This window comes from Coleofasciculus sp. F4-SAH-05 (genome assembly GCF_040222985.1).
Taxonomy (GTDB): Bacteria; Cyanobacteriota; Cyanobacteriia; order Cyanobacteriales; family Coleofasciculaceae; genus Coleofasciculus; species Coleofasciculus chthonoplastes.
Window position 1 is genome coordinate 1 of record NZ_JAVKBY010000015.1, and the last position, 55,128, is coordinate 55,128.

The window sequence follows — 55,128 nt, forward strand, 5'->3', positions numbered from 1 at the left end:
CGAATGACGAATGACGAATGACGAATGACGAATGACGAATGACGAATGACGAATGACGAATGACGAATGACGAATGACGAATGACGAATGACGAATGACGAATGACGAATGACGAATGACGAATGACGAATGACGATCACCACCGCCCGCCTTTAACTGTCCCTACCTACTTACAAGTGTTTTTAGTGTGTTTACAAAAATTTATAAAGACACCAACTACTTAAATATTATAATAAATAATACGCAAATTGCATCCAGCCGACGTAATATATAATGAAATCAAATATAACTGTGTCCAAAAACTCATGTACTCGCATTCTTGATTGCTTATATATCAGCACTTATAAAAATACCTTACCAATGCGTGTTGACATCTGGAGCCAACTGAAATTGTCAACAGATCGCTTGGAATCTCTTCACGCCTGTGGCAAGGATATCTCCACATTAAAGGAAAAAATTGCAGCTGGGTTCAAAATTATCGAACCCCTCGAACTCTACTGGAAATTTCCGGGGATAAATGCATTTCGACGATTGCAGCAGCACTTTGAGCGCCAGGAATATTCCAGACTTTCCTGGGAAGTCGCTCAAATTATAGGTTTGATGTCTAGCCGTTCTGAACTGTATGCCCAAGAATACATTGATAATATTTTTGGAGGTGAACAGAAAGATGGACATAAAATTATATCCGTCGATAAATATAATAAAAACTCTAATCAACTCTATTTCACCGTCTTATTTGTCGAAGACGACATGACACCAGAAAAAGAAAAAGAATTACACCACAAAATTGCAGAAATAGCCTCGACCACAGACAAGTTTATTTATCAGATAATCGTCGTTTATAACTTGGAGAATGCCCTAACAGCTTTGATGTTAAATCACACGATTCAATGTTGTGTGATCGGCTACGACTTTCCCCTGCGCTCAAACAATCGTTTGTCACTGCTCGAAGAATACATGAGTGGGTTAGAACAAGCTGAATTAGCCGAGGAATATTACCAACCGAGAGGTCTTGCTTTAGGTGCGATTCTACATAAGTTACGTCCAGAATTGGATTTATACTTGTTGAGCGATGTATCCTTAGTTGATGTCGATGCTGAGACGCATCAGAATTTCCGCCGCGTTTTCTATAACCAGGAAGACTATCTTGAAGTACACTTAAGTATTATTCAAGGCATCGAAAAACGTTACGAAACCCCTTTCTTCGATGCTTTAATAAATTACAGCAAAGAACCCACAGGGGTATTTCATGCCATGCCCATTTCCCGGGGAAATTCCATCTTTAAGTCTGATTGGATTCAGGATATGGGAGAGTTCTACGGTCAAAATCTATTTTTAGCAGAAACTTCAGCAACCAGTGGAGGATTAGACTCATTATTGCACCCCACTGGTACCCTGAAGAAAGCTCAAAGTTTAGCAGCAAAAAGCTTTGGTTCCAGGCAAACTTTTTTTGTAACTAACGGTACTTCAACTGCGAATAAAATTGTTTTGCAAGCAATTGTGACTCCAGGGGATATTGTCTTGGTTGACCAGAATTGCCACAAATCTCACCATTACGGCATCGTCTTAGTAGGTGCTCAACCCCTTTACCTCAATGCCTATTCTCTAAAAGAATACAATATCTACGGTGCTGTCCCTTTAAAGGAAATCAAGCAACAATTACTCAACTTCAAGCGGTCGGGGCAATTGGAGCAGGTGAAAATGGTGTTACTCACAAACTGTACCTTTGATGGTATTGTTTACAACGTTAAGCAATTCATGGAAGAAATACTGGCAATCAAGCCAGATATGGTTTTCCTCTGGGACGAAGCCTGGTTTGCCTTTGCTCGTTGCACCTCAACCTATCGAGAACGGACAGCAATGCAAGCTGCCAGTGACCTTTATACTCGCTATAACAGTCCCCAATACCGAAAGGAGTATGCAGCTTTTAAGGAACAATTTGATCGGCTTGATCCAGAGGATGATGATACCGGGCTGAACCAACATCTCTTACCCGATCCAGATCAAGTCAAGATTCGGGTGTACTCAACCCAATCAACACATAAATCTTTGTCTGGCCTGCGTCAATCATCCATGATTCACATCTGGGACGAGGATTTCAACCGTAAGTCGGAAATTGATTTTCTAGAGGCTTACATGACCCACACCAGCACGTCCCCGAATTACCAAATTTTGGCTTCTCTGGATTTAGCTCGGCGACAAATTGAGTTGGAAGGCTTCAAATTGGTTCAGTCCCAAATTGATATGGCAATGGTCGTGCGGGAGAAAGTTAACACTCATCCATTGCTAGGAAAATACTTCAAGATACTTACTCCTGAAGAGTTGATTCCTGAAACCTATCGCCCATCAGGTCTCTTGAGTTACCAAACTCAGGAAGCTCCAGAAGTAACGTTCCAGCGTATCGAGCAAGCCTGGGAGGATGATGAATTTGTTCTGGACCCCACGCGGCTGACTTTGTACATTGGCAAAACAGGAATCGAGAGCAACACTTTCCAGGATTCGGTACTGATGGAACAGTTTAATATTCAGCTGAACAAGATTTCCCTCAATACCGTTTTATTAATGACTAATATTGGGACAACCTGGGGTTCCGTAACATATTTGCTTGATTGTCTGCAGAAAATTGCTGAAGGCTTAGAGCAGGAATTGCGCCAATACAATCAAGTGGAAATCAAATTATTTGAAAACAAGCTGCAACAGCTAACACTGAATTTGCCTTCTTTGCCTCAAAGCAGCGAGTTTTACTCCGGCTTCCGTTCTCACCCGGCAACGGGGCAAGGCGATATGCGGAGTGCCTACTTCATGGGTTTGGACGAAGAAAAAATAGAATATCTCAAGCTAGATAATGAAATAGATGAGATAATGACATCTGGGCGAGAAATAGTTTCATCTACATTCATTATTCCGACTCCACCGGGTTGCCCCATTTTAGTTCCTGGTCAAGTTGTAACTGGGGAGGTAGTCTTCCTAATCAAGCAGCTTGCTCCTGATACCATTCACGGTTATCGACCTGACTTTGGATTACCCGTATTTACTCAAAATGTTTTGGATAGTCTCAATAAAACTACAGGATCTGCAATGACTAAAACATCAGCCTTCACTCATTTAGCTATAGCTGTTACGAACCTTAATGCCAGTATTTCTTTCTACGCTAAGTACGGTCAGATGTCAGTGGTGCGCTTGCGCGTAGAACCAGGTACTGTTTGGATGTCCGACAATATCAGACCCTTTGCCCTAGCTCTACTGGAGGAAGAAGAGGTTAAGCCGATCTTGCCACCGACTCATATTGGTATTGCTTGTGTCAGTTGTGAACAAGTAGATCAGCTCTGCCAACTTGCTCGCAAAGAGGGTTGTTTACTTGAGGGACCTAAGGATTATGGTCCTCCAACTGGTTACGCAGCCTACCTAAGAGATCCTAATGGACACCATGTAGAAATTTCCTACGGTCAAGAGGCAGCTTATGAGTCTAGATATACTCCCTATACTGAGCTAGCTTAATTCGACTTAAGCTCAAACCGTAAGTGGAACGCTGTAAGAGTTTGTTGACAATCACCGCACTTTTAGGGCGGTGATTCTTCCTTCATAGACTCAACTTGCTGAGACAGGATTACTCCAATCAAAGTAACTGATGCTCAAACGATTTCCTCTCTCGGAGCCGTAACATCAGATGCGGGGTTAACATTGATTGCCGATTTAGACCAAAAACTGAAAATTACATCTCGCTTCGCCGCATGTTTTACTGATTACAGAATGCAATTCATTTTAGGTAACAAATTATTTCGCCAACAGCATCAGGAACGAAACCCAACTCATCCTGTGATTTTCGCCTCCGTAAGCGCCGAATTTTACCAGAGGTTTAAAACTATTGCCTGTTGCCTATTGCCTGTTCCCTCTCCCCACCCCATGAATTAACGGAGTGATTTAACTTAAATTAAGCCACTTTAGCTTATTCAGGGACTGTAGCCAACTAAATTTGGATATACTCCATCTAGGCTATAGCATTATTTGTGCTTGTGGGGAGTGAATTTTTATGAACTTGAAGGCAGAACGGACTTTAAACCAAGGGAAATACGTTCTCAGTACCCAACTGGGTGAGGGTGTTTTCAGTCTCACCTACAAAGCAACCGATACAGAGTTAGGTCAATCGGTTGTGATCAAAACCCTAGGTGAAGGGCTGCGCCAGCATGCAAACGTTAATCAATTCAAGCAGCAATTTTTAGACATCGCCAAACGCTTGAATTACTGCCAACATCCTCATCTGGTCCGCGTTATCGACTATTTTGAGGACACGGGATATCCCTACTTGGTTATGGAATATATCCCCGGACAGACATTGGCAGACGTTCTGCAAGGGGTTTCCTTGTCAGAGGCTGAGGCGATTAACTATATCCGTCAAATCAGCGATGCGGTAAAGGTTTTACACCAAGTAGAATTACTCCACCGAGATATCCAACCCAAAAACATTATTCGGCGTCAGGATAGCGATCGCGTTGTGTTATGTGAGGTGGGGATGCTCTATGAATTCACCCCAGGCGTCCAACAAACCTACGCTAGTCTCCTATCGGCTGGCTATTCTCCTCCAGAACACAACACCTTGACAAACACAACAACGCGGCAAACTGACATCTATGCCTTAACCGCCACATTCTACTGCTTACTCACCGGATATCCTCCCTTACCTGCACCTGTGCGACAGAGATTATCAGCCAGGGGAAACGATTGTCTATTTTCCTCACCCTCTCAGCCAGCCCCGTCTAAATTGAGTCCCACCATTCAACAAGCATTACAGTACGGTTTAGAACTCATCCCCAACAACCGTCCCCAAACGATAGACACTTGGCTAAAGCAGCTTCCCCTTCAGGAGTCTGTTGCTGTTCCTGAACCGATAATCACTCAGCCAGTGGAAAACCAGCCCAACTCAACAATCAACAATCAACAATCAAGAATCAACACTCCCAAAACCAAAGCCTCAATACCCTTACGAGCCTTGTTCATGACAGGAGCGATCGCGGCGTCAGCCGGTATTGGATTCGGTTGTGCTGTACGACTAAATCAACCAAGTGAACCTGGAGCAACGATTTTGCATACCCAACAAACCTTTCCTCCCCGTAGCGATTGGCCCGTTTCCGAATCTCCAAAATTTCTCAGAGAAAAGGGTACAGAGAACAGGGAACAGGGAATGTTTTAACCTTTGCTGCGCTAGTTGGGAACCTGGTTTGTAGAGGCGGGTTTCAATATTCTCGTTTTTCACCTCATCCGGATGCGACTAAACCCGCCCCATCTGCTCCCTCTCCCTTGTCTCCCCCAGCTTCAAAAGCTCTCCGCCATCCGCCAATCTTTTAAGCACGTTATAATTCGTTACAGATACCCACAATATTTTCCCAATGAGCAATCCAGTCATTCATGCCTTTTTTGTCGGACGATCGCTAGCTCAAACTCTGGGCGATCGCGTAGAAGACTCCTTAACGAATGCTCTTAGCGAACTTGGCAAATTTGATGCTGAACAGCGAGAGCATTTGCAAGAGTTTACTGAGCAAGTCATGGAAAGGGCGCAACAGGAAATGGAAATCGCTATGGGCGATCGCTCTTCTAGTACTACTGTTTCGACTGGTTCTCAATCCGTTGATCTACAAGCTACTATTGACGAGTTACGAGCTGAAATTGCTCGCTTGCGGACTGAACTACAGCTCTATCGCAATCAATCAGTGAGTTGATTTGAGCAAAATTTCGCCGCGCATCCTACGCTTGTACCCGATAGGGTCAATGGATAATTAGCGGCGGTCAGGATTTAGCCGCCTTACCCTGATTTTTGATGGAGTTGATCAACACATCAATCCCTAGAGTAATTTTTCCTTGAAGCCTTCTACCATCTGCCTTAGAGCCATCTGCCTTGTCTCTACCCAAAAGGGGGTAGTCAACCCAGATTTGGTATTACAGATACTCGCTTAGGGTGTTCTTAGCTTTCAAAGATTTTGAATTTTTATTAAGATTAAGAGGAGACCATCATTCAGGAATCTAGGTGTCTGCTGTTTCTGATAACTATGTCAACCTCAAGCAATATAAGGAACGCCAGGTGTCTAGCCCACGTTCCCTAAGAGGGATAAACCAAGACAAGGCATATCGTTGGAATCGGGAAAACTATTCCCGACATCGACGATTTGTCGATATTTGGACATTTGTTTTAACCCTCCTCTTCCAGTTGTGGCTCAACGGCAAACCTTGGAGCTATCCAGGGGGCATGACCGATGCAAAACAGGCGGCTCGTCGTAAGACACAGGCAATCTGGATTCGAGATACGTTTTTAGAGTTAGGTCCAACCTTCATCAAGGTGGGACAGCTATTTTCAACTCGGTCTGACTTATTCCCTGGTGAATATGTAGAGGAACTGTCTAAACTACAGGATCGCGTCCCGGCTTTTAATTACGATCAAGTCGAGGCAATTGTCCAGCAGGATTTAGGCAAATCAGTTAGCGAACTCTTTTGCAATTTTGATCCGATTCCTCTGGCAGCAGCTAGTTTAGGACAAGTCCACAAAGCTCAACTCCACAGTGGAGAAGAGGCTGTGGTTAAGGTACAACGACCGGGCTTGCGGAAACTATTTACGATAGACCTACAAATTCTCAAGGGGATTGCCCGTTACTTCCAAAATCACCCCGATTGGGGTCGAGGTCGAGACTGGATGGGCATTTATGAAGAATGCTGTCGTATTCTCTGGGAAGAGATTGATTATCTTAATGAAGGTCGCAATGCCGATACCTTCCGCCGCAATTTCCGCACCTATAATTGGGTAAAAGTTCCGCGTGTCTATTGGCGCTATACCTCAAATAGAGTCTTAACCCTAGAGTATGCTCCAGGAATTAAGATTAGTCACTACGAGGCACTAGAAGCCGCTGGATTGGATCGGAAACTGCTGGCTCAACTAGGGGCAAGAGCCTACCTACAGCAGTTGCTCAATGACGGTTTCTTTCATGCCGATCCCCATCCCGGCAATCTAGCAGTTAGTCCGGAAGGGTCACTGATTTTTTATGATTTCGGTATGATGGGGCGGATTAAGGCGAATGTCCGGGAACAGTTGATGGAGACGCTCTTTGGCATTGCCCAAAAGGATGCCAACCGAGTGGTCGGGTCTCTGGTAGAATTAGGTGCCCTGTCTCCCGTTGATGATATGGGTCCGGTGCGGCGTTCGATCCAGTATATGCTGGATCACTTTATGGATAAGCCCTTTGAACAACAGTCGGTGAGTGAAATTAGCGATGATCTGTATGAAATTGCCTATGGTCAGCCATTTCGCTTTCCGGCAACCTTCACATTTGTGATGCGAGCGTTTTCCACCTTGGAAGGAGTGGGCAAGGGCTTAGACCCAGAATTTAACTTTATGGAAGTGGCAAAACCTTTTGCTCTGCAAATCATGACTAACGGTAATAGCCCTGAGGGTAATACATTCTTGAATGAATTGGGACGCCAAGCGGCTCAAGTGAGTAGTACGGCGTTGGGATTACCTCGGCGGATTGAGGATACGATTGAAAAATTAGAACGGGGAGATATACGTCTACGGGTTCGTTCGATCGAGTCGGATCGGATCTTGCGCCGCATGAGTAGCATTCAGATAGGAACAAATTATGCGTTACTACTCAGTGCATTCACATTGTCAGCTACGATCTTATTTGTTAATGGTCAAGTCGGGCTGGCATTAGTTGTGGCGTTAGTCGCCGCCGCGATCGCTTTTGCCCTAATTCGTTTACTCCGAAGGCTCGACCGATACGATCGCATGTTATAACTCCCATAAGGTTATTGACGCTAGCACAAACTTTATGAAATGTCGCTTTACGGGTCTCACTGATCCGGGCTTAATTCGTACCGTAAACCAGGACTATTACTACATCGATCCGAAGGGACGCTTTTTCATTGTCGCCGACGGCATGGGCGGTCATGCTGGGGGACAGGAAGCCAGCCAACTGGCTACAGAGGTCATTCAGGCACGTTTAGAGCGGCAATGGCTAGAGTCAGTCCCTTCGGAAAAGTTACTGGAACAAGCCCTCTACGATGCTAATCAGGCGATCTTAGAGGATCAAAAAAAGCATCCCGAACGGGCAGACATGGGCACGACGGCTGTCGTGGTCATCTTCCGTAAAGGTCAGCCTTGGCTGGCTCATGTGGGTGATTCTCGCCTCTATCGATGGCGACAATTAAAACTCGAACAAATGACGGATGACCATACCTGGGTCGCACGCGCCATGAAAGCTGGGGATCTGACTCCAGAACAGGCGCGAACGCATCCCTGGCGTCATGTGTTGTCCCAATGTCTAGGTCGCAAGGACTTAAAGTCAGTTGATGTCGAGTCCATGGAGATTCAGTCAGGAGATTTCCTGCTCCTTTGTACCGACGGACTGACTGAGGAACTCTCGGATACCGCGATCGCGTCCCATCTCCAGTCCAATGGGGATGGCGAAGAGATCGCCGCTAACCTAATTGCCGCTGCCAAAGAAAAAGGCGGACGGGACAATATCACCGTGATTCTAGTCAAAATTGACACGATCTGACCCAGGGAGCTTAAAAAATTGTTAAGTTTTCGGGCTTGCACCATTTAACCGTCACTGCGATCCCTTGAGCGCCCTCTTGTTCTAAATCCTCAATGTAACCCGCTTCATAAGACGCGGCTGCTTCTGGAGTATCATAAGGTCCAAAGTAGTAAGTGACCGCAGGTTCTGCGGTGACAATTTCTACCCACCAAGCGCAGGAACTCTGAGCCTCTGTGTTAAGAGTTAGGCTTCGTATGCTGACAATCTTGCCACCTAATTGGGAAATTCGCCGCATCGTTTGGTTCATGCGGCTGTACGGAACTCTGATAAAGACAGAACTACTCCGACGAATCGGGTAGTTGAGGGTGTCGGTAGCTGCACTCTGCCGCAAACCAACGACTTCATAAACAAAATAACGATTATCCACCAAGATACTACCTATTAAGCCAGCAACACTTGAGATGAACAGTCCTAACTCCCCATCCTAATCGGACTATAGGTCTGGATAGGTCGGGGATATCAGAGACAGGGGGAGAAGGTTGTAATTAGGGGAGTTGTGAGCGTTATCCCCAAGGAGGTCTCACATCGCCCAATTGTACCTGTAACCGCCACCAGTATTTGTTATCAGATCCCCAGGCGATTGTCACTATTTTTTTTTCCAGAGAAGGCTTGTGGGTATGGGGATGGGGGATGCGGAGGAGCGGGGGACGCTGGGGAAGATAAGGGAGATGGGGAAGTTATAGCAGTACGCTCTGGCGTAGTTACAGTACAAATGTTCTAATATACTCCTGATAAAGCTGATAAAGCCTCCATGCCAATGACGCGAATGACGCGATTGAGTCGCACAAGATCATCAAGTTCCATTGAGTTCCATGAAGCCAACCACTATCAATTGTAGGGGTACTGATATTAGCTTAATGACAAATGACAAATGACGAATGACAAATGACGAATGACAAATGACGAATGACAAATGACAAATGACTATGACCAAAGACCTCGCTTGCCATTCGGCATAATTGTTGCCCAATTAGTTTTAGCTAAAGCTAACTGTTCCTCCGTAATTTTGGCATTGGCAAGATTCGCGCCACAGAGATTTGCCCCCTTCAGATTGGCATGATTCAGATAAGCAAAACTTAAATCTGCCCCGCGTAAATCTGCCCCCTCTAAATCCGAATTGCTCAAATAAGCCCGTCCTAAATTGGCATCTCGCAAATTTGCCCGAGTTAAGCTTGCCTGACCAAAATCAGCACTGGATAAATCAGCACCTTGTAAATTAATGCGAGTTAACTTGGACTGGTAAAAAATTCCGCCAGATAAATCCGATTTTTGTAAATCTAACCCACTTAAATCATGGGAAGCAAAATCTCTCCGACCTTTCATATATGCCGTTAACACACCATTAGCATCAAGCTTTTTGGGTCTACTGGCGGCAAAACTTTGGCTGGATGGTATATTCCCTGTATGAATTTCTGTCACTGACCTCGATATAAATTGACTGCGGGGATTACCATTACCCATGGTGTTGGGAGAACCTGGACGACTACGTTCCCGTCGTTCACGACGCTTACGAATCGCCGCCGCTAACTTCTGGGTCGCCGATGAAGGAGAGGAAGGAGAACTGGTCGAGTCTACCTCTTGAACTTCGGTGGAATTGTCATTTGTATTTGTATTCGATAGCCCAGAGGTCGGCATTGCCATTCCTTGAACCAAACTATCAAAATAAGGTTCTAAGTCCAGCGCTCTGAGAATCTCTTCTGCCGTTTGATAGCGATGACGAACAGAAGCCTCCAGCATTTTTTTCAACACAGTCGCAAAATGATCGCTGACTTGCACAGATTTACGCCAGACCATTTCACCAGTTGAGGGATTGTAATCTAAATCTTTTGGCGATTTTCCGGTGAGTAAATATACGCTAGTTACGCCGAGAGCATAAATGTCACTGGCATAAACTGGTCGCAATGCCATTTGTTCCGGCGGAGCAAAACCGGGAGTCCCAATGGCAAAATTTGTCAAGGCGGTTTGATCCGAGGTATTGGCAACGGCGGCTTGGTTGACTTCATCTTTAACCGCACCAAAGTCAATCAAGACCAGTTTTCGGTCTTGCTCTCGTCGAATTAAATTAGCCGGTTTGATATCCCGGTGGATCACCTCTTGGCTATGGATATATTTAATCAGGGGGAGAACTTCACTCAGAAATTGCTTGACCCCGGCTTCTGAGAGGGGACCACATTGTTTAATTTCTTGCTGTAAAGTGAGTCCACTAATATACTCCTGTACCAAATAAAACTGCTGATTGTCTTGAAAAAAATCCAACAGTCGGGGAACTTGAGGATGATTGCCAATCTTGCCGAGGGTTCTGGCTTCTCGCTCAAATAGCTTTTGAGCCATTTCCAGAACCTGTGATGTGTTTGTTGCGGGACGAAGTTGTTTAATGACGCAACTGGGATTGCCAGGAAGAGACTCATCTCTGGCTAAAAACGTAGCGCCAAATCCGCCTTGACCTATGGTTTTTAGCACACGATAGCGATTTCGCAACATAATAGGATGACCACACGCCTGACAGCTAGTGACGTGCAGCGGATTTTTGGGCTGAGGACAGTCAGGATTTAGGCAGTAGCTCATTCAGCATCACCAATGGGGCGTTTGTCCGGGCTAGGACGAAAGCTTTCTCAATTGTGATCGAAGCACCCGGCTTAATCTGTTAAGATCTATAGTTAACTTTAGTGGGAAACGCACCGCCGAATGCACCCTCGCTTTGGTAAGCCTTGGTAAGCAATCTTATCTATCTACAGGATATCTTAATTTACCCTGTCGTTTAGGCACAGATGCCCAAATAACGCATTGATTTGAGTCTTTTTTGGATAAAGTCTTGATAAAGATTGTCCTCTGTTTGTGAAGAACTGGTAAAGTTTGGCAAGCAAGGGGGAGCTGGGGGAGCTGGGGAGCTGGGGGAGATAGGGGAGATGAGGGAGATGGGGGAGATAGGGGAGATAGGGGAGATGAGGGAGATGGGGGAGATAGGGGAGATAGGGGAGATGAGGGAGATGGGGGAGATAGGGGAGATGGGGGAGATGGGGGAGGTTAACTCAAACTCTGTTCTCTGTTCTCTGTTCTCTGTTCCCTGTTCTCTGTTCTCTGTTCTCTGTTCTCTGTTCCCTAACAAATGACGAATGACAAATGACGAATGACGAATGACAAATGACAAATGACAAATCGGGTATAGTTAGATCAAAAGTAACGGAACGGCATCTAAGCTGAGGTCGGTAAAAGCAAGAAATTAATGCGTATCTCTTTAAATTGGCTGCGGGAAGTGGTAGATGTGACCCTAGCTCCCCAAGAAATTGCGGAAATTCTCACCAATGCTGGATTTGAGGTTGAGGATATTGAGGATCAGCGAGAGTTAGCCGATGGCGTAGTTGTGGGGAAGGTTATGGATGTTCAGCCTCACCCCAATGCCGATAAGCTGAGAGTCACTCAAGTTGATATTGGAGACGCCAATGAGCCAGTCACCATTGTCTGTGGCGCGGCGAATGTCCGGGCAGAGGCTTATGTCCCTGTAGCAACGGTAGGCACTTACCTGCCCACGGTTGATTTGAAAATTCGCTCCTCCAAACTGCGGGGGGTACGTTCCGAGGGCATGATTTGTTCCTTGGCAGAAGTTGGCTTGGAAAAAGAGTCGGAAGGAATTCACATCTTTGAGGCACAGACGCTACAAGTGGGGAGTGATGCTCGTCCCCTCCTCGGACTTACGGATGTGATCCTGGATTTGACCGCAACGGCGAATCGGGCGGATGCGTTGAGTATGGTTGGGGTGGCTCGTGAAGTTGCTGCTTTGACTGGCGCATCCTTGAACTTGCCTAAAACGCCGGAGTTGACGATTCCTCAAGGTACTGGCGGGTTGACGTTGAAAATTGCTGACCCGAAAGCAAGTCCTGCTTATATCGGTACAGTTATTGAAGGCGTGAAAATTCAACCATCGCCAATCTGGTTAAAACAGCGTTTACAAGCCGCAGGCGTGCGACCGATTAATAATGTTGTGGATATTACCAACTATATTCTGTTGGAATGGGGTCAGCCTCTCCACGCCTTTGACCGCGATCGCTTACAACAAGTAACAGGTGACAAATCCTTAACCATCGGCGTTCGCTTTGCTAAGGGAGAGGAATCCCTAACCACTCTAGATGGTCAATCCCGCACCCTTCATTCCCAAACTCTGTTAATTACCGCCAATGATCGTCCCGTGGCGCTGGGAGGAGTGATGGGTGGTGAGGAAACCGAAGTCCATGATGGAACAGAGAATCTGGTTCTAGAAGCCGCCCTCTTTGAACCCGTTGCCATCCGTCGTTCCGCCCGCTCTCAAGGCTTACGTACTGAGGCATCCACCCGTTATGAACGGGGGGTCAATCAAGCGGAATTAGGGATTGCGGCGAAACGAGCGATCGCGTTAATCCAGGAACTCGCCCAGGGTAAGCCGATTGTCCAAGAAGTAGCCGATACCCGCCCTGATCCAGACAGTTGGGTGCGATCGATTGAATTACGCCTAGAACGGGTGAATCAGGTATTAGGTCCAGTGGATTTGGGTGATGAGATTGGTGACATTCAGCCCGATGACGTTGAACGCATTCTCACGGCGTTGGGATGTCAACTTCAGTTCGTGGAATCCGACGAGGCGATGAAATGGATTGTCACAGTTCCCCCCTACCGCTACCGAGACTTAGAACGGGAAATCGATCTGATTGAAGAAATTGCCCGTCTCTACGGCTATGATAAGTTTTGTGAAGATTTACCCCCGAAAACCGAACCGGGTTATCTATCGATTGACCAGGTTTTAATCCGCAAGATTCGGGAAGCATTCCGTGCGGCTGGATTAACGGAATTGCTGCAATATTCCTTGGTGAAACCCGAAGAAAAAGGAGAGCAAATTAGCCTGTCGAATCCCCTGTTTGTGGAATATTCCGCCCTGCGAACAGACTTACTCTCAGGATTGATAGAAGTCACCCAATACAATCTAGAACAAGGGAATGGGGTATTAAACGGGTTTGAAATCGGGCGAATTTTCTGGCGCGACGAAGACGGATTTGCCGAAAGCGATCGCGTGGCGGGAATTTTGGGCGGCGATCCCAATCAGGGGAAATGGACAAGAGGCGGACAAGATGCGCCAATGAGTTGGTATGAGGCAAAGGGAATCATCGAAAGCGTGTTTGAACGCTTAGGATTAACCGTGGAATATCAACCTGATCGCCAGGATTCGCGCCTGCATCCAGGGCGTACCGCTGCCTTATGGATACAAGGCGATCGCTTGGGCAGATTCGGGCAACTGCATCCCCAGCTTAGAGCTCAATTGAGTTTACCTGATGCAGTCTATGGGTTTGAGTTAGACCTGGATGTCATGTTAAATGCTCTTGTCCAAGATGAAAACTTGACGCCGAGATTTTCCGTCTACTCCACGTTTCCAGCCGCAGACAGAGATATTGCCTTCTTTGTACCCGATACTGTCTCAGTCGCCGACATTCAACGCACCACCCAAAAAGCCGCCGGAACCTTATTGGAATCGGTGCAATTATTCGATGAATATCGCGGGGAACGAGTGCCACAAGGACAGCGCAGTCTGGCTTTCAGGTTAATTTATCGAGCAGGCGATCGCACGCTGACGGACAAAGAAGTGGAATCAGCCCACCAGAAGGTTCGAGACGCCTTGTTGGAAAAATTTGGTGTTAGCCTGAGAAGTTAAGTGTCATTTGTCATTTGTTCACGGTTGATTGGTCATGCCTAAATACGTAATGTGGGGAAGTTATTGTGAGAAGGTATTAGAAAAACGCGCTCCTCATCGTCAAGCTCATCTGGATGGTTTGACTCAACAAAAAGAATCCGGCGTGTTAATTACGATTGGTCCAACTAAAGACTTGACCAAAGTTTTTGGCGTTTATGATGCTGAAGATGAAGCCACCGTGCGCCAACTGATTGAGGCAGATCCCTATTGGCAAAATGGAATTTGGACAGAGTACGATGTGAAAGAATGGATTCAGGCATTTTAGGGTGAATGCCACTGACTGGTATGCTGGTGGGCAATGCCCACCCTACGGTATATCAAAGGTTTCGGTGATTCCCTAATGCAAATTTTCAGTGCTATTCATTTTAGGGTAGCAGCGACGTGAGCCCAGAAAACCCATCAAATCTTTTACAGAATAGCGAAGGTGCAGGCTCCCCTGTGTTTTAACCAGGGGATGAAACCGAGCGAGGCATCTAGCCAAGCAACTTTAGTTGCCAGTCTATTTCATCCTGACAACACTCAATTAAGACTGTGCTATAGTATTAGCAAAAATTGCAGGAGGTCGAGCAAATGTTTAACCTAATTTACGAGTTTAAACTAAAACCAACTAGCGCTCAGATAGCCACCTTTGAGGAATGGCTAGAGCAATGTTGCCAAGTGTATAACTACGCATTAGCTGAACGCAAAGATTGGGTGAACAGTCGTAAATGTCAGGTAAACGCTTGCTCGATTAAAAGTGAATACATCATTTCAGTAGATGCACCAGCGCCTAATTATTCTAGTCAGTGTGAGAATTTAACTCAAGCCAAAAAGAATATCCCTGCACTTAAGCAGGTACACTCACAAGTGCTACAACAAACCCTCAAGCGATTACAGATAGCATTTGAGGGGATGTGGAAAAATGGGCGCGGGTTTCCACGGTTCAAGAAAGCTGGACGAATGCGGTCATTCGTGTTCCCTGCACTAGGAAAAGAACAACTCAACCTAAAAGGATTAGCGCGTGGGATGCTAGCTAAAAGCTGTTTAGATGCAGGTTGGGGTCAGTTTTTAAACATCCTCTCTGGTGTGTACTTCCAGAAAGTACCCGCTAGTGGAACGAGTCAGACTTGCCCCAAGTGCTTAAAAGAGACAGGCAAAAAGAAACTTTCTCAGCGGGTACACAAGTGTCAGCATTGCGGGTATACAGCCGATCGCGATGTCGCAGCCGCTCAGGTAGTCGAAATTAGAGGACTGGAAGCCGTAGGGCATACGGTGGTTAAGCTTCTGGAGGGTAAAGGCTCCATCCTGGAAGATGTAAAACTCTGCCTCCCTGTGAAGGAAGAATCCCCCGCGTTTTAACCGGGGGAGTGTCAAAGGATTTGAGTGCAGGTGCATTGAATGGATAGAGGTACAAATGAGCGATCGCAACAAGTCCTACGAACAACTCATGGCAGAAGTCGCATTACTACGCCGACAAGTGATTAAACTGAAAATGACTAAAATGGCGTTTGATGCCCAACATCAGCTCATGAGAACCTTTGCCACAACCTTGCAAGCGGCGAGGGGGACTCTGATGGTTAGAGCCATGTTGCAACAAATTGTGACCATTGGCACCAAGCTAACTCGTGCCGAATCCAGTAGTTTGTTCTTACTTGATACCCATGGCGTTGTCACCGAAAGTATTTTAGCTCGTGGTGCGACGCTACGAGGACAAAAGCAACGGCTGATTGGTCAAGTGTTGGATAAAGGTCTAGCGGGTTGGGTCTATCGTCACCGCAAACTGGGACTCATTACTGATACGATCGAGGACGAGCGGTGGTTGACCTTACCGAATCAACCTTACACCGTTCGCTCCGCCCTTGGCGTTCCGATTTTAATGGGTAAAGAAGTCTTAGGAATTCTCACATTAACTCACTCACAACCTGGACACTTTAGCCCGGAATCGGCTCATCTAATGCAAATTACAGCAGAATCTATGGCATTGGTGCTTGACAATGCTCGGCTTTATCATGAACGTCAGCAGCAAGAACTGGACTTAGAATTAAAGCAGGATCAACAGAAAACAACCGCTCAATCGGGTCAAAGTGTAACTCAATCCTTCAGCGAGAAAGAATTTTCCCGAATTGGCATATATATCCTGTTTGGAGAAGGGAATTTTCTATACGTCAATCCCAGATTAGCCGAAACTTTTGGCTATACTTTTGGAGAACTGATCTCATTAGAATCTGTTCTTGAACTCGTATGCCTAGACAATCGTAAGTTTGTTGAACAACAAATCTATAGCTGCATTCAGGGTCAAAGTAAAAATCTGTACTGTCGATTCAAAGGACAGCGGAAAGATAGGAGTTTAATTAATGTGGAAGTTTATGGAAACCGAACTAAACTTTACGGTCGGTTTGTTATCATCGGAGCACTGCGCGTAATTTGACTATACTAAAAAATCGCTATAGGTTAAAATAATCTATGTAGATAGATACAGTGTAAACCTATTTTTAATCCCAGTTGTATTGTTGTTTAAAAAACTAATAATACTTTAATAGTTGAATAAATCATGACTCAACCTCAAGCCATAAAGACTTTGCTCGAATCAGTAGCTGCTGGCGAAACGAGTCCGGCAGTTGCTTTAGATAAACTGAAACATTTTACCTTTGAGTCCGTTAGTAACTTTGCTAAAATTGACCATCACCGCACCTTGAGAACAGGTTTTCCAGAGGTCATTTGGGGTTTAGGTAAAACACCTGACCAAATTGCTCAAATTATGGCAGCAATGCGACAACGCGGTTCAGTGGTGATGGCAACTCGCATTGAGCCTGATGTGTTTGCCCAACTCCAAGTCACAGTTCCAGATATCCACTATTATCCGACTGCCCGGATTTGTGCGATCGCGCCCGAAACTATTCCATCCAATTGTCCAGGAATGATAGGGATTATTTGTGCGGGAACCTCTGACTTATGGGTGGCTGAAGAAGCAGCAGTTACGGCTCAACTGTGTGGGTTTCAGGTACAGCGTCTGTCGGATGTGGGTGTAGCGGGACTTCACCGCTTGCTGAGTCATCAACAGGTCATTGCTGAAGCAAATGTGCTGATTGTCGTAGCCGGGATGGAAGGAGCGTTACCTAGCGTTGTTGCGGGTTTAGCTGATTCTCCAGTTATTGCCGTACCCACAAGTATCGGCTACGGTGCCAGTTTTGGCGGACTCGCTCCTCTTTTAACCATGCTTAATTCTTGTGCGCCAGGAGTAGGTGTCGTGAATATTGATAACGGTTTTGGTGCGGCAATTCTAGCGGGTCAAATTTTGCGGGCGGCGCAGAAGTTATTGAGGGAATAGGGAATAGGCAACAGGCAACAGGCAACAGGCAACAGGCAACAGGCAACAGGCAACAGGCAACAGGTGGGAAATGTTACAATAATTTTTTTGAGTCAAAACTTGCCACAAATACTTGGGGATAAATTTTGGCTGACAAGTTAAGTGGTGAAGATTATTGGAATTAGTCCTTCATTTTTTTCTATTCGGTTTACTCATAAAGATAATTTTGAACCAATTTATTGATCATAAAAATTTAGCCAACAATCATTGAATTCTAGAATAGCTTTTCCCAAAGGAAGTCTAATTCTGAGTTATTCTGACTGGTAGAGGCATGGTTACCTGACCCTAACTTTGACATTAACGTCATCAACCCATACTCTGTGATCTGTTCCCACACCGGATAAACCTTGATGGATGTCATCACTATATTATTATTGATTAGCGGCTTTGTTTTGTTGATCGGCGGAGCCGAAATTCTGGTACGGGGAGCATCCCAATTAGCTGTAGTGGCTGGACTTTCACCCCTAGTTGTCGGATTAACAGTGGTTGCTTATGGCACTAGCGCTCCGGAATTAGCTGTATCTGTACAATCTAGCTATGCTGGACAAGCTGATATTGCCATTGGTAACGTTGTCGGTAGCAATATTGCCAATATATTACTGATTCTGGGTAGTTCTGCCGCCGTTGCTCCCCTGATTGTCTCGCGACAATTGGTGCGACTTGATGCGCCTTTAATGACTGGACTATCATTCCTGGTATGGTTAATGGGGTGGGATGGTAAACTGAGTCGGGGGGATGGGATTTTCTTGGTGATGGGAGCGATCGCTTACACTGTATTTACCCTTTACCAAGGACGTCGAGAAAGCCAAGCCCAAGAACAGTCTTCAGAAAGCAATAATCAGCGCTCTCGTCGAGGGATAGATCAGATCTTACTCAACCTAGGATTAATTATTGTCGGTATAGCAATGTTGGTAGTGGGGTCAAACTACCTGATTAAGGGTTCTGTAGATGTCGCCGAAGCGTTTGGAATCAGCGAATTGATTATTGGCTTAACCATTGTTGCTGCGGGAACTTCACTACCCGAAATTGCCACATCCATTGCAGCAGGTATTCGAGGAGAACGGGATATTGCCGTTGGTAATGCAGTTGGCAGTAATATTTTTAATCTCCTATTGGTGTTGGGAGTGTGTAGTATTGTTGCCCCTGATGGCATTGCTTTATCAATCCCGGCTTTACACTTTGACATTCCGGTCATGATTGCTGTCGCCGTCGCTTGCCTACCCATTTTCTTTACGGGTTATCGGATTGATCGCTGGGAGGGCATTCTATTTCTGGCATACTATGTTGCTTATACGCTGTATTTGTTTCTTAACGCTACTGAACATGATGCGTTGGAAGAATTTAGTGAGATCATGCTCCTGTTTGTGATGCCCTTAACTCTGATAACACTGGTTATTCTGGCGATTCGTTCCTTCCGCAAAACTTGACTAAGTGTTGAATTTTGACTCCTCTGCTCCTCTGCTCCTCTGCTCCTCTGCTCCCCTGCTCCGCCGCACTGCACTAGCTGCGCTAATCCGGGAATTTACCCTGAAGACAAGCCGCGATTTCCGGTGTCCACTGTTCTTCTAAAGTCATTAGCCATGCCTCGAACTCCGCCACAAGGCTGATCGTAAACAACATTTTTACGGATTTGTCAAGAACATTTAGGGAGGAGTTTAACAAGTTGTCGATAGGTAGAATCTTGCAACCTGTTCAACTTAATGTTTACTACCAAGGTCAAGGCTTTCCGATTATCTGCTTGCACGGTCATCCGGGATCGGGGCGTTGTATGTCGGTTTTTACCGACCACCTCTCTCAACGCTTTCAAACCCTGTCTCCTGACTTGCGAGGATATGGTCGCAGTCGTACAGTAGAAGGTTTTCAAATGAGTGACCACCTAATAGATTTGGAGGATTTGCTTAATCGTTTGTCGATCAATCGTTGTTTGGTACTCGGCTGGTCTCTAGGGGGAATTCTCGCCATGGAATTAGCGCTAAGGCTACCTGAACGAGTGAGTGGTTTAATTTTGATTGCCACAGCCGCACGACCTAGAGGAAATCATCCTGCGATCGCGTGGCAGGATAATCTCTATACCGGGATCGCTTCTGTGTTGAATCGCATCTCTCCAGGATGGCGGTGGAACATTGAAACCTTTGGGGTGCGATCGCTCTATCGCTATCTCATCCAAAACCATAGTGCAACGGCTTACCAGTATTTGGCACAGGAAGCCTTATCCGCTTATCTCCAAACCTCTAAGGTGGCGACTGATGCCCTTAACCAAGCATTGAAAGCGAGATACAATAGACTGGCTGACCTAGAACAAATTCAATGTCCCTGTCTGGTATTAGCAGGAGAAGCGGATCGCCACATTACCGCTCAATCAAGTCAAGAAACGGCTCAACACCTACAAGAATCTGAGTGGCGTTGTTATCCTCATACAGCTCACCTGTTTCCGTGGGAAATTCCCAATCAGGTACTCCGTGATATTGATGATTGGATTCAACGCCACCCTCAAGTTGTTGATCTCAAGGGATGACAGAACGCTAAAAAAGTGACTGGGTATATAGCGGATATAATTTTTTTCTCCCCCAGCTCCCCCAGATCCCCAACTCCCGACATCCAGCAAGACGTTCTAGGAAAGGTTTCCACTGAACACTGGTATTTTCGCACTAACCCTTAATTCTTCTGATTCTTCATCAAAAATCGTCAGGTTAGTCGGTTTGCAGCGCATGACATTTACAGAAATCCGTTGAGCGCCTTCATTTTCTAAATCTTCAATATATCCGCCTTGAGCGGATTCGGCTTCCTGTTTGCTGGAGAACGGACCGAAATAGTAGGTGCATTGGGGATCATCTGTGACAATTTCTACCCAAAACGCCAAACCTAAAAATTGGAGACTGTTAATCAAAAGTTCTTTCATGCTCTTTACCTAGTCGATGGGATGCTATGTGGTCTTGTTAATTTCCAGTTGTTTACATTTTGTTATACTACTTTACGTTTCCTTTTTCCAAGAATTTTTGCTGAGATCATCAAAATACAGGGGATTGACCCAACGCTGACGATAGGTTTCATACAACGTCATGGCGGCGGCAACAGAAGCGTTGAGGCTAGGAGTCTTGCCATACAGGGGAATCGAAACCAATACATCACAGCAGCGTTGAGTCAAGAGACTTAGACCACTACCTTCTGAACCAATAACTAATACTATCGAACCGCTTAAGTCAACAGTGTGTAGTAGTTTACCAGCGTTAGCACAAGTTCCATAAATCCAAAATCCAGCGGTTTTCAGTTCCTCCAATGCACGACTCAGATTGACCACTCTGGCAATCGGCAAGGTTTCTAATGCGCCTGCTGCTACTTTCAGCACGGTTGAGGTAACGCCTACGGCTCGTCGTTGGGGAATCACTAAACCTTGAGCGCCCAAGGCTTCCGCAGTACGAATAATAGCACCTAAATTGTGGGGATCAGTAATCCCATCACAAACGACGATCACAGGGTATTGGCTGGTGGATTTGGCAGCTTCAATTAAATCCCCTAATTCTTTGTAAGAGTAAGGTGCTACTTGAGCCGCCACACCTTGATGATTAGCCCCTTGAGTAACTTGGCTGAGGCGTCGCGAATCGACTTCATCAATCACTGTACCATTGGCTTTAGCTTGCAGCAGTAATGAGTGAAAGCGGTGATCGTAGCGTAACTGCGGTAGAATCCACACCCGATTAAGCTGACGTTGATTTTCCAGGGCGGCTAGGACAGGGTGACGTCCGTAGAGTAAGTCAACATCTTCTGACAAAGTGGACTCAGATTCCGTTGGTTCTGGCGGCGACGGTTGGGAATCAGAGCGACGTTTTAGAACAGGTTTATCCGGGGAGCGTTGATCCCTGGAGAATTTACCTTTAGACGAGGGACGGCGTGGGTCACGTTGAAACTTCCCTCGCTTTGGCTTGCTAGAGGTGTGAGAGCGGCGATCTTGATTAGCCATAATTTAATTAAAGTGTGCTGATGATTTAAGGGGAATCGAGTTCCAAATAAGCCAATAACTGAGTCAGGCGTTGGGGATCAGTCAGATACAGATATCCCAGTAATGTTTCTAAGCTGGTGGCTTGTTGATAGATTTTGCGATTGAGGCGTCGTGACGTTCCAGTCGCCGCATTCCGTCCACGTCGCAATAGTGCCAATTCGGGTTCAGTTAGATAAGGTTCGAGCGATCGCAGCGTATTCGCTTGACTTTCGGCGCGGACTTGAGCCACGACTTGATCATGATAATCACATAGACGTTTAGGGGGAAGTAAATAGTGACTGCGGATATAGAGTTCATACACAGCATCTCCCAGATACGCCAACGCCCCTGGAGAAATCTGTTGGATTTGGCATTGGGGATCGGCAGCAGCGTTCAATTGCCGAAATCGGGCTTCTGTCCCAGAGAGGGCTGAGTTATTGTCTGTGCTGTTTGCCGTTTCTTCCTGCTGCTCCATGTAACTCAGACGAAATGAAGGGCAGTATGAATGCCCGCCACTATTTTATCAAAGGCAGAGGACAGAGGTAGAAGGCATAGACCAAATAACGGGAAATCCCCTGCCAGACTGTCAGGGGATGAGTACCACAGTTTTCCTGTGTTCAATTATTTTTTGACGTTATCCAAGGCTTCGTCAACCGATGGTTGAAGTGAGAGAAATTTTTCTAGACGCACTAGCTTCACCGTTTGAGTCACACGGGCATTGGTGACAATTTGCAATTTTCCCTCAGCCGTTTGAGCCTTTTTCGCTATACGCACTAAAGCGCCTAAGCCTGAACTATCCACGAAATCGATCTTTGAGAGATCCAAAATAATATTTTTCGGTCCCTCATCGACACATTTACCAATCACCTTCCCAAACGTTGGTTCTGAGAAGGCATCTAACAATCCAGTCAGACGGAAAAGTTGATAATTACTTTTGACCTCACGAGTCCCTCTTAAGCTGACTGTCAGGTTGAGTTGCTCAGGAATAACACCCTCCTAGCTGTACTTACACTTACACTAAATGATTCAACATGGGTTGGTGATTTATCAGCGATTAAGCTATTCGATAGTATAGCGAGAAGTTTACGGATCATCCACATAGAGCGGGGTGGGCGTGGAAATAACCCACCTTATCCCCCTTGCCTTCTACCTTCTTCAAGTAGGGGCTTTGTGCGATCGCATGGATTCGACAAACCGATCAAACAAGTAGTCGGCATCATGAGGACCCGGACTCGCTTCTGGATGGTATTGCACCGAGAAAAATGGTAGCGTCTTATGACGCAATCCTGCCACAGTCCGGTCATTTAGGTTGAGGTGCGTAATTTCCACATCCGCCCCTAAGGACTCAGAATTGATAGCAAATCCATGGTTTTGGCTAGTAATTTCTACCCGTTGCTTTAACCCAGCCGGGTGATTTAACCCACGATGTCCAAATTTTAGCTTAAAGGTTTCAGCACCCATGGAAAGACCCAATATCTGGTGTCCCATGCAGATGCCAAACAGGGGTTTTCGGTGTTCTAACAAGGCTTTGGTCGTTTCAATCCCGTCCCTCACCGCCGCTGGATCACCCGGTCCGTTGGAGAGGAAAATCCCATCGGGGTTGTACTTAAGAATGTCTTCGGGGGATGTATCTGCAGGCACCACAATCACGCGACATCCGTAGCTGGCTAAACGCCGCAGAATGTTGCGTTTGATGCCAAAATCGATTGCCACTACCGTAAAGGATTCACCCGCCGCCGATTCCGCCGAGGGACGAAACTCCCAATGATTATCCGTCTTTTCAGACCACTCGTAAACCGCTTTGGTGGTCACTTCCTGCACCAGATTTAACCCTGCCATATTCGGCGCGGCTTGCACTTGTTGCAGCAATTCGCCGGGATCAAGAATTTCTGTGGAAATACCGCCATTCATCGCCCCGGTTGAGCGCAGTTTGCGAGTCAGCGCCCTGGTATCAATGCCGTAAATTCCGGGAATCTTGTGTTCCTTGAGGTAGTCGGGCAACGACTGGGTTGAGCGCCAATTACTGGGACGCCAACAAATGTTTCGGGCGATCGCACCCCGGATCTGAGGATGGGCGGATTCTTCATCCTCTGGATTAACCCCTGTGTTTCCCAGTTCGGGATAGGTAAAGGTGACAATCTGACCACAGTAGCTGGGATCGGTTGCCACTTCTTGATACCCCGTCATGGCGGTATTAAAGACAACTTCTCCAATCGCCGTACCTGAAGCGCCGAAAGACCAACCCTGGTAGGATGTTCCATCCGCCAGTACCAGAAGCGCTGGTGTAGCCCCTGAAATAGGCATAAGCAGTTTTTTGTTGATGGTTGATGTTTATTCTAAGAGTAGGATAGCTTGAACGCTTAACTGAGGCGTTATTATCCCATGACAACGGAAAAACTGGCGAGGACTTTGGGTGGCGATCGTAAAAATCCCCCGACTGGATCAGTCTGGGGGAAGGAAGCTATGAGGAAATTTGAAGGGAAATAAGCATTACTGGGGGTCGATTTCACCGTGATGGTTGAAATGCTAACCGCCTTCACCGTAATGCCACCTACACCAAATGGTAATCAATAGGATGGAGGTTATTAGAGTTTGACACTCTCCCTTCTGGAAGAAGGGAGATTCTATGGAGATTTCGCTCCATATATCCCGATAAACGGGTTCCTAGGCACACAGCGTCAACCTCAAGGGGTGCTGTGTTATCTCCTTATTACCCTGTTAATTCAGGGCTCTTGCGTTTCAAACAGAGTTAACTGCTTGGGTTTCGTCGAGTCCCGGCGTACCTTATTTATCAAGGTGACTTTTATAATCGTGGATTGCCCACCGCCTGAGCAAGATCAGTTGTCATCTGCCTTCGGATCAGCAAAATTGATCTTGATTTTTTAGCCATCATAAGATAATTGGTAAGGGCTAAATCATTCGTCATAATAAAAATAAATCGCTCAAGAGCTTTTTGAGCCTATGTCATCTTGCGATCGCGTCGTCATTCTCTTTATTTCTGGCACCTTAGCCTTAACCACATGGGCTTGTAGCCGTTTGGAGTCCTCAGGGCGTCTGGAGGATTCCTCTCAACCCATTGTTACCTCGACAACGCCGAGTGTTTCCCCTCAACCCTCGACACCTCCGGAATCGGCGGAAACCCAGACACAGCCAACTGCCGACGAATTTTATCGCGACAGGGGTTTGGGGAGGTCGTAAGACCCACGCTGTAATCTGTGATTCAGCGCTGGGATACACGCCTCCCCAAGGTCAACTTAGGTAACTCAATGTTACTCTAAATTGACATTTAAAGCTGCACGGTTAGCCAGTAAATGTTGTATAATAGGGGTATGCTGACCTTTAACTATCGCTACCGAATCTATCCGGATGCCACCACTGAACAACGGTTAATTGAGTGGATGGAGATTTGCCGCCGTGCATACAACTATGCACTGAGGGAGATAAAAGATTGGTGCAATAGTCGCAAATGTTTGATTGATAGATGCTCCCTGGTGTATGAGTACATCATCCCAGCAGAAACCCCATTTCCCGGTGAAGTAAGGCAACTTAACAATTTGCCGAAAGCCAAGAAGGAATTCCCCAAGTTAAAAGAAATTGCCTCTCAAGTCCTTCAGCAGACGATAAAGCAACTGCATAAAGGCTGGGACTATTTTATGTCTCGTGGGTTTGGCTTTCCTAGGTTTAAGAAGGTTGGGCAGTTCAAATCATTGCTGTTTCCACAGTTTAAGGAAAATCCAGTAACGAACCTCCATATCAACACCTCGACTCCGCTCGGTGTTGACGCTCTCGCAAGCGTTCGACTGAGACGTTCGGCGAGCGCTCAGTCGAGTCGCGCTCACGCCGAAGTCCGAAGCGTCAAACTGCCCAAATTGGGGACAATCCCAATCAACCTGCACCGCCCTATTCCATCTGGCTTTACGGTTAAACAGGTGCGAATTATACGCAAAGCCGATAAATGGTATGCATCAATCAATATCCAGTGCAATGTCAGTGTCCCCGATCCAAAACCTCATGGACACCCAATCGGGGTAGATGTGGGGCTAGAGAAGTTTTTGGCGACCAGCGATGGAGTTGTTGTCAAACCGCCTAAGTTTTTTAGGAAGCTGCAAAACAAGCTGAAATTGCTGCAACGTAGACTGTCTAGGAAACAGAAGCGGTCAAAAAACTATGAGAAGCAACGACTCAAGGTAGCTAGACTTCACCATCACATTGACAACATCAGGAAAGACTTTCACTTCAAGCAAGCTCACGCCCTTTGTGATGCTGGCGATATGGTTTTCATGGAAGATTTAGACTATAGAGTTAGTGCCAAAGGGATGTTGGGTAAGCAGATGCTTGATGCGGGGTTTGGTCAATTCCGCACCATCACCCAGTATGTGTGCTGGAAGCGAGGAAACTTTTTTGCCGTTGTTGATGCCAGAGGCACTTCTCAGGAGTGTCCTGAATGTAAAGGTGAAGTCAAAAAAGACCTGAGCGTCCGGATACATGATTGCCCTCACTGCGGCTATCAAACCGATAGGGATGTCGCCAGTGGTCAAGTAATCAGAAACCGAGGAATAGAACTAATTAGTCCCGCAGGACTTGTGGGAAAGGAAACTGCCTGTGCAGCCGATCTACCGGGGGTTGGTACAAACCAAAACCAATCTAGGCAAGTGGCGCAACCCCCTGAGCTTCGACAGGCTCAGCTACCGCGTAGTCGAAGGGGAGTAACCAGGAAATCCCCAAAGTGATTTTGGGAAGCCCACACCATAATTTCCAATTTGGTGTGGGAGGATGTCACAAACAAGCGCTAGATGCTGCCTATAGTGCGGCGACGATTAGTCAATCGGCTCAATCGGTTGATGATTGGCAGTTAGTGATCAGCCGTTGGCAAGAGGCGATCGCACTTTTAGAATCAGTGTCATCGTCTAGTCCCACTCATGCGATCGCGCAATCGAAAATCGCTGAATATCAAGGCAATCTTAACATAGCCCAACAACAAGCGACTCGTCCTCGTCTCCCTGATCCTGAACCCCTAAGCGTCGCCACCAAAACGGTTACGAAATCCCCAGATTCCTCAGACGCGGATGGGGCAAATCCGGTGACATCCGAAAACTCATTACCGGGAAATAGAGACACTGCCAAAATCGTTAAAGCGCCAATCAAGCAGCGAATTGGTCAAACCCCCGTGATTGAAGTAACGTTTAATGACGAACAGACCTTTAACATGGTCGTTGATACAGGGGCAAGTGGTACAGTCATTACTCAAGTCATGGCGCAGCGTCTGGGTATAGTTCCAGAGGGCGAAATTACTGCCGATACAGCCAGTGCTAAGGGGGTTAAATTTGCCCTTGGTCAAGTTAAATCTATCGCTGTCGGAGAAGCAGTTCAACAGAATATAAAAGTCGCGATCGGTGGGGCAAATTTAGACGTGGGATTATTGGGTCAAGACTTCTATAGTCACTATGATGTAGTGATTCGAGAAAATGTTGTCGAATTTCACCACCGTTAAGACGAAAACTCTAATTAGGGGCTGCTGAATAAGTAGAGACGTGCCATGGCACGTCTCTACATTGCTTCCCCTGCTCCCTGTTGACATTCTACTTAGATTCAAAAGTAACAATCATTTCAAAAATATGAGTAGAAGGGTTGTCTTGAGTCACAGTTCCACCGATCCCTTGCACAGAATTTAAAATAGCTAAAGCCGTTTGGGTATCAGGGTCAGCTTCTGGTGTGTCTGGGGTGGTATTTTCGATAAAACCATTCACCACTGTCATCGTTTTATCCATATCTAAATAAAAGTAACCACTGTTAGATTCAGGTAAAGCTTCAGTTACTCTAATAAACGAATCACTCTGATCCAGAGACGGTTCAGGATTCGCCAGCATTGTTTCAATCATCGGTTCGCCAATGGCGATAAACAGGGAATTTTGATCTAACCAACCATGTCCTAACCAGGTTCCTTGTCCCGGAATTGTCCATTCGGTAATCGATTGTCCTTGAACTGTTGTGGGTGAAACTTGAATAGTATTTTGTTGAGCGAGGGTATCAAGTTGAGTTAACGTAGCTTGGGCGGTGGCGCGATCGCTCGTTTGAAAGACAATCACTCCACCAAAGCCGATGGGGGCGAGTATCCCTTCCCTAGAGGGAATTACGCCGATGGCAAATTCCCCATCCATCCAGCCAAAGATATCCTGATCCACATCTAAATTGATGCTATTAGCGGCACTTCTGAGGCTGTTGAGTCCTTGCTGCAATTGGGGATCGGTTTGGGCGGATTGGCTCATTATTTCCCATCCCTGACTAATTCCATTTCCAGTTAACAGCATCATCGTTGAAGCGGGAAATTGACTGATAATTTGACCGGGATTGGGTTGAAATTCGACTTGAATATCCGAAGGTTCAACATTGGCGATAGTTTTCATGCGAATTCCTACATCATCAATTCCTACCCCCATTTTAACGGACTTAAACGCTTGTAATTGTTCTAAGGTGGCGGGAGGTAAGGGGGCAACTCCTGGATTATTAGCAACCATCTCTTGCACAAAGGCAGTATAGTCAGGAATATAAAACTTAGCAACGGGGTTGAGCAGATTCATATCCTGGGAGAATAGTTTGGCAATATTCCCTTCGCTAGCCAGAGATGGTTCTCCCTTATAGCTGTCAATCGCTAATTGTACAGGTTTCAAGTCTTCAGATATGACCAAATGCTGTCTCAACACCGCTGAATAGAAAGTTTGCCCCTCGTCAATTGTCTCCAAAATCGTCAACCCGTTATAGTCAATTTCCTCAGTTTTTCCCAGTTTTTCCTCAGTTTTCAACTGGTTGGCAAACTTTAACAGACTAAACTTATTTTTAATGGTAACAACTGTCAACAGATTGGAGTCGTCCACAGCTTCTGGAGAAGTAGTTGGTAAAACGGCGACCATTACATTCCCCAACCACGGTTTCAAATCTTCCTCGTAACTAATTTGGGAATCCTTAAAGGTTTCTGCTTGTAAATTTTCCAGACTCTGATTCACTAATGTTTGCAGTTCAGGCGTACCAAACTTCTGCAACTTCATCCAGGATTGAGGGTCAGTAGAAATAAAGCCCGCCATCACCGCTTCATCGGGAATAACTTTAGCACTAGCGGCTGGGGTGTCGGCGACTCCCCAGAATCCTTTGGCGTAGAGATAAGCAGCGCCACCCCCTACCAAGACTAGCGTTGTGCCAATTACCAGAAACTTTTTAAATGACATTGAAAATGCCTCCTAACTTGAATAAATGTTTTCAATAAACCCGCGTTTCCTTATTAGCCTAAATACAGGAGAGCCAATTTCCTAAGTAGTCGGACTTTCATTAAAATTAATGGTTGAGATTAGGCAACAGGGAAAAGGCAACAGGCAACAGTAAGGATTTGAGTATTCTTAATATTTCTTAGTACAGCCTACAGAATTTATGTCCAGGTACTTATATTTCATGTTAGCAGAACTTACAACAATACAGGCTTACTGTAAATAGGACTATAGCTTGACACGATATGAACAGAGGGTTGAGTAAGCCGCAGGGTGAGGGCTAGCCGAACTCGACCACTGGTATTGCGAATCGAACGATGCATGAGTTGATCGGTAAATAAAACAAATTCTCCAGGACGCAAAACCACAGGAATGGCTTGCTGTTCTAAGTCTTCTGGCAAATTAAACAAACAATTGCCACTAAACGGGTCTTTTATTTTAACCGAGATATCCGGAGTGAGTTAAAGATTAGGGATGTACTCAAACCCATTCCATTCATTAACCTCGGTTAGCGCAATATAAACATTGATAGTTTTGCCTTCTCCTTGAAGCAGATTAGGATAGGAATCTTGATGCCAAAACGGAATCAGTTGTTGCGAAGGATATATTAACCCAAATTCCAGAACGCCACAACACTAAATCTTCACCCAAATACTCTTTTAACTTCTGTCGTAAATTTTCATCCTGGCAGATCGACCAAACAGCATCCGAATCAAGATGACTTTCCATATAAAACTCTTTCTTGCGGAGTTGATTGACAAGTAGAAGGATTGCTCCAATTTTGAGATTAAATAAAAGGTGAATAAAATGATAAAATTGGTTTTTTAGCGGGGGGTTAGGCAATATATTTTCAACAATAGTTTGGGTAAGATAACCGAGTTCAGGGGGACTAAATGCCAGCGAATAGGGTTCTAAAAGTCCAACAGCCGTCTCAGGTTTGGCAGGGGTTTTCGGATTGTCTTGATGACAGCCTGTCCACAAGCGACTCTGTTCCCACAACTGTTGAGCTAGTTCAGTATCTTTGGCTAGATCAGGAAGTTCGATTTCGTTCTGCTGATAATCAAAAAACTTACCCGTTACCTCTGCAAAATCAGGAGATGTTGCACAAGTTAGCAACCCAGAAGCACTGTCTTGGGGCGAAATGCCGATGCCTAAATACTTGCTTAAGCGATGCCCTAAGGTTATATTAGATTGCACAAATCCGGGATGAATTGCATTAACAGTTATGTGGGTATTCTCTAAGCGCCGTGACAGTTCTTGAGTCAATATCAATAAGCACAGCTTTGATACGGCATACAGTTCTATAAAATTTAAAGGTGTCTTCCTGACAAAACGTTCCCATTTAATAGACGTGGGGCGCAATGCTAAATCCGAGGCAACCATGATAATTCGACTGGGGGCTGAATGTTGAAGCGTTTTCAGTAGCAAATTTGTCAGTAGAAACTGCCCCAAATAGTTAATGCCCCAAATGAGTTCAAATCCTTCTTGAGTTGTGCCTCTGGCATTGAAAACACCCGCATTATTCACTAACAAATGCAGCGGAAGCTGTCTGTCCTGAAACAGTTCCACAAATGTGCGAACTGAATCAAGGGATGCTAAATCGAGTGGTAGAAACTCAACGTTGGGATTTCCGGTGGAGGCGCGAATATAATTGACAGATTTCTCAGCTTTGCTTGCACAGCGACAGGCGATGAATACATGATGACCGAATTGGGCGAGCCCAACAGCAGTCATCAAACCTACACCTGAGTTACCACCCGTGACAATGCAGACTTTCTGAGGCTTACACTGATTCATACGTTCTCATTTTTTATTGATAGTAGCGCAATCTCTGTGTAATACCCAATCCGCCTTTAGAACCCTCTTGATCCCTTAGCCGATGAAAGCCTATTGCCTGTTGCCTTGTCCCTATTCATAAAGGGGGTAGTTAACCCGGATTGGGTATAAAAGCTAGGTCAGGGTGAATTTTCACGAACTTTTACCAACTTTTACGATTTTATCCAGGGGACAGGTTTGCTCCCATGGCAGAATTCGTAAAAAGTACACACGACAGCTTCAATACCGTTTCAAGTTGGCTGAAAAGCTAACTTCATCAATTCGTTACATTAATTAGACATAACTTTACACAATCTTCATGTCAATGGATAGCCTGTTTGGTTATCATACGTTTAATATCTGCTGAAAAGATAAATTTAGTGACTTGAAATGAGTTCTGAGAACTATGAGAGAGAGAGCTAATGTCTAGCTATTTTCGATATAAAAGTATAGCTATTCTAAAAAATGTTTAAAATTGATAACATTTAAACCATTGCCAAGCAATGGCTGTAGTGTCTTTTTCAAGACTGATTGAGACACTTTCCATCAGGTGCAGCTTATTCTCACTGTTGTTGATCAGAGCTAATTGTTCCTCACATGATGACTGCGACTAAGTATTTAGACTTCCTTTCTCTATATGAATTGCTGACTGAGACAGTTCCACCTCGGTTATTGTCTCCTGGATTAAATCGAGTTTTTTCTCTCTTATCTCAGGTCAAGCCGTTCTTTGAGCCACGCCATCTAGAACTAGACGCGGTTCCTGATAGTAAGTTGGCTACAGGTGAACTTGCTCCGCTTACGTCATCAAACTCTCGCTTAGACTATCTATCTGGGATTGTTCCAGATTTTCAAGAACCGCTAGCTGTTTCTGGCTCATTGATAAAGAACGTGTCTCAGCTATTTCAGATTGACGTGGCTGAAGCAGAGACAACCAGTACACCAACAGTCGAAACGGATAAGCAAGATTACCAACCGGGTGAAACGGCGACGATTACTGCTACAGGGTTTGATCCAGGTGCGGTGGTCAAATTGCAGGTGCAACATCTCGAAGCGGGTGCTGATGGTGAGTTTGGTACAGCCGATGATGTGCTTGTTGCTCCCTCTGATTCAGGGAAAGGACACTATCCTTGGGTAGTGAAAGATGGAAGTCCTAAAGATCTCGATGGTCTAAAGAATGGGACAATTGTCACCGAATGGTATGTTAATCCCGATGATTCGGCGAATGAAACGTTCCAGTTAACCGCTACCGATTTGAAAACTGGGGAAGCGGCTGAAACCCATATTTTCACCGACTCGGTTCTGGATTTAACCCAAAATCAGTCAGGATTTGTCAATGGTGCTTATATTGTTCGTGCTGATTTAGCATCGGGTGCTGGAACCAATGACTCGTTTCTAAAACTGAGAGCAAAACCGGATGAAGAAGGCTTCAACACCGATGCGGCGGTTAGTCAACCCGATGTAAAGTCGGCGCGATCGCTCCAATTGTCTGAACTGCAACAAGTGACGATTGCTGGAGAAACCTTCCGCGAAGTTCGCCTGGATCTGAATGAAAAGAATAGCGCCTCTGAGATTACGCTACAAGAGTTTAGACTCTTCCTGGGAAATTCGGCTACATTGAGTGCTTATGATCCAAGCAATCAGACACTGATTGGCGCCTTAAATAATGGACAAGCTGTTTTTGATTTAGACAGTTCAGTACTGCTTGATGCTGGTTTAACACCAGGAACGAGTTCATTTGATGCCTCGATTTACGTTCCTGAAACCGCTTTTTCTGGAGCAACAGGCAGTACTTATGTATATCTCTTTTCTAAGTTGGTTAGTTCAGATGGAGGATTCGAGGAATTTGCCGTTGCTGATGTGGCGGGAATCGATCCGGAGGGGACGATTTCAGGTCGAGTGTTTGAGGATCTGAATGGCGATGGAGATGATGAAGCGGGTGCTGATCCGAATTTAGATAACGTCACGGTTAAATTATTTTTAGATGATGGTGACGGTATATTCGAGGCGAATGAAGGTGCGTTTGATCCAACCAAAGACTCGTTGGTCACAACAACAACTTCTGTTGGTGGTTCATACTCATTTACTGATGTTTTAGCAGGTGACTATTTTGTTCGTCAGATAACCCCGACAGACCTTATTCAAACAACGACTGATCCAAGTCTAATCACAATTGGTAGTAATACGACAGTTACAGGCGTTGATTTCGGTAATGTTGAAGAATTCGGTAGCATCAGTGGACAGAAGTTTGAAGACATTGATGGCGATGGAGTTAAAGATGCAGGTGAAGCGGGATTAGCTGGTTGGACTATCTTTATCGATAGCGATAATGACGGAGTTAAAGATGCAGGTGAAACCAGCACCACCACTGATGTTAATGGTAATTACAGCTTCACCGATTTAACGGCTGGAACCTATACCATTCGCGAAGTTCAACAAACAGGTTGGCAACAAACCACAACCAATCCCAGCGCGATTAACATTACCAGTGGTACAGACACCACAGAGGTTGACTTCGGTAACTTCCAACTCGGTACCATCAGTGGACAGAAGTTTGAAGACATTGATGGTGATGGGGTTAAAGATGCAGGTGAAGCTGGATTAGCTAGCTGGACTATTTTTATTGATAGCGATAATGATGGTGTTCTCGATGCAGGAGAAACCAGCACCACCACTGATGCGAGTGGTAATTACAGCTTCACCGATTTAACGGCTGGAACCTATACCATTCGCGAAGTTCAACAAACAGGTTGGCAACAAACCACAACCAATCCCAGTGACATTAACCTTACCAGTGGTACAGATACCACAGCAGTTTACTTCGGTAACTTTGAACTAGGAACCATCAGTGGACAGAAATTTGAAGACACTGATGGCGATGGGGTTAAAGATGCAGGTGAAGCGGGATTAGAAAATTGGACTATCTTTATTGATAGCGATAATGATGGGGTTCTGGATGCAGGTGAAACCAGCACCACCACTGATGTTAATGGTAATTACAACTTTGATAATTTAAGTGCAGGAAATTACACCATCCGGGAAGTTCAACAAACAGGTTGGGTACAGAAAACAACGAATCCTGCACCCATAACCATTGCAAGCGGCACAGCAGCAACAGACATTGATTTCGGCAACCGACAAGAAATTGATTTAGAGATCGAAAAGTCATTTATCTCTACATTAGAAGGAGAAAATATTGCGATTCCCGATGAAGAATTTTCATATACATTGACCGCCACTAACAATGGTCCAGCGACGGCTGAATCTGTCTTGATCACCGATAATGGAGACTTGCAATTAAACGTCTCTGAATTAATCCTTCCCGTCAATGCGATTGATTTAGATACATACGATCCCAATCAGGACGGCATCATTGATCCCTATATCGCTGCCAACGGTCAAAGCTTGAGTGGCGATGGCAATCCGGACTCGGTTGAAGTTGTCATTCCCACACTCTTGTCGGGAGAATCCGTACAATTGACAGTCAATACAACCGTGAGTAGTGACTATGTTCAAACCAACAATTTCTATGGTTCATTAGGAGAAAATTCAGAACTGTCCGAATACAACAATGGTCAGGTTCAAGGTACAAGTTGGCTCCCAGTTAATAAGATTGAAAAAACGGCTGGTTCACCTTTGGTAGCCGTAAAAAAGAATGTCGTTGGGAGTGAAGTGAGTGTAGCCGCATTTAGTAGTTATAATGCGTTTGACACTAACACCTCGAATAATAACAGCGTTGATTATGGCACGATTCCCTATGTTCAATATACGGCAACACTCGGCAATGGGGAGCAATTCCGACTTTATTCTGAGCTTTTTGATCCGGAGACTGACGATCCACTCGATCCGGGTTTCACGACTGTTCTGAATTTTGATTATTGTATCAGCACAACTACGGGTCAAATCATTACAGCAAACTGTGCCTCATTAATAGCCAGTGGACAGGCTTATAACAACTCGGCTTTCCTTCCTGACGGAACAGAGGGGAGCGCGGCTTTTTATTTTGAATGGGATAATAAAGCTCTAATCGCCCAAATTCCCGATGAGTGGAATGCGTTTTTAGCACTAGATACGTCTACTGACCCTACGGCTGCCCAGCAAATTGTGGATTTTAATAATCAATTACTGGCAACAGGTCATACTGGTGCTGATATTTTTACGGATGGGGCGCTTCAGCTAACGAATCCTAACACTAACGAAACTGAACTGATTGCAGTGACCGATGCCCAAGTCACTCCAAATTTTGCCGATAACGTGATTATTTTAGTCAAAACGGACGGCGTATATTTTGCGGATGAAAATTTAACTCCAGGAACACAGATCATTGCTCAAAATGATTTGCAAGCGGCACTTGATACTCTATCTCCAGCCGCAAATTCCTTAAGCAGTTTAAAGATTGTGATTGACGCACCCGTCACCACAACCAGGCTAGAAACATTAGATCTCAATGCATTGCAGGACAAAGGGTATCTTGTGACAGACCTAGAAATTTTGGGTTCTACCATGAGCTTTGCTTCCCAAAATATTCAGGTAGATCTAGACTTATCCTCGATTACGGTAACGGCTCCTGTGAATGCTACCGTAAAACTTCTAGGTCGCAATGGAGCCGATACGATAGAGGGGAGTTCTTTCTCAGAAATCATCAAGGGTAAAGGCGGTGATGATCTATTAATCGGTGGTTTAGGGGATGATCAGTTGTTTGGTAACTGGGGAACTGATTTAATGCGCGGTGATGGTGGTGATGATATTCTCTCGGGTGGCTTGGGTGCAGATACACTGCGTGGTGGCTTGGGTGCAGATCTTCTTGTCGGGTCATATTACAATCCACTTCTACAACTTGTCCTTCCAGATTTCGGCGCTAGTGACATTTATGTACTCGAAGAAAACGCGGGTTTAGATATTGTGCGCGGCTATGATGTCGGTTCTGATCAAATTGGACTCTTAGGTATAGCCCTTAACGATCTGGTTCTGACTCAACAAGGCGCGGATAGTATCATCAGTTTGAATGGAGAAGACATCATGAAGATAGAAGGGGTTAATACCGGACACCTTTCCTTTACGACCAGCTTCTCGTATATTTAACGCTTAGAAACTGTAGTGGTCACGCCGCCATCGTGCTGGGAGTATCCCCTTTTGGAAACAACATCACCTCAAGCAACGGTATTCTAAGCAAGATCCCCGACTTCGTAGGAGTTGTCGGGGATCTGTCTGTGTACCGTTACCGACTACCAAAGAGTCTTACTGGACAAAGGTTGCTTGTTTACATTTCAAATGAAAACGCTATATAGCTGATTCGGTATGACAAAGATGCTTTTTTGTCATACGAGAGTAAGTCTGATTACTCAAAACCTGTCTTTATGAAATAAACCTTAATTCGGTGTTTTAGTTAATTAAATTCTATGCTACAATAAATAATCTATATAAGCTTATTCCCGAAGCAGGTAAATAAAACAACGGTCTTGTATGGTGGCGCAAGCCGAGGATCAACTTTATTCCATAGCTTTGATCAGTTTAATATCAATGAAGGGCAACAGGTTTACTTTGCCAATCCGAGTGGTATTGCCGATATTTTCAGTCGAGTCACCGGAAACAATCACTCAGATATTTTGGGGACGTTAGGCGTTTTGGGTGACGCCAATCTGTATTTACTCAATCCCAATGGTGTGATTTTTGGTCCCAATGCGAGTCTAGACGTTCCTGGCTCTTTTGCGGCTAGCACATCGGGTGGTGTAGTATTCAACAATGGTTATACATTCAGCGCTACAAATCCTGATTCGCCCCCCTTGCTAACCGTTACAACTCCTTTAGGTATTTCTCAATGGTTACCCCCTACTGGGGAAATTACCAGTACAGGAAACTTATCCGCCGGACAAGATTTATCATTCATCGGTCAAACTATTGACCTAGAAGGGGGTCAATTAACAGCCGGAAGCAATCTGAAACTCAAAGCCTCAGAACTGTTAACCATACAAGATACGGCGACTAATCCCTTTATCGCAATGGCTGGGGGTGAATTTGTCGCCCAGGGAAATCAAGGGTTAACCCTGTCTATCTTAAACCATGCAAATAGTGGCTTGAGTTCTAACGGCAATATGACTCTGCGTTCAGCTAATGACATCCAACTTGATGGTCATTATGCTACCAATGGTCAATTTTCGGTTGAACAACTCGACGGTACTCCAGGGAATAGTTTTGCAGCCGATGATCCCATTGTCCTGGCTGCAGGTGATGTGAAACTCGGTAATTATGAGGGTGCATCGCTACATATTTTAGCCGGGGGAAGTGTTGAGTTAGGCACATTCATAATTAATAATACGGGTCTAACGGCGAGTACAATTAACAGTAACAATAACACATTAATTCCGGGAACAAATACACCCTACAGCGCCCTGAGTAATGTTACGTTATCTGATGGCACATCAGTTAGTGTCAATGGAGATAGTCAAGCCACCTTAGATGTGAGAGCCGGAATTGACTGGACTCAAGCGCCATTTACGGGAGTTCCAGGTATTCCCAGCCCAACGGATATTCCTACAGGTTCGGTTACATTTGAAACGCCTTCCATCAGTGGTTCTAATATCAGCGTAGGTAAAATTGAAATTGCCCAATCTAATGGCTTAGTCTTACTGACGAATCAATATCGACCGAATTTAGAGCTACCCGATGGCAGTATTCAGGTTGAAAGTATTATTACAGCCGCAGATAAATTAGAAACGCCATTGCCAACGTTTGAGTTAGGGGGAGAGATTGCCATTGATGCTCGTGGGGAGCTTTCTATTGCTGATAACAGTGAGATTCTATCCGTGGGATTAGTTGGCGGTAATGTAACGCTGAATAGTGGTGTGTCAATTCTTTTTAATGATTCAAGTAAGATTGAAGGCGTGAGTTTTACTCAAACTGATGGGATTGGTGGTGATATCAGTCTCACAGCTCCCACGATTCAATTAATGAATAACAACGAAATTGAAACGCTTTACATTGGTGCTGAACAAGGTGGTGCTATAAACATTTCTACCCTTGCCTTGAGTTTGAAACAAAGTAGTCGAATCAACACAGCAACATCAGGTATTGGAAATGCAGGTGCTGTCAATGTTGAGGCTGATTCCATTACACTAGAAAATGGTAGTACGATTTCCAGTGAAACCTCTTTTGTAAGAGGGGGTAATGCTGGAGATGTTGCTGTCACAACAAGAACACTGAGGGCTACGGATGGCAGCCAGATTTTTTCGTCAACAGCAGGTGTAGGAAACGCTGGAAATGTTAGTGTTATTGCCACTGAATCAATTAAATTAATTGGAACATCCGGCGACAATCCTAGTGGGATTGTGAGTGCGGTACTGCCTTTTTTGAGTATCCCTAACGGTCCGTTCTTTGCTGATGCATCTGATTTTCCTGCCTTGCCTGATGCCTTATTTCCCATGGGAATTCGTCGAGGGAATGGCAATGCTGGGAGGGTTTCAGTCGAGACGGGTAAACTGATGCTGGAAGATGGGGGACAAATTAGAACGACAACTGTAGCATCGGGTAATGCGGGTCGAATTGATGTTAATGCTGATGAAATTGAGATTAAGGGGGCTGTACTCGGTCTAAACTTTCCAATTCCTAGTGGTATTTTGAGTGAGGTTGCACCAACATCAAAGGGGCAAGGGAACGACATTACGATTAACACGAATCAGCTTTCGGTAACGGATGGTGGATTTATTAGTGCCAGTACCAGTGGTCAATCAGACGCAGAAACTGGGAGTAATGCCGGAAATATTACTATTGATGTAACTGGGGCGGCTATATTTGATGGCAATAAAGGTGGAGAGTTTGACCCTAGTGGTGTGTTTGTCGGAACCTTGGCGGAAGCAACAGGGGCAGGTGGCACATTAACGATTAACGCCGCATCCCTATCTGTCACGAACGGCGCCCAGTTAGAAGCGTTGACTGAAAGTAGTGAAGATGCGGGCAAAATCTTCATCAACGCTAATTCAATTCGACTTTTTGGTGAGGATACTGGATTGTTTTCTAATGCTGCCGAAGGTTCATCAGGAGATGGCGGTTTAATTGAGGTAACAGGAAACACTCTGATCTTGAAAGATGGAGCGCAAATTAGCACTGATACAGTCGGAACTGGTGATGCAGGGGACACGATTATCAATGTGGATAATGTGATTACCATTATGGGTGAAAATACAGGTATCTTTGCAAGTACAGCCTCAGCTTCTGCTGGAAAGAGTGGCAGTATATTCATCGCTCATCCAGAATTGGTTGAAATTAGCGATGGTGCGGTAATTTCCGTGGATAGTCAAGGTACAGGTACTGGTGGCAATATCCAGCTTGAAGGCGGTCAATTAATTCTGGATAATGGTCAGATTTCGGCAGAGGCAGCCAGTAAGGATGGGGGTAATGTTGTCTTATCCTTTGATGATTTAGTATTCATGCGTCGAGGCAGTTTGATTTCAGCCACGGCAGGAACAGCAAATGCTGATGGTGATGGCGGTAATATTACGATAAGTACCCCATTTGTTGTGGCGTTTCCTGGTGAAAATAGTGATATTGCTGCTAACGCATTCTTTGGTCGAGGGGGCGCTATTGTTATTATCGCGAATCAACTTTATTTTATTGCGTTTCGAGAGCAACCAACGCCACTCAATGATATTACTGTTAGTTCTAGGTTTGGTCGTCCGGGTAAATTTACTCGGATTATTCCCGGAATTAATCCCCCAGCAAGATTAGAGAAACTACCGGATCAACTTGCCGATACCAGTAACCAAGTGGTGAAAACCTGTGCGGCGGCTGAGGGTAATGTGTTTACCATTACCGGGCGAGGAGGGGTACCGAGTGATCCAACTGCACCGATTCGGGGTCAAACGCTGTTATCTGATGTGCGCGATTTTGCTGCAACTGCATCGGAAAATCAGCCTCAAGCTAAACAGCCTGTTTCTAATGCGGGAGAATCTACTACTGAAAGGCAGTATCTTGTGGAAGCGACGGGTTGGGTGAAAAATGAACAAGGAGAGGTTGAATTAGTGGCGGCTGTGCCTCAGGAAATGTTACCGAATCAATATGCAAATTGTGTAGGGGCGCACTGAGGTGCATCCGTGTCAACTTAAGCTCAACCCCTCTCCCCCAGCCCCTCTCCCACGCCGGGGAGAGGGGAGCAAGAGGGGAGCAAGAGGGGAGCAAGAGGGGAGCAATAGATTCCGGTTGCCCTTCTCCCGTGCAACAAAAGTGAAACATCCTCTTACTAAACTAACGCTCTAGTACATAAGAATCTTATCTGTGAGCGGCAAAAACTTGTTCTGCTGTCAAATCTAACTGGGGAAAAGCCAGAGACTCGATGCGATCGCTTCCCCGAAACTGTCGAATTTGGTACTCGCCATCGACTAACTGACAAACGGAAAGGGTTGGTTGCTTGGGATTGCCGATATAGCGCCTTCCTCCCAAGCCCAAGTAATCGACAATCCAGTATTCGGGAATTAATAAAGCTTCGTAATCAACCAGTTTATAGCCGTAATCATCTCTCCAGTTGGTTGAAACAACCTCGACGGCTAAACTAACTGTTGTTCCTAAGGTAATAATAGACTCCTTTTTCCATCGAGGTTCCCTACCCAGTGCGCTGCGATCTAAAACAATGACATCGGGTTCGTACCCAGACATCTCATTCTCAGACTTAACAATGCACTCCTTGGGAATTAACCAAGATTTTTGGTCTCGTCGAATTTCAAAATTGAATTCAGCCACTAGGAAACCAGCAACTTCTGAATGATCTCCCGTCGCTTTTGGCATTTCGACAATGACTCCGTTGTGCAGTTCGTAATGGGCTTCTGAATTTTCGGTATACCAGGAAATAAACTGATCAAACGTGACGGGTTTTGAAAGAAATTGAAGCATTATTTTTTTGTATAAATCTATGACAATTCTATTCTATCCGGGTTCTGATGCTATAGAATAAATGTTATGGGTTCATAACCCTATCCAAGCAACACCCGATACAAGTCACCCGCTAATGACTACCGCCGAAGCTGTGTACGAACTCGTCAAAGCCTTGCCCGAAGACCAAGCCAATATGGTGTTAGCATTTGCAGAGTTTTTGCGCCAGAAATTTCAATTGCGCCCATCCCCTAGATCACAATTGCTTTCTAGCTATTTAGGCATTTTGAAAGACTCCCCCAACCTCAACGAAGATCCCGTCGAAATTCAGCACAGACTACGCAGTGAATGGAAGTAAATTTTTACTTGACACCAATTTCGTCATTGGCTTGCTCAAAGGTAATCAGCAAGTCGTTAACTACCTTACCCAATATTCTATCAACGTGAGTGTCGGATGAAAGAAATTAGCCCGTAAATATAATATAATTTATGCATATATGCGTGGAATTAACATGAGTAGAAGATATTCTAAAGTCAAAACAACGGTTAAGGGTTCCTGGAATTGGCTGAAACACCCCCGTTCTTTTATTTCTTTGATTCTGGGTGCTTTCTTTCTCACCCTATCTTTACAATCACCTAAGCTGCCAGCAACGGCGGCTTATCCTCCGTTGGAAATGGGGAATCAGATGGGGGAAATCGTCGAGAACCGGGGGGAAACATTAGCACCCGCCATGGCACCTCTCTACAGTCAAACTGCTGAACCATCAGATTTAGTCGAACAGGGGAAACTTTATTATCAAGCTGGACAATTTGACCAAGCGGCACAAGTCTGGCAAGAAGCCGCCGAGACGTATGCCGCAGAAGGGTTTATCCTCAAGCAAGCCCAGGCGCTGAATTACCTGGCGTTGGCGTATAAGGAGTTAGGAAATACGGAATCTGCCCAAAGCGCGATCGCACAAAGTTTAAATCAGTTACAATCCAAACAGGATACTGATAACAATACCCGCTTACTCCTTGCCCAAGCTTTGAATACGAAAGGAACCATTCATCTGTTGCAAGGACAAAGCCAAACCGCATTAGATACCTGGAAAAAATCTGCCTCCATTTATAAACAGGCAGATGACCAAACCGGACAATTAATCAGCCAAATTAACCAAGCGCAAGCCTTACAATCCTTGGGTAAATATCGACGGGCAAAGTCTCTCTTGGAACAATTGGTGAGTGAGTTACAAAATGAACCCAATAGTCTGATGAAAGCCAAGGGATTGAGAAGTTTAGGTGTCGCCTTACAAACTCTGGGTCAACTGCGCCAGTCGAAAGCCGCATTAGAAGCCAGTTGGCAAATTAGTCAACAGTTAAACTCACCTCAGGATACCAGTGAGGCACTGTTTAGCATTGGTAATGTAGCGCGAGATTTACAGGAATATGCCGTCGCTTGGACGTACTATCAACAAGCTGCCGAATTAACGCCTGATCCCTTAACTCAACTGGAAGCGCAACTGAATCAATTGCGGATGGTAGTGGAGTTACAACGCTGGGATGTTGCCCAAGAACTTATTCCAATTGTCACCACCAAAGTGAATCAACTGTCTGCCTCGCGTCCGACAATTTATGCCCAAATTAATCTGGCAGATAGTTTGATGAAATACGATCAAGCAGGGATGACAAACTCCTTGGCAGTGGATACATCAAAACTCTTGGCAAAAGCGGTTAAACAAGCCCGACAAATTAACGATCCCAGGGCAGAAGCTTATGCCCTGTATCAATTGGGTAAACTGTATCAGGCGAATGGGACATTAGACGATAGTAAAACCCTATCCCAAAAAGCACTAAAACTCGCTCAAGAAATTAACGCCGACGATATCGCAGCACGGGCGGGCGCACAATTGGGTGAAATTCTGCAAAAACAAGGCAAAACGAGCGAAGCCCTCGCCGCCTATAAAATTGCCTTTGATAATATCCAATCCCTCCGCAGTGATTTAATTGCAATTAGTTCTGATGTTCAGTTCGACTTTAAAGAAGGGATTGAACCTCTCTATCGCCAACTTGTCAGCTTACTGTTAAAAGAAGAGGATAATCAAGGGAACTTGCAACAAGCCCGTGATGTGATGGAAGCGTTGCAATTGGCAGCACTGGATAACTTTTTCCAAGATGCCTGTTTAGATACTAATCCGGTTGCCTTGGAAGAAATTGATACCCAAGCAGCGGTAATTTATCCGATTATCTTACCCGATCGCTTGGAAGTGATCCTCTCGATTCCCAATCAACCCCTCACCCACTACGCCACTCAACTCCCCCAAGCTGAGGTTGAATCAACGCTAACCCAACTGTATTCCGCCCTGTCTCCTGGCTATCCCAGTAGCGAACGGTTACAACTCTCTCAACAGGTGTATAACTGGTTAATCCAACCCGCTGAAGCAGCGATGGCTAGCCGAGATATCAAGACGCTAGTATTTGTACCCGATGGCTTTCTCCGCAACTTACCCATGGCGGCACTCTATGATGGAGAACAGTATGTCCTGCAAAAGTATCAGGTTGTCTTCAGTCCCGGATTACAACTGTTTCCCCAAGGACTCTCCCAAGACGAACTGAGTTTATTAGCCGCTGGATTAACCGAAGCTCGTCAAGGGTTCAGCCCTTTACCAGGAGTTGATGCAGAGATAGCACAAGTGTCGAAACAAGTCAAGTCTAAAGTGCTATTCAATGAAAACTTTACCTTCGGCAAATTCAAAGACTTGATTAACAACGAATCCTTTCCCATAGTTCACCTAGCGACTCACGGTCAATTCAGTTCCAATCCTGAGGAAACCTTTCTGCTCACCTGGAGCGATCGCATTTCCATTGAAGACTTCGACCTAATCTTTCAAAAACGGCGGTTAGGGCTACTGAAACCAATTGAACTATTAGTCATGAGTGCCTGTCAAACCGCAGCCGGAGATAATCGCGCTACATTAGGGCTAGCAGGATTTGCCCTGCGATCGGGTGCCAAAAGTACAATCGCCAGTCTCTGGTCAGTGAGTGATGAATCCACCTCGATTATGATGCGGGAATTTTATCATCAACTAACGGATCTGAAGGTGAGCAAAGCTGAAGCATTGCGACAAGCACAGCTTAGTCTTCTGGAAGAACCCTTATATAAACATCCCTATTTTTGGGCATCGTTTGTTCTGATCGGCAATTGGCTATAGGTGATTAAGCATTCAAGGAAAGTTAACCATGACTCCAGCAATCTGCCAAACTCTCTTATCCGCTACAGTAACCGGGACAATCTTCTTATTAACAGCCAATGCTGTTTTAGCAGGTTTTGTCCCCTTAGAGTCGGAACCTCCCATCAACGATAACCTGATCAGTGTAGACTTTAGTCTTCCCGACGATAATGTTCCAAAAAGCGGTGTAGGTGGGGGTGTGCGAGGTCAGGTGCAGTTTGGTCTTCCTCAAGATTCCGCACCCCGTAGTGGTGTGGCTGGGGGAACTAGAGGAGATGTGCAGTTTGCTTTACCTGGTGGTTCTGCACCTCGTAGCGGTGTGGCTGGGGGAACTAGAGGAGATGTAGAGTTTGCTTTACCTGGTGGTTCTGCACCTCGTAGCGGTGTAGCTGGGGGAACTAGAGGAGATGTAGAGTTTGCTTTACCTGGTGGTTCTGCACCCCGTAGTGGTGTGGCTGGGGGAACTAGAGGAGATGTGCAGTTTGCTTTACCTGGTGGTTCTGCACCTCGTAGCGGTGTAGCTGGGGGAACTAGAGGAGATGTGCAGTTTGCTTTACCTGGTGGTTCTGCACCCCGTAGCGGTGTAGCTGGGGGAACCCGAGGCGAGGTAGAACTAACTTTACCTGGCGGTGCTGCACCCCGTAGCGGTGTAGCTGGGGGAACCCGAGGCGAGGTAGAACTTAGCTTACCCTCTGACGCGAAAAACCCCTATACCAGTTCTGGCGGGGGTATCCGAGGTGATGTTGAACTATTTCTCCCTAATCAAGATTCAGTTCCCGAAGTGTTAGGTGCCTTAGCAACAGAAGCAAAACCAGTCAATGACATTCCTGTACTTACAGCATTAGTTCCGCCGACGAAACATGGACGCACCGTTTCACCTCGTCCCACAATCTATGTTTATTTGCCTCCAATTGGCGCACAGGAGGTCTTTTTTAGTATTCAAGATGAAGCGGGGAATTCTCATTACCACACCATCCTCAATGTCTCTCCTCAAGGTGGAGTCATGGCTATTACTCTACCCCCAGACACACCGGGATTGGAAATCGATAAGAATTATTTGTGGTATTTTGCTCCCATTGAACCCGGTGGAATTCTGAGACCCGATAATTATGCCGTGACAGGATGGATAAAGCGGGTTGAAAATACGGTCAATAAGCAAGAGTTTGTCGGATCTCCCGTGAAGTTGGCAACTAAGTATGCCGAGGCAGGGATCTGGTATGATACGTTGCAGGTTTTAGTTGAGGCTCAACAATCTGAACCGAAGAATGAAACCTATAGTACCGAATGGCACGATTTATTAGAACAAGTTGACCTAGAAGCGATCGCGTCTCAACCTTTTGTTTTCTAGAAGGCAGGAGGCTTTGTTTGTAGTAAGCACTTTAGTGCTTTAACGCATAGCTGGAGAGGGCTAAAGCCCTTACTACGAACCCAAGCTAATCCACCAATTAAGGTGTGCCACGACACTACTTATTGAAAGGATAAAACAACATGATCAGGGTTGAAACGAATATAACATGGGTGATGACTCGTTAACCAAAACGGAAAATCAAACCCTTGAACAAAGCGAAGGGTCAACAATTAAAATGAACCCTGACACGTCTCTACAGGCATTATTGAAACGCTGGAAAGGGGTTTTACGGATTACGCTTTTTGTAGCAGGCTTAATTAGTGCTGGCAGTTATCTGGGGATTTTTCGGGTTTTAGAATGGTTGATTTTAGATCAATTCCTTCTCCTGCGTCCCCAAGAACCCGTTGACGAGCGAATTGCCATTGTCACGATTGATGAAGAAGATATTGATTATGTGGTGCAGTGGCCCATGGCGGATAAAGTCATGGCACAGCTAATCCGGAATATTAAAGCCCAAAACCCTAACGCGATCGGGTTAGATATTTATCGAGATTTACCCGTAGAACCGGGACATGATGAACGGGTTGAGGTGTTTAAAACCACCCCAAACCTAATTGGAATTACCAAAATTGCTGGAGATACCATCGACCCGCCACCCACATTAGCCGACAAAGGTCAAGTGGCGGCTAACGATATGTTCCTGGATAACGATAGCAAAATTCGTCGTAGTCTGGTTCTCGGTGAAGCTGAGAGCGGTTTACTGCAAGGCTTTGGCGTAAAACTGGCTTTAGATTATTTGGCAGACCAAGGGATTGAATTGGAAGCCATCAATCCTGAAAAACAAATCTTTGGTTTAGGTCAGGCAAAATTTATCCCCCTAAGCAAAAATGATGGATTCTACAAAGAATCGGATTTGGGTTGGTATCAAATCCTGGTGAACTATCGCGGCGGACTGGATCGCTTTCCTCATATTTCCATGACCGATGTTTTGGAGAACCGCATCCCAGAAAACTTGTTCCGCGATCGCATCGTTTTAATTGGTTCAAAAGCGCCCAGTCTTAATGATAACTATCTTACTCCTTATAATAGCAATCTAGCTGTCCCGACGGATTTAATGCCCGGTGTGGTCATCCACGCTAATGTCACCAGTCAGATTCTCAGCGCCGCTATATCAGGGCGTCCCATGTTGCGGGCAACTCCAAAACCTATACATTGGCTAATAATTGTTGTTTGGTCAGGATACAGTGCCACACTTGGTTCATTCTATATTCACCGACGCTGGATGACTCTTTTGGGGTTATTAGTCGCGGTCGGAATTATTGTTATCAGTTCCTATTTTGCCTTTCTTTATGGTTGGTTAGTTCCTGTCTTTACGCCTTTATTAGCTGTAGTTGTTGCGGCTACGTTGAGCGTCGGTCAGGTTTTGTGGCAAAATCTGATGATTTCCTATCAAAAATTAGAAGATTATGCCCGTAACTTAGAAGATAAAGTTAAAGAACGCACGGCTGAACTCGCCCAAGCCAATCAGGAAATTAGTCAACTCAACGAAAAACTCAAAGCCGAAAACCTACGGATGAGTGCTGAACTTGACGTCGCTCGTCAACTGCAATATATGATCCTCCCCAAATCTGATGAATTAGAAGCCATTGAAGGATTGGATATTGCTGGGTTTATGGAACCGGCTGACGAAGTTGGCGGCGATTACTACGACATCCTCTTCACAGATAATGTAGTTACTGTTGGTATCGGAGATGTAACAGGACATGGGTTAGAAAGTGGTATTTTAATGATGATGACCCAAACCGTTGTTCGCACCCTTGATGAAATTCGGGAACGTGATCCCGTGAAGTTTCTCGATGTTCTTAACCGCACGCTCTACAAAAATGTGCAACGGATGAATTCGGATCGCAACTTGACCTTAGCCATTCTTAATTATACTGATGGCAAAGTTAGTATCAGTGGTCAACATGAAGAATCTATCGTGGTGCGTGCTGGGGGAATTATTGAACGAATTGATACCATGGATTTGGGGTTTCCGATTGCCTTAGATGATGACATTGCGGATTTTATTGATCGGGCGTTAATTGAATTACAACCCGGTGACAGCATTGTCCTCTATACCGATGGCATTCCTGAAGCTGAAAATATGGAAAACGAACAATATGGGTTAGAGCGATTGTGTGATGTGATTCGTCAAAACTGGGATAAATCCGCCGCAGCCATGAAAGATGCGATTATTGATAATCTGCGGCACTTTATTGGTAAGCAAAAAGTTTTTGATGATATTACCTTAGTGGTACTGAAGCAAGAGGCTTAGGGGCTTAAGTATAATGTAATTTATGATATAGCAGTAGACACATCGATTAGGACTTTCGGCACCATTGTAGAGACGTTGCATGCAACGTCTGGAACATAAATGATGTGTCCTAACAGCTATGACGGTTGCTATATTATGTTTTATACAACTGATCAATCATTTCTGCCGAAACATTTGTAGCTGAATTATCAAATAAAATTTTTCCCATTTTTAATCCAATCATGCGTTGATAATACCTCAGGGCAAAGTCAACTGAATGCAGGCTAGTCACCAAAGTTTTACCCCCCTGTTCACTCATCTGACACAGTAACTCTATTACCTCTCGACTCAACTCCGGATCAAGACTAGAAATGGGTTCATCGGCTAAAATCGCCAAGGGATTTTGTACCAGAACTCGCGCTAATGCTACTCGTTGCTGTTGTCCCCCTGAAAGTTGATCTGTGCGGGTGTAAATTTTTTCAGAAATGCCCACCTGAGTTAATGCCTGATGCGCTGTTTCTACCTCTAACGGAAATAGCAGTGATACAGCGGCTTTAAACAATGACCACCGTCCTAAATGTCCAGCATTAACATTGTGAATGACGCGCAAGTTATCCACTAAATGAAACTGCTGATAGACTGTACCAATTTGCCGTTGCACTTGGCGTAATCTCCGAGTCGATAGCTGAGAGAAATTATACCCTAATGCCCAAATTTCTCCTTGGGTTGGTTGCAGTGTCCCATTCAACAAACGCAATAGGGTGCTTTTTCCCGCCCCACTTGACCCGACTAATGCCACCCGTTCCCCAGGGTAAAGAGTGAGATTGATCTCCGTTAGGGCGGTTAACTGACCAAATCGCTGGGTTACACCGTTTAGCTGAAAAATTGGCGACGAATCGCTCATTTAATTTTGCCAATTTGACGACCGACTTCTTCAATTTGAGCGTAATTGGAATTTTCTGTGGAAATAAATTTATCAGCACCAAATAAGTCTAAAATTTCTTTGTGTTCGAGGTTATTCGGGTCAAGCTTGAGTAAAGCAGCTTGCACCTTCTGGGAAAAGTCTTCACCATAACGTGACTTGGCATCGGGATGAATCACCCAATGATAATCATAATAGGTCGGTGTTTCCCAAATCACATCCACTTTATTTAAATCCACGTCTCCGGCTTCCACGCGGCTTTTCCAGACTTGAGAATTTAACGCCCCTGCCTGATAACTCCCGGCTTCAACCAGTTGAATTGTGGTATCATGGGAACCGGAAAAACCGACCTCTCCCTGAAAATCCTCTGGTGTCACCCCGGCTTGTTCGAGATAATACTGAGGCATTAACCGCCCTGATGTGGAGGATTCACTGCCAAAGGTAAAGGTTGATCCTTTTAATTTGGATAATTCTTGGATATCCTGAATCGGTTGCAGTCCACTATTTTTATTAGCAATAAATACACTGGTAAATTCAGCATCAATATCCCGTTGGGCGATCGCCTCTGCGCCTTCAACTTGCGATCGCGCCTGTACGCCAGTTAATCCGCCAAACCAGACGAGATCGAGATCCCCCACTCGAAATGCGGTTACCGCTGCTGCGTAGTCGGTTACAGGTTTATATTCGACGGGTACACCTAACTCCGTTTCCAGGTAATTTGCCAACTTGTCATACAACCGTTGCAACTTTTCCGGATCTTGATCGGGAATCGCCCCAGCGATTAACGGTTCAACGGTTGTCTCATTCCCCGTTTCAGAAGCTGGGGAACAAGCAACTAAGGGAGATAGCAGGAACAGCAGTATCCCCGATACTAAAACGTTTCTTAACGATGCCATTTGCTGAATCTATAAAATTTTTACCCAAAAAAATTGTAACAGCAGGAGTGTCGGGGTAGGGTGTACGGTGTGCGATCGCGCCAGCTTGTAGTAAGGGCTTTAGCCCTTAATTGTACGGGTTTCTTTTGCATAATGCTAATCCATCTTGCTTAGGTGTGGCGTAACCCAGCTAAAATTGTGGAATAGATTTTACCATTAAATCGGGCGCACGTCAGTGCGCCCCTACCAAGTTTACATGCACCCCCACCATTGAATGATGTTTTCTTATCATCAGATACCTGGTTAACCGCGCTGCTGACAATCCTTTTCATATAAGGTTTTCAAGAAAAACGGAAGATGATAGTGAACATCACTACTTTTTTCGGCATAAAATCGCCCTATTTCCAAAGAAAATTGATCTCGATAAACCTCAATCGGACGACTCCAATCAGTAGGAGGGTTAAATTGGTTCCAGTATTCCTTCGCTTTCTTAATCGTCAACAGGGCAAAAATTAACTCCTGCTTCCGTTGCTCATCTGGAGCATTTTTAAACTGATTTCTCCAGGAATCTCGCAACTCATTCACTCCCTGACAATCTAATCCAGAACAGTAGCGAAGCCGCTTTGATGCTCGTTGTAAGTTATCTCGCAAATTAGCATCATTACTGATTCCATCTGCCATATCAATATAAATTGTTTGCAGCAAAGCAGGATTATCTTTATACATTGGAGCAGCGGCAAAATTATCAAATACGGGTTGGAGTTCTGGGAACAGAAAGTAGGACTCCTTATAGATAAACCCTGTCACCCAGATCCGATGATTTATTGCATTTTTAGGATTGACCTTTGCTTGTTCATACAGATCCTGAAAAATTGCCTCTGTATCTGGAAACAGATAATCATCAATCATTTTAGGGTATAAATCTAAATCAACAATCGCAAAAAGCTTTTCTGGACTTAAATAGGAGTTAGCGCTATCTTTATCGTGTAACTGTAATAAAGTGCAGTAAGTATCGAGTACATCGGTTCTGTCGCCACAATTAAAAAATTCGGGTCGATAGTTCCGCCACCACTTAGGAACACAGGCATTATAAAAGTTAGAATCTGGCATTTGTGCCATTCTTCCATAAGATTGAGGCGATGGTCTACCCTGAAGCTCCCAAATACCCCCTTTACCTTCACAAAGAACAACTATTTTATTCAGGATTCTGCGAGAACGAAGAATTATTTCACAGTGGCGTTGTAACTGTTCTGGACTAAAACTCATGTCTAGTTTTCGGGGTCTTGCTGGATAAGTTTAGGTTCTAATTCTTTAACATGGGCAGGAGTTAAGGCTTGGCAGAGTTCGTAGGAGTGGGTTGCCAGAATATATTGATTATTCGGTGCCCATTCTTGTAAATCTTGAATAATTTGATATTGCCAATCGGGGTGAAAAGCGATTTCTATTTCATCCATTAATACAATAGCATCTTCTATATTATGATGTTTGAGCCACATATAAATGCTTAACCGTTTCAACTCTCCATGACTAAGGTCTTCGGGAGAGAGTTCGATAGTCTCGCCATTTCTATCTAATGTAAAGTTCACTCCATTAAAGTCTTTATCTATGTTTATTTTCTTATTGAACAACATCTGGTTTAACTCATTTTTTAGTCTTTGATAATTATTGCCATACTCTCCCGTTTCTATCGCTTCTCGGAAATCGCGATCGCGAGCATCTTTAAAAGCCTGTATCAAAAGATCTACAGCTAAAAAATCATAAGTAAATAAATTTATAAGTCGTTTTCTGGCGTCTTTAAGTTTTGAGTAATAATCTTTATTTAAAACTAGCTTACTTTTAAATAACAAATTTCGACTTTTTTGCTCCATAAAAAGAAACAGTTGTGTAGAAGGAGCAGCAAAAAATATTTTTTCTGCCATGGAATCCAGAAACATTTTTGTTTCTGAACTTTTTGCTACATCAATACCATCAACATGACAAATTAATAAATTTATTTCTTCTTCGTTAAGTCTGTATTCGGATATAAATATCCAATTATTGGATTTCATGTATTCTGCTACTTTAGTTGAAATAGGTTCAATCTCTTGGCGTATTTGGGAATACTCTTTAAGTAGCTCTTCAAGTTGTTTTTTCATCCGATTATTTAATGATTCTGCTATAGACGTAACCTCTCTTGTTAGTTTATGTTTTTCGATGGTCTGTGACGTTTTACGATCAACCGATTGTAATTTTTTAAAAAATTGTTCAATTTGCTCTATTTCTTGACCGAAAAAATTTCCTTCTTTATAAGCAATTATTTGTGTGTCAATATATTCCAAATAGTCAATAAACTCTTGTAATTTTCTAATCTCTTGATTTATTTCTTCAAGTTTTTGCATTGCTAAAAACAATACATTGCCTTTAAATTGGCTAGAGTTATTATCAAATTGTAACATCTCTTGAATATAACCATTTTTGCAACAGAAAAAATCAATGGCTACAGTTTTACTGTTATCCCAAATATCAATCATAGCCAAAGTTCTCTTCGGAGAGTCTTCGCGAATATTGAAGCCATTGAGTAGATTTTGCAAAAAAGGTTTCTTTTCCGGATCAGTCGAACAGTGAAGTAGAGTAAAAATTAATTGCAGTAATGTACTCTTACCACCGCCATTTAGACTGCCCAAGGGAAAAATTCTGGGAACAAAATCCTTTTCAAAGGTAATATCAACATCCTTTAAAACCCGGAAATCAGGAACTCGAATTCGTTGCAGGTGCATAAAACACTCCTAATATTGACTTGATATCCGCGTTGGCTTCACAAGTGTTATTTTACTTTACCTGAGCAAGATAAATGGAAACCGTAGGGGCGCACCGACGTGCATCCGTGTCAACTTAAGGTAGAAAATCAATGCTGGTAAGGTTTAAAGCTGTGTCTATCTACTTCTCGACATTTCCCCCTCATCCCCTAACCCCTTCTCCCACCGTGGGGGTGAGGGGTTGAGCTTAAGTTGACACCAATGACCGACGTGCGCCCGATTCAACTGATATGCGCCCGATTCAACTGATATGCGCCCGATTCAACCGACGTGCGCCCGATTCAACTGATATGCGCCCGATTCAACCGACTCCAGTAGTGGCATTGCACATCTGAGCAAGCCTGATGCTCATGAAAGAAATTAGGGGCTAAGGTTCCCCTACTACGAACCCAATCTAATCCCTAATTTTAGTTGTGTCAGTTCAGTAGGCGGCATCTTCTTTTTGAGAAACTCCACTCACTTAAAAGGAAGGGAACTGAAATTTTGGCTGGTGGGTTTCGACTTCGCTCAACCCACCCTACGGTGTATCAAGGGTTGTAGAATAACTTGCTGGATTTCGCTATCAACCCACTTGAGAGGAACTATGATAGAAGTCCAGAAAAATCCAGAAGCTACAATTACAACCATGTAATGATCTTAGTGGTCATTCCGCTATTGCCTGCCTTCCGCCTTCTTCACTCACGTAGCGCACATTCTGGATTCATGAAGCTCTTAAATTGCTCTCACGGTCACGAAAATCCCCCCAATAGTCGCTTTTGTCTCCACTGTGGTGAGAAACTGGAGCAAGCAGAAAATGGCAACAGGGAGTCGGGATTGGCTTTGGCGGGACGCTATCGGATTGTGCGGGAATTGGGACATGGGGGATTTGGACGCACTTATCTCGCCCAAGATTTGAATCGCTTCGGTGAAGCTTGTGTATTAAAGGAATTCGCCCCGCAAGTGCAAGGGACATTTGCCTTACAGAAAGCCTCGGAACTGTTTGAACGAGAAGCTGGGGTTCTCTATAAGCTGAAACATCCCCAAATCCCTGAATTTAGAGAACTGCTGCGAGTGAAACAGCAGGGAGAAGGACGCCTGTTTTTAGTCCAAGACTATATTGCTGGACAAACCTGTCGCGCTATCTTGGAGGCACGTCAGAATCAGGGATTACGGTTTAACGAAACCGAAATTCTCAAACTATTACGCCAAATTCTCCCCGTTTTGGACTATATCCACTCCCTCGGCGTGATTCATCGAGATATTTCTCCGGAGAATATTATCATCCGTCAACAGGATGGATTGCCGGTGCTGATTGACTTTGGCGGGGTTAAGCAAATCGCCACCACGGTAGCCTCTCAGGTGATGGCATCCTCCCCGGTTACAGCAACGCGCTTGGGTAAAGTGGGTTATGCCCCCCACGAACAAATGCAAGGGGGGATTATTTCTGCCAGTAGCGATTTGTACGCTTTAGGGGCAACAGTTTTGGTGTTACTCACGGGGAAAGAACCCTCTGAGCTAATCGATCCCCACACCTTAACCTGGTTTCGTAGTCGGCACTTTAGTGCCATTCCCCTTAGCCCCACCCTCAGCCGTATCCTCGAACAACTGCTACAACCCCACCCCCAGGATCGCCCTCAAAGTGCGAATCAAGTCTTACAAGCCCTGACATCTCAATCCCCCCAGATCGCATACACCCCACCGCCACCGCCATCACCCCAGACGCAAGCCACAGTCGCTGTCGCACCCGCTTGGATTGCACCAATCCCACCATCCCCCCCTACCCCTGTTGCTCCCAAGTCTGCGCCAAGTGGCAAGAATAACGCCGCTTTAGGCTGGTTGGGGAAATTTATCCTGGCATTGGTGTTTATTCTGGCAGCCGGTGGCTTTGGTTGGTGGGCGGGTAATCTGTGGATTGAGTCGCAACTGCGATCGGAACAACGCGGGGCTACGCCTACAGTAGAGGACTTTGAGAACCCAGTGATTTCACCAGAAGACGATGACGAACCCGAACCCTCCTCCGACTTTTCGCCGGAAGAACGACAACGCAAGCAAACCCTACGACAGCTACGGATGAATCTGGGTATCAATTATGACTTTTATGTCAGTTTAGTCGATGAGGCGTTTTGGAATGAGTATCCAGCACAACGGGGAGATCCATTAAGTACTGATCCAGAAGATGTTAGGCTCCGAGAAGCCTGGGATAGAATCGCAGCAAATTTACTCACCCAGATTGAACAGCTTGATCTGAGTCGTCAAGCCAAGCAACAATTAGGCAGTTATGATGAGAGCGATCGCGATCGCTGGAAAGTAAGCGTCAATCGTCTACGTGTCAGTAGTCGGGCGTTATATGACCTCGCTGATGCCCAGTTTTTCCGTATCTTCCCCAAACAAGAAGGCGAAACCGGACCGGAATTTCTGGATCAACCCATGGGTCAAATCTGGCAAGCCACGGTTGCGGATAGCGTCAAAGCGTTGCAATCCAGAAAGGCATTAGAACGGATTATTTTTGAACCTGGTGAGACTGGCACACAACTAAGTGGAACCCTGCAACCCGGAGAAGGTAAAGCCTTTACCGCCGAGTTAGGGGCAGATCAGTTAATGGAGGTGAATCTCTCCATCGCCCCCAATGCCTTATTTTCCATCTACAGTCCCACAGGTAATACAATCTTCCTAGAAGATTCGCGCCAGCACAGCTTTTCTGGGGAATTACCAGAATCAGGATTCTATGAGTTTGTTGTAGTATCTGATGCGGATGAACCGATTGATTATCAACTGGATCTCATGGTTGAAAATTCCCCCGAATCGGACATATCAGTTGATCAAGGTATAGAAGAATAAAGGAGTAAGATTTCACCAAATAAGTAGGGGCACGATAATATCCATTGGTGTCAACTTAAGGTAGAAAACCAATGCTGGCAAGGTTTTAAGTTGTGTCTATCTACTTCTCGAAATTTTCCCCCTCATCCCCTAACCCCAACTCCGAACCCCCCTCGTTCCCCCCTACCCCCCTCGTTCCCCCCTACAAGAGCTACGGTGTACACACAAGTGGAGTCTGAGCAAGTTTCCACCCCAGGAAAAGCGACTCAAACTTCCGCAAACCCTTGACGAGAGTGGGCATTCCTGGAGGACGTTGGGAACGATAACCCGACCATCCTCCCAGGCGTGCA

The 55,128-nt window shown here is 45.1% G+C and carries 42 protein-coding genes; 24 read left to right on the plus strand and 18 right to left on the minus strand.

The window, feature by feature from the left end:
* Window positions 1-360: 360 nt before the first annotated feature.
* The 4 genes from RIG27_RS01390 to RIG27_RS01405 all read left to right on the plus strand — a co-directional run bounded on the left by RIG27_RS01390 (window position 361) and on the right by RIG27_RS01405 (window position 5,714).
* Window positions 361-3,498, plus strand: a complete 3,138-nt coding sequence (locus RIG27_RS01390) for an aminotransferase class I/II-fold pyridoxal phosphate-dependent enzyme (protein WP_446341743.1) — start codon at window positions 361-363, stop codon at window positions 3,496-3,498.
* A 252-nt stretch (window positions 3,499-3,750) separates the two neighbouring features.
* Complete coding sequence (locus tag RIG27_RS01395) at window positions 3,751-3,912, plus strand: hypothetical protein (protein WP_446341745.1); 162 nt, start codon at window positions 3,751-3,753, stop codon at window positions 3,910-3,912.
* Between the two features lie 118 nt (window positions 3,913-4,030).
* A complete protein-coding gene (locus tag RIG27_RS01400) occupies window positions 4,031-5,188 on the plus strand; it encodes a serine/threonine protein kinase (protein WP_446341747.1) in 1,158 nt (385 codons plus the stop codon).
* A gap of 196 nt (window positions 5,189-5,384) precedes the next feature.
* Entirely contained in the window at window positions 5,385-5,714 is a 330-nt protein-coding gene (locus tag RIG27_RS01405) for a DUF6825 family protein (RefSeq protein WP_446341749.1), read from the plus strand.
* Window positions 5,715-5,781: 67 nt separating this feature from the next.
* On the opposite strand, the gene RIG27_RS01410 is transcribed toward RIG27_RS01405, so the two are convergent.
* On the minus strand, window positions 5,782-5,904 hold the full coding sequence (locus RIG27_RS01410; RefSeq protein WP_446341751.1) for a hypothetical protein: 123 nt from the start codon (window positions 5,902-5,904) through the stop codon (window positions 5,782-5,784).
* 169 nt (window positions 5,905-6,073) lie between these two features.
* On the opposite strand from RIG27_RS01410, the gene RIG27_RS01415 reads away from it, so the two are divergent.
* Both RIG27_RS01415 and RIG27_RS01420 read left to right on the plus strand, forming a co-directional pair.
* Window positions 6,074-7,777 carry an ABC1 kinase family protein gene (locus RIG27_RS01415; RefSeq protein WP_446341184.1) on the plus strand — a complete coding sequence of 568 codons (1,704 nt, stop codon included), beginning with the start codon at window positions 6,074-6,076 and terminating at the stop codon, window positions 7,775-7,777.
* Between the two features lie 34 nt (window positions 7,778-7,811).
* Window positions 7,812-8,540 carry a Stp1/IreP family PP2C-type Ser/Thr phosphatase gene (locus tag RIG27_RS01420; RefSeq protein ID WP_446341177.1) on the plus strand — a complete coding sequence of 243 codons (729 nt, stop codon included), beginning with the start codon at window positions 7,812-7,814 and terminating at the stop codon, window positions 8,538-8,540.
* A gap of 10 nt (window positions 8,541-8,550) precedes the next feature.
* Here the strand turns inward: RIG27_RS01420 and RIG27_RS01425 are convergent, their stop codons facing one another.
* From RIG27_RS01425 to RIG27_RS01435, 3 genes are all read right to left on the minus strand, one after another.
* Entirely contained in the window at window positions 8,551-8,946 is a 396-nt protein-coding gene (locus RIG27_RS01425; RefSeq protein WP_446341753.1) for a DUF1816 domain-containing protein, read from the minus strand.
* 426 nt (window positions 8,947-9,372) lie between these two features.
* Window positions 9,373-9,513, minus strand: a complete 141-nt coding sequence (locus tag RIG27_RS01430; RefSeq protein WP_446341755.1) for a hypothetical protein — start codon at window positions 9,511-9,513, stop codon at window positions 9,373-9,375.
* Window positions 9,504-11,144 carry a protein kinase domain-containing protein gene (locus RIG27_RS01435; protein ID WP_446341757.1) on the minus strand — a complete coding sequence of 547 codons (1,641 nt, stop codon included), beginning with the start codon at window positions 11,142-11,144 and terminating at the stop codon, window positions 9,504-9,506. The genes RIG27_RS01430 and RIG27_RS01435 overlap by 10 nt, the downstream gene beginning before the upstream one ends.
* A gap of 257 nt (window positions 11,145-11,401) precedes the next feature.
* Here RIG27_RS01435 and RIG27_RS01440 point away from each other — a divergent pair, with 257 nt between their 5' ends.
* The 6 genes from RIG27_RS01440 (at window position 11,402) to larB (ending at window position 17,599) form a co-directional block, all read left to right on the plus strand.
* Window positions 11,402-11,689 carry a hypothetical protein gene (locus RIG27_RS01440; protein WP_446341759.1) on the plus strand — a complete coding sequence of 96 codons (288 nt, stop codon included), beginning with the start codon at window positions 11,402-11,404 and terminating at the stop codon, window positions 11,687-11,689.
* Window positions 11,690-11,802: 113 nt separating this feature from the next.
* The gene (pheT, locus tag RIG27_RS01445) at window positions 11,803-14,253 is read left to right on the plus strand and encodes a phenylalanine--tRNA ligase subunit beta (protein WP_446341761.1); all 2,451 of its coding nucleotides are present in this window, start codon (window positions 11,803-11,805) and stop codon (window positions 14,251-14,253) included.
* 34 nt (window positions 14,254-14,287) lie between these two features.
* Entirely contained in the window at window positions 14,288-14,557 is a 270-nt protein-coding gene (locus tag RIG27_RS01450; RefSeq protein ID WP_446341763.1) for a YciI family protein, read from the plus strand.
* Between the two features lie 305 nt (window positions 14,558-14,862).
* Entirely contained in the window at window positions 14,863-15,630 is a 768-nt protein-coding gene (locus tag RIG27_RS01455) for an RNA-guided endonuclease InsQ/TnpB family protein (protein ID WP_446341765.1), read from the plus strand.
* A gap of 55 nt (window positions 15,631-15,685) precedes the next feature.
* Window positions 15,686-16,699 carry a GAF domain-containing protein gene (locus RIG27_RS01460; protein ID WP_446340814.1) on the plus strand — a complete coding sequence of 338 codons (1,014 nt, stop codon included), beginning with the start codon at window positions 15,686-15,688 and terminating at the stop codon, window positions 16,697-16,699.
* A 123-nt stretch (window positions 16,700-16,822) separates the two neighbouring features.
* Entirely contained in the window at window positions 16,823-17,599 is a 777-nt protein-coding gene (gene larB / locus RIG27_RS01465) for a nickel pincer cofactor biosynthesis protein LarB (protein WP_446341768.1), read from the plus strand.
* A gap of 253 nt (window positions 17,600-17,852) precedes the next feature.
* Here larB and RIG27_RS01470 read toward each other — a convergent pair whose 3' ends face one another.
* Complete coding sequence (locus RIG27_RS01470; protein WP_446341770.1) at window positions 17,853-17,999, minus strand: hypothetical protein; 147 nt, start codon at window positions 17,997-17,999, stop codon at window positions 17,853-17,855.
* On the opposite strand from RIG27_RS01470, the gene RIG27_RS01475 reads away from it, so the two are divergent.
* Window positions 17,989-19,065, plus strand: coding sequence for a calcium/sodium antiporter (locus tag RIG27_RS01475; RefSeq protein WP_446341772.1), 1,077 nt, complete (start codon window positions 17,989-17,991; stop codon window positions 19,063-19,065). The genes RIG27_RS01470 and RIG27_RS01475 overlap by 11 nt on opposite strands.
* Window positions 19,066-19,319: 254 nt before the next feature.
* Window positions 19,320-20,153 carry an alpha/beta fold hydrolase gene (locus RIG27_RS01480; RefSeq protein WP_446340818.1) on the plus strand — a complete coding sequence of 278 codons (834 nt, stop codon included), beginning with the start codon at window positions 19,320-19,322 and terminating at the stop codon, window positions 20,151-20,153.
* Between the two features lie 96 nt (window positions 20,154-20,249).
* On the opposite strand, the gene RIG27_RS01485 is transcribed toward RIG27_RS01480, so the two are convergent.
* The 5 genes from RIG27_RS01485 to carA form a co-directional block, all read right to left on the minus strand.
* On the minus strand, window positions 20,250-20,537 hold the full coding sequence (locus tag RIG27_RS01485; RefSeq protein ID WP_446340819.1) for a DUF1816 domain-containing protein: 288 nt from the start codon (window positions 20,535-20,537) through the stop codon (window positions 20,250-20,252).
* A 72-nt stretch (window positions 20,538-20,609) separates the two neighbouring features.
* On the minus strand, window positions 20,610-21,596 hold the full coding sequence (gene rlmB, locus RIG27_RS01490; protein WP_446341775.1) for a 23S rRNA (guanosine(2251)-2'-O)-methyltransferase RlmB: 987 nt from the start codon (window positions 21,594-21,596) through the stop codon (window positions 20,610-20,612).
* A 25-nt stretch (window positions 21,597-21,621) separates the two neighbouring features.
* Window positions 21,622-22,089: a Mini-ribonuclease 3 gene (locus RIG27_RS01495; RefSeq protein ID WP_446341777.1), complete on the minus strand. Its 468-nt coding sequence runs from the start codon at window positions 22,087-22,089 to the stop codon at window positions 21,622-21,624.
* Window positions 22,090-22,235: 146 nt separating this feature from the next.
* Window positions 22,236-22,601: an STAS domain-containing protein gene (locus tag RIG27_RS01500; RefSeq protein ID WP_071777234.1), complete on the minus strand. Its 366-nt coding sequence runs from the start codon at window positions 22,599-22,601 to the stop codon at window positions 22,236-22,238.
* Window positions 22,602-22,769: 168 nt separating this feature from the next.
* A complete protein-coding gene (carA, locus tag RIG27_RS01505) occupies window positions 22,770-23,918 on the minus strand; it encodes a glutamine-hydrolyzing carbamoyl-phosphate synthase small subunit (protein ID WP_446341779.1) in 1,149 nt (382 codons plus the stop codon).
* 657 nt (window positions 23,919-24,575) lie between these two features.
* On the opposite strand from carA, the gene RIG27_RS01510 reads away from it, so the two are divergent.
* The 3 genes from RIG27_RS01510 (at window position 24,576) to RIG27_RS01520 (ending at window position 27,105) form a co-directional block, all read left to right on the plus strand.
* Window positions 24,576-24,812: a hypothetical protein gene (locus RIG27_RS01510; protein ID WP_446341781.1), complete on the plus strand. Its 237-nt coding sequence runs from the start codon at window positions 24,576-24,578 to the stop codon at window positions 24,810-24,812.
* Between the two features lie 131 nt (window positions 24,813-24,943).
* Window positions 24,944-26,344: an RNA-guided endonuclease InsQ/TnpB family protein gene (locus RIG27_RS01515; RefSeq protein WP_446341782.1), complete on the plus strand. Its 1,401-nt coding sequence runs from the start codon at window positions 24,944-24,946 to the stop codon at window positions 26,342-26,344.
* 2 nt (window positions 26,345-26,346) lie between these two features.
* The gene (locus RIG27_RS01520; RefSeq protein ID WP_446341784.1) at window positions 26,347-27,105 is read left to right on the plus strand and encodes a retropepsin-like aspartic protease family protein; all 759 of its coding nucleotides are present in this window, start codon (window positions 26,347-26,349) and stop codon (window positions 27,103-27,105) included.
* A gap of 88 nt (window positions 27,106-27,193) precedes the next feature.
* Here RIG27_RS01520 and RIG27_RS01525 read toward each other — a convergent pair whose 3' ends face one another.
* From RIG27_RS01525 to RIG27_RS01535, 3 genes are all read right to left on the minus strand, one after another.
* The gene (locus RIG27_RS01525) at window positions 27,194-28,834 is read right to left on the minus strand and encodes a DUF3352 domain-containing protein (RefSeq protein ID WP_446341786.1); all 1,641 of its coding nucleotides are present in this window, start codon (window positions 28,832-28,834) and stop codon (window positions 27,194-27,196) included.
* A 233-nt stretch (window positions 28,835-29,067) separates the two neighbouring features.
* The gene (locus RIG27_RS01530) at window positions 29,068-29,280 is read right to left on the minus strand and encodes a phytanoyl-CoA dioxygenase family protein (protein WP_446341788.1); all 213 of its coding nucleotides are present in this window, start codon (window positions 29,278-29,280) and stop codon (window positions 29,068-29,070) included.
* 145 nt (window positions 29,281-29,425) lie between these two features.
* A complete protein-coding gene (locus RIG27_RS01535) occupies window positions 29,426-30,604 on the minus strand; it encodes an SDR family NAD(P)-dependent oxidoreductase (RefSeq protein ID WP_446341790.1) in 1,179 nt (392 codons plus the stop codon).
* Between the two features lie 678 nt (window positions 30,605-31,282).
* Between RIG27_RS01535 and RIG27_RS01540 the strand changes: the two genes are divergently transcribed.
* Both RIG27_RS01540 and RIG27_RS01545 read left to right on the plus strand, forming a co-directional pair.
* Complete coding sequence (locus RIG27_RS01540; protein WP_446341792.1) at window positions 31,283-35,764, plus strand: SdrD B-like domain-containing protein; 4,482 nt, start codon at window positions 31,283-31,285, stop codon at window positions 35,762-35,764.
* A gap of 338 nt (window positions 35,765-36,102) precedes the next feature.
* Window positions 36,103-39,759, plus strand: coding sequence for a two-partner secretion domain-containing protein (locus tag RIG27_RS01545; protein ID WP_446341809.1), 3,657 nt, complete (start codon window positions 36,103-36,105; stop codon window positions 39,757-39,759).
* A 184-nt stretch (window positions 39,760-39,943) separates the two neighbouring features.
* On the opposite strand, the gene RIG27_RS01550 is transcribed toward RIG27_RS01545, so the two are convergent.
* The gene (locus RIG27_RS01550; RefSeq protein ID WP_446341794.1) at window positions 39,944-40,561 is read right to left on the minus strand and encodes a Uma2 family endonuclease; all 618 of its coding nucleotides are present in this window, start codon (window positions 40,559-40,561) and stop codon (window positions 39,944-39,946) included.
* Window positions 40,562-40,676: 115 nt separating this feature from the next.
* Here RIG27_RS01550 and RIG27_RS01555 point away from each other — a divergent pair, with 115 nt between their 5' ends.
* The 4 genes from RIG27_RS01555 (at window position 40,677) to RIG27_RS01570 (ending at window position 47,411) form a co-directional block, all read left to right on the plus strand.
* The gene (locus RIG27_RS01555; protein WP_446341795.1) at window positions 40,677-40,898 is read left to right on the plus strand and encodes a DUF2281 domain-containing protein; all 222 of its coding nucleotides are present in this window, start codon (window positions 40,677-40,679) and stop codon (window positions 40,896-40,898) included.
* A gap of 154 nt (window positions 40,899-41,052) precedes the next feature.
* A complete protein-coding gene (locus RIG27_RS01560; protein ID WP_446341797.1) occupies window positions 41,053-43,728 on the plus strand; it encodes a CHAT domain-containing protein in 2,676 nt (891 codons plus the stop codon).
* A gap of 28 nt (window positions 43,729-43,756) precedes the next feature.
* Entirely contained in the window at window positions 43,757-45,094 is a 1,338-nt protein-coding gene (locus RIG27_RS01565) for a DUF928 domain-containing protein (protein WP_446341799.1), read from the plus strand.
* 166 nt (window positions 45,095-45,260) lie between these two features.
* Window positions 45,261-47,411 (plus strand): CHASE2 domain-containing protein, encoded by a 2,151-nt coding sequence (locus tag RIG27_RS01570; protein WP_446341801.1) that lies wholly within the window; start codon window positions 45,261-45,263, stop codon window positions 47,409-47,411.
* Between the two features lie 133 nt (window positions 47,412-47,544).
* Here RIG27_RS01570 and RIG27_RS01575 read toward each other — a convergent pair whose 3' ends face one another.
* The 4 genes from RIG27_RS01575 to RIG27_RS01590 form a co-directional block, all read right to left on the minus strand.
* Entirely contained in the window at window positions 47,545-48,294 is a 750-nt protein-coding gene (locus RIG27_RS01575; protein WP_446340834.1) for a phosphonate ABC transporter ATP-binding protein, read from the minus strand.
* Window positions 48,291-49,208, minus strand: coding sequence for a putative selenate ABC transporter substrate-binding protein (locus RIG27_RS01580; protein WP_446340835.1), 918 nt, complete (start codon window positions 49,206-49,208; stop codon window positions 48,291-48,293). Before RIG27_RS01580 ends, RIG27_RS01575 begins: the two co-directional genes overlap by 4 nt.
* A 282-nt stretch (window positions 49,209-49,490) precedes the next feature.
* Window positions 49,491-50,453 carry a hypothetical protein gene (locus tag RIG27_RS01585; RefSeq protein WP_446340836.1) on the minus strand — a complete coding sequence of 321 codons (963 nt, stop codon included), beginning with the start codon at window positions 50,451-50,453 and terminating at the stop codon, window positions 49,491-49,493.
* A gap of 2 nt (window positions 50,454-50,455) precedes the next feature.
* Window positions 50,456-51,943, minus strand: a complete 1,488-nt coding sequence (locus RIG27_RS01590; protein WP_446341804.1) for an AAA family ATPase — start codon at window positions 51,941-51,943, stop codon at window positions 50,456-50,458.
* 741 nt (window positions 51,944-52,684) lie between these two features.
* Here RIG27_RS01590 and RIG27_RS01595 point away from each other — a divergent pair.
* Window positions 52,685-54,799 carry a protein kinase domain-containing protein gene (locus RIG27_RS01595; RefSeq protein WP_446341806.1) on the plus strand — a complete coding sequence of 705 codons (2,115 nt, stop codon included), beginning with the start codon at window positions 52,685-52,687 and terminating at the stop codon, window positions 54,797-54,799.
* Window positions 54,800-55,128 lie beyond the last annotated feature (329 nt).

Excerpts from the sequence above, each read along its gene's own strand:
- RIG27_RS01390 (WP_446341743.1), top strand. The coding sequence starts at position 361 with ATGCGTGTTGACATCTGGAGCCAACTGAAATTGTCAACAGATCGCTTG.
- RIG27_RS01395 (WP_446341745.1), top strand. The coding sequence starts at position 3,751 with ATGCAATTCATTTTAGGTAACAAATTATTTCGCCAACAGCATCAGGAA.
- RIG27_RS01400 (WP_446341747.1), top strand. The coding sequence starts at position 4,031 with ATGAACTTGAAGGCAGAACGGACTTTAAACCAAGGGAAATACGTTCTC.
- RIG27_RS01405 (WP_446341749.1), top strand. The coding sequence starts at position 5,385 with ATGAGCAATCCAGTCATTCATGCCTTTTTTGTCGGACGATCGCTAGCT.
- RIG27_RS01420 (WP_446341177.1), top strand. The coding sequence starts at position 7,812 with ATGAAATGTCGCTTTACGGGTCTCACTGATCCGGGCTTAATTCGTACC.
- RIG27_RS01435 (WP_446341757.1), bottom strand. The coding sequence starts at position 11,144 with ATGAGCTACTGCCTAAATCCTGACTGTCCTCAGCCCAAAAATCCGCTG.
- pheT (WP_446341761.1), top strand. The coding sequence starts at position 11,803 with ATGCGTATCTCTTTAAATTGGCTGCGGGAAGTGGTAGATGTGACCCTA.
- RIG27_RS01450 (WP_446341763.1), top strand. The coding sequence starts at position 14,288 with ATGCCTAAATACGTAATGTGGGGAAGTTATTGTGAGAAGGTATTAGAA.
- RIG27_RS01455 (WP_446341765.1), top strand. The coding sequence starts at position 14,863 with ATGTTTAACCTAATTTACGAGTTTAAACTAAAACCAACTAGCGCTCAG.
- RIG27_RS01460 (WP_446340814.1), top strand. The coding sequence starts at position 15,686 with ATGAGCGATCGCAACAAGTCCTACGAACAACTCATGGCAGAAGTCGCA.
- larB (WP_446341768.1), top strand. The coding sequence starts at position 16,823 with ATGACTCAACCTCAAGCCATAAAGACTTTGCTCGAATCAGTAGCTGCT.
- RIG27_RS01475 (WP_446341772.1), top strand. The coding sequence starts at position 17,989 with ATGGATGTCATCACTATATTATTATTGATTAGCGGCTTTGTTTTGTTG.
- RIG27_RS01470 (WP_446341770.1), bottom strand. The coding sequence starts at position 17,999 with ATGACATCCATCAAGGTTTATCCGGTGTGGGAACAGATCACAGAGTAT.
- RIG27_RS01485 (WP_446340819.1), bottom strand. The coding sequence starts at position 20,537 with ATGAAAGAACTTTTGATTAACAGTCTCCAATTTTTAGGTTTGGCGTTT.
- rlmB (WP_446341775.1), bottom strand. The coding sequence starts at position 21,596 with ATGGCTAATCAAGATCGCCGCTCTCACACCTCTAGCAAGCCAAAGCGA.
- RIG27_RS01495 (WP_446341777.1), bottom strand. The coding sequence starts at position 22,089 with ATGGAGCAGCAGGAAGAAACGGCAAACAGCACAGACAATAACTCAGCC.
- carA (WP_446341779.1), bottom strand. The coding sequence starts at position 23,918 with ATGCCTATTTCAGGGGCTACACCAGCGCTTCTGGTACTGGCGGATGGA.
- RIG27_RS01510 (WP_446341781.1), top strand. The coding sequence starts at position 24,576 with ATGTCATCTTGCGATCGCGTCGTCATTCTCTTTATTTCTGGCACCTTA.
- RIG27_RS01515 (WP_446341782.1), top strand. The coding sequence starts at position 24,944 with ATGCTGACCTTTAACTATCGCTACCGAATCTATCCGGATGCCACCACT.
- RIG27_RS01525 (WP_446341786.1), bottom strand. The coding sequence starts at position 28,834 with ATGTCATTTAAAAAGTTTCTGGTAATTGGCACAACGCTAGTCTTGGTA.
- RIG27_RS01535 (WP_446341790.1), bottom strand. The coding sequence starts at position 30,604 with ATGACTGCTGTTGGGCTCGCCCAATTCGGTCATCATGTATTCATCGCC.
- RIG27_RS01540 (WP_446341792.1), top strand. The coding sequence starts at position 31,283 with ATGATGACTGCGACTAAGTATTTAGACTTCCTTTCTCTATATGAATTG.
- RIG27_RS01550 (WP_446341794.1), bottom strand. The coding sequence starts at position 40,561 with ATGCTTCAATTTCTTTCAAAACCCGTCACGTTTGATCAGTTTATTTCC.
- RIG27_RS01555 (WP_446341795.1), top strand. The coding sequence starts at position 40,677 with ATGACTACCGCCGAAGCTGTGTACGAACTCGTCAAAGCCTTGCCCGAA.
- RIG27_RS01560 (WP_446341797.1), top strand. The coding sequence starts at position 41,053 with ATGAGTAGAAGATATTCTAAAGTCAAAACAACGGTTAAGGGTTCCTGG.
- RIG27_RS01565 (WP_446341799.1), top strand. The coding sequence starts at position 43,757 with ATGACTCCAGCAATCTGCCAAACTCTCTTATCCGCTACAGTAACCGGG.
- RIG27_RS01570 (WP_446341801.1), top strand. The coding sequence starts at position 45,261 with ATGGGTGATGACTCGTTAACCAAAACGGAAAATCAAACCCTTGAACAA.
- RIG27_RS01575 (WP_446340834.1), bottom strand. The coding sequence starts at position 48,294 with ATGAGCGATTCGTCGCCAATTTTTCAGCTAAACGGTGTAACCCAGCGA.
- RIG27_RS01580 (WP_446340835.1), bottom strand. The coding sequence starts at position 49,208 with ATGGCATCGTTAAGAAACGTTTTAGTATCGGGGATACTGCTGTTCCTG.
- RIG27_RS01585 (WP_446340836.1), bottom strand. The coding sequence starts at position 50,453 with ATGAGTTTTAGTCCAGAACAGTTACAACGCCACTGTGAAATAATTCTT.
- RIG27_RS01590 (WP_446341804.1), bottom strand. The coding sequence starts at position 51,943 with ATGCACCTGCAACGAATTCGAGTTCCTGATTTCCGGGTTTTAAAGGAT.
- RIG27_RS01595 (WP_446341806.1), top strand. The coding sequence starts at position 52,685 with ATGAAGCTCTTAAATTGCTCTCACGGTCACGAAAATCCCCCCAATAGT.